The organism is Paenimyroides tangerinum, assembly GCF_003865405.1.
GTDB lineage: Bacteria > Bacteroidota > Bacteroidia > Flavobacteriales > Flavobacteriaceae > Flavobacterium > Flavobacterium tangerinum.
In genome coordinates, this window is sequence record NZ_RQVQ01000011.1 from 57,672 (window position 1) to 98,494 (window position 40,823).

Annotated in this window: 37 protein-coding genes (1 of these 37 only partly in view); 22 read left to right on the top strand and 15 right to left on the bottom strand. The window is 28.3% G+C overall.

What is annotated here, in order from left to right; all coding sequences use genetic code 11:
* Positions 1-113 carry the beginning of a hypothetical protein gene (locus EG240_RS06365; RefSeq protein ID WP_125018559.1) on the bottom strand. 244 nt of this gene lie to the left of the window's left edge, so only the first 113 of its 357 coding nucleotides appear in the window; its start codon is at positions 111-113; the stop codon falls past the left edge of the window.
* Between the two features lie 177 nt (positions 114-290).
* Here EG240_RS06365 and EG240_RS06370 point away from each other — a divergent pair, with 177 nt between their 5' ends.
* From EG240_RS06370 to EG240_RS06380, 3 genes are all read left to right on the top strand, one after another.
* Positions 291-1,142: a DMT family transporter gene (locus EG240_RS06370; protein WP_125018560.1), complete on the top strand. Its 852-nt coding sequence runs from the start codon at positions 291-293 to the stop codon at positions 1,140-1,142.
* A 1-nt stretch (position 1,143) separates the two neighbouring features.
* Positions 1,144-1,566: an NUDIX domain-containing protein gene (locus tag EG240_RS06375; RefSeq protein WP_125018561.1), complete on the top strand. Its 423-nt coding sequence runs from the start codon at positions 1,144-1,146 to the stop codon at positions 1,564-1,566.
* Positions 1,567-1,773: 207 nt separating this feature from the next.
* Positions 1,774-2,238, top strand: coding sequence for a thioredoxin family protein (locus tag EG240_RS06380; RefSeq protein WP_125018562.1), 465 nt, complete (start codon positions 1,774-1,776; stop codon positions 2,236-2,238).
* 83 nt (positions 2,239-2,321) lie between these two features.
* Here EG240_RS06380 and EG240_RS06385 read toward each other — a convergent pair whose 3' ends face one another.
* From EG240_RS06385 to EG240_RS06395, 3 genes are all read right to left on the bottom strand, one after another.
* Complete coding sequence (locus EG240_RS06385; protein ID WP_125018563.1) at positions 2,322-3,383, bottom strand: nucleoid-associated protein; 1,062 nt, start codon at positions 3,381-3,383, stop codon at positions 2,322-2,324.
* Positions 3,384-3,464: 81 nt separating this feature from the next.
* Positions 3,465-4,013, bottom strand: a complete 549-nt coding sequence (locus tag EG240_RS06390) for an IS1096 element passenger TnpR family protein (RefSeq protein WP_125018564.1) — start codon at positions 4,011-4,013, stop codon at positions 3,465-3,467.
* Between the two features lie 351 nt (positions 4,014-4,364).
* Positions 4,365-4,751, bottom strand: coding sequence for a carboxypeptidase regulatory-like domain-containing protein (locus EG240_RS06395; protein ID WP_125018565.1), 387 nt, complete (start codon positions 4,749-4,751; stop codon positions 4,365-4,367).
* Between the two features lie 597 nt (positions 4,752-5,348).
* Between EG240_RS06395 and EG240_RS06400 the strand changes: the two genes are divergently transcribed.
* The 8 genes from EG240_RS06400 (at position 5,349) to EG240_RS06435 (ending at position 12,123) form a co-directional block, all read left to right on the top strand.
* Positions 5,349-6,677 carry a hypothetical protein gene (locus EG240_RS06400; RefSeq protein ID WP_125018566.1) on the top strand — a complete coding sequence of 443 codons (1,329 nt, stop codon included), beginning with the start codon at positions 5,349-5,351 and terminating at the stop codon, positions 6,675-6,677.
* 10 nt (positions 6,678-6,687) lie between these two features.
* Entirely contained in the window at positions 6,688-7,326 is a 639-nt protein-coding gene (locus tag EG240_RS06405; RefSeq protein WP_125018567.1) for a murein L,D-transpeptidase catalytic domain-containing protein, read from the top strand.
* 31 nt (positions 7,327-7,357) lie between these two features.
* Positions 7,358-7,660, top strand: a complete 303-nt coding sequence (locus tag EG240_RS06410; RefSeq protein WP_125018568.1) for a hypothetical protein — start codon at positions 7,358-7,360, stop codon at positions 7,658-7,660.
* 129 nt (positions 7,661-7,789) lie between these two features.
* Positions 7,790-8,581, top strand: a complete 792-nt coding sequence (locus tag EG240_RS06415) for a DUF4261 domain-containing protein (RefSeq protein ID WP_125018569.1) — start codon at positions 7,790-7,792, stop codon at positions 8,579-8,581.
* A 314-nt stretch (positions 8,582-8,895) separates the two neighbouring features.
* Complete coding sequence (locus EG240_RS06420; RefSeq protein ID WP_125018570.1) at positions 8,896-9,396, top strand: helix-turn-helix domain-containing protein; 501 nt, start codon at positions 8,896-8,898, stop codon at positions 9,394-9,396.
* 33 nt (positions 9,397-9,429) lie between these two features.
* Positions 9,430-10,098: a spermidine synthase gene (locus EG240_RS06425; protein WP_125018571.1), complete on the top strand. Its 669-nt coding sequence runs from the start codon at positions 9,430-9,432 to the stop codon at positions 10,096-10,098.
* A gap of 13 nt (positions 10,099-10,111) precedes the next feature.
* Positions 10,112-11,005 (top strand): transporter, encoded by an 894-nt coding sequence (locus EG240_RS06430; RefSeq protein WP_158611996.1) that lies wholly within the window; start codon positions 10,112-10,114, stop codon positions 11,003-11,005.
* On the top strand, positions 11,005-12,123 hold the full coding sequence (locus EG240_RS06435) for a GNAT family N-acetyltransferase (protein WP_125018573.1): 1,119 nt from the start codon (positions 11,005-11,007) through the stop codon (positions 12,121-12,123). Before EG240_RS06430 ends, EG240_RS06435 begins: the two co-directional genes overlap by 1 nt.
* Before the next feature lie 100 nt (positions 12,124-12,223).
* Here the strand turns inward: EG240_RS06435 and EG240_RS06440 are convergent, their stop codons facing one another.
* The 5 genes from EG240_RS06440 to EG240_RS06460 all read right to left on the bottom strand — a co-directional run bounded on the left by EG240_RS06440 (position 12,224) and on the right by EG240_RS06460 (position 23,602).
* The gene (locus EG240_RS06440) at positions 12,224-13,012 is read right to left on the bottom strand and encodes a tetratricopeptide repeat protein (RefSeq protein ID WP_125018574.1); all 789 of its coding nucleotides are present in this window, start codon (positions 13,010-13,012) and stop codon (positions 12,224-12,226) included.
* Positions 13,013-13,087: 75 nt separating this feature from the next.
* On the bottom strand, positions 13,088-14,476 hold the full coding sequence (locus EG240_RS06445; protein WP_125018575.1) for a sigma-54-dependent transcriptional regulator: 1,389 nt from the start codon (positions 14,474-14,476) through the stop codon (positions 13,088-13,090).
* Positions 14,477-14,566: 90 nt separating this feature from the next.
* Positions 14,567-16,882: a translocation and assembly module lipoprotein TamL gene (gene tamL, locus EG240_RS06450; protein ID WP_125018576.1), complete on the bottom strand. Its 2,316-nt coding sequence runs from the start codon at positions 16,880-16,882 to the stop codon at positions 14,567-14,569.
* Complete coding sequence (locus EG240_RS06455; protein ID WP_125018577.1) at positions 16,869-21,890, bottom strand: translocation/assembly module TamB domain-containing protein; 5,022 nt, start codon at positions 21,888-21,890, stop codon at positions 16,869-16,871. Before EG240_RS06455 ends, tamL begins: the two co-directional genes overlap by 14 nt.
* Before the next feature lie 401 nt (positions 21,891-22,291).
* The gene (locus EG240_RS06460) at positions 22,292-23,602 is read right to left on the bottom strand and encodes a DEAD/DEAH box helicase (protein WP_125018578.1); all 1,311 of its coding nucleotides are present in this window, start codon (positions 23,600-23,602) and stop codon (positions 22,292-22,294) included.
* Positions 23,603-23,665: 63 nt separating this feature from the next.
* Here EG240_RS06460 and EG240_RS06465 point away from each other — a divergent pair, with 63 nt between their 5' ends.
* From EG240_RS06465 to EG240_RS06475, 3 genes are all read left to right on the top strand, one after another.
* Positions 23,666-24,082 (top strand): hypothetical protein, encoded by a 417-nt coding sequence (locus EG240_RS06465; RefSeq protein ID WP_125018579.1) that lies wholly within the window; start codon positions 23,666-23,668, stop codon positions 24,080-24,082.
* A 137-nt stretch (positions 24,083-24,219) separates the two neighbouring features.
* Positions 24,220-24,825, top strand: a complete 606-nt coding sequence (locus tag EG240_RS06470) for an SMI1/KNR4 family protein (protein WP_125018580.1) — start codon at positions 24,220-24,222, stop codon at positions 24,823-24,825.
* Between the two features lie 53 nt (positions 24,826-24,878).
* Positions 24,879-25,487 carry a hypothetical protein gene (locus tag EG240_RS06475; RefSeq protein ID WP_125018581.1) on the top strand — a complete coding sequence of 203 codons (609 nt, stop codon included), beginning with the start codon at positions 24,879-24,881 and terminating at the stop codon, positions 25,485-25,487.
* Positions 25,488-25,524: 37 nt separating this feature from the next.
* Here EG240_RS06475 and EG240_RS06480 read toward each other — a convergent pair whose 3' ends face one another.
* On the bottom strand, positions 25,525-26,547 hold the full coding sequence (locus EG240_RS06480) for a peptide-N-glycosidase F-related protein (RefSeq protein ID WP_125018582.1): 1,023 nt from the start codon (positions 26,545-26,547) through the stop codon (positions 25,525-25,527).
* Between the two features lie 130 nt (positions 26,548-26,677).
* Here EG240_RS06480 and recG point away from each other — a divergent pair, with 130 nt between their 5' ends.
* The 7 genes from recG to EG240_RS06515 all read left to right on the top strand — a co-directional run bounded on the left by recG (position 26,678) and on the right by EG240_RS06515 (position 34,450).
* The gene (recG, locus tag EG240_RS06485; RefSeq protein WP_125018583.1) at positions 26,678-28,786 is read left to right on the top strand and encodes an ATP-dependent DNA helicase RecG; all 2,109 of its coding nucleotides are present in this window, start codon (positions 26,678-26,680) and stop codon (positions 28,784-28,786) included.
* Positions 28,787-28,788: 2 nt separating this feature from the next.
* Complete coding sequence (locus tag EG240_RS06490) at positions 28,789-29,364, top strand: non-canonical purine NTP diphosphatase (RefSeq protein ID WP_125018584.1); 576 nt, start codon at positions 28,789-28,791, stop codon at positions 29,362-29,364.
* Between the two features lie 96 nt (positions 29,365-29,460).
* On the top strand, positions 29,461-31,314 hold the full coding sequence (locus EG240_RS06495) for a DEAD/DEAH box helicase (protein WP_125018585.1): 1,854 nt from the start codon (positions 29,461-29,463) through the stop codon (positions 31,312-31,314).
* A gap of 73 nt (positions 31,315-31,387) precedes the next feature.
* Positions 31,388-32,107: a carboxypeptidase-like regulatory domain-containing protein gene (locus tag EG240_RS06500; RefSeq protein WP_125018586.1), complete on the top strand. Its 720-nt coding sequence runs from the start codon at positions 31,388-31,390 to the stop codon at positions 32,105-32,107.
* 114 nt (positions 32,108-32,221) lie between these two features.
* Positions 32,222-33,472: a dihydroorotase gene (locus tag EG240_RS06505; protein WP_125018587.1), complete on the top strand. Its 1,251-nt coding sequence runs from the start codon at positions 32,222-32,224 to the stop codon at positions 33,470-33,472.
* A 3-nt stretch (positions 33,473-33,475) separates the two neighbouring features.
* Positions 33,476-33,799, top strand: coding sequence for a hypothetical protein (locus EG240_RS06510; protein WP_125018588.1), 324 nt, complete (start codon positions 33,476-33,478; stop codon positions 33,797-33,799).
* Positions 33,800-33,802: 3 nt separating this feature from the next.
* Positions 33,803-34,450, top strand: coding sequence for an alpha/beta hydrolase (locus tag EG240_RS06515; RefSeq protein WP_125018589.1), 648 nt, complete (start codon positions 33,803-33,805; stop codon positions 34,448-34,450).
* A 262-nt stretch (positions 34,451-34,712) separates the two neighbouring features.
* Here the strand turns inward: EG240_RS06515 and dnaN are convergent, their stop codons facing one another.
* From dnaN to EG240_RS06540, 5 genes are all read right to left on the bottom strand, one after another.
* The gene (gene dnaN, locus EG240_RS06520) at positions 34,713-35,831 is read right to left on the bottom strand and encodes a DNA polymerase III subunit beta (protein ID WP_125018590.1); all 1,119 of its coding nucleotides are present in this window, start codon (positions 35,829-35,831) and stop codon (positions 34,713-34,715) included.
* Positions 35,832-35,919: 88 nt separating this feature from the next.
* The gene (gene gldG, locus EG240_RS06525; protein WP_125018591.1) at positions 35,920-37,602 is read right to left on the bottom strand and encodes a gliding motility-associated ABC transporter substrate-binding protein GldG; all 1,683 of its coding nucleotides are present in this window, start codon (positions 37,600-37,602) and stop codon (positions 35,920-35,922) included.
* Entirely contained in the window at positions 37,602-38,327 is a 726-nt protein-coding gene (gene gldF / locus EG240_RS06530) for a gliding motility-associated ABC transporter permease subunit GldF (protein ID WP_125018592.1), read from the bottom strand. Before gldF ends, gldG begins: the two co-directional genes overlap by 1 nt.
* Before the next feature lie 7 nt (positions 38,328-38,334).
* Positions 38,335-38,631 carry a putative quinol monooxygenase gene (locus EG240_RS06535; protein WP_125018593.1) on the bottom strand — a complete coding sequence of 99 codons (297 nt, stop codon included), beginning with the start codon at positions 38,629-38,631 and terminating at the stop codon, positions 38,335-38,337.
* A gap of 3 nt (positions 38,632-38,634) precedes the next feature.
* The gene (locus tag EG240_RS06540; RefSeq protein WP_125018594.1) at positions 38,635-39,468 is read right to left on the bottom strand and encodes an SAM hydrolase/SAM-dependent halogenase family protein; all 834 of its coding nucleotides are present in this window, start codon (positions 39,466-39,468) and stop codon (positions 38,635-38,637) included.
* Between the two features lie 91 nt (positions 39,469-39,559).
* On the opposite strand from EG240_RS06540, the gene EG240_RS06545 reads away from it, so the two are divergent.
* Positions 39,560-40,600, top strand: a complete 1,041-nt coding sequence (locus EG240_RS06545) for a PhoH family protein (RefSeq protein WP_125018595.1) — start codon at positions 39,560-39,562, stop codon at positions 40,598-40,600.
* Positions 40,601-40,823: the final 223 nt, after the last annotated feature.

Consider the following 40,823-nt stretch of genomic DNA (forward strand, 5'->3'; position numbering starts at 1 on the left):
GCAAATTCTCTAAGTTTTTTCAATTCAGGTATGATTGTATTTGCATCAATTCCTTTAGAAATAATTTCCCCTTGAATTTGTTTGATTAATTTTTGTGCATTTGAATTTTCCACTGTGTATCTATTTATATCAATTTGTTGCAAAAGTATGTTTATTATACTTTATAGCATAATCTTTTTTTACTTTTCTTTATAAAAAAATATTGACCTATAATATATATTATGTAAAATAGAAATTTATTTTCATCTTTCATTTTTCTAGTTTACATTTGATTCTTTAAAATAATTATAATGATATATTTATTGATAAGTATTTTTTGTAGCGTTTTTGTTGGAATTTTATTTAAAAAAACAAAACCTAGTTTCTCTGAAGGTTTTACTATGATTACTTTAAACTATTTAGTTTCAATCTTTCTGTGTTACAGTTTATTTGATATTAACATTTCAAGCTTTAATTTAAATTATTCAATATTAATTCCTTTGATAATATTAATGCCAACAGTTTTCTATATTTTAAATTTATCTATCAATAAATCTGGAATAATCAAAACTGATATTGCTCAAAGAATATCTTTAATAATTCCAATTTCTGCTTCTTTTTTGATTTTTGGAGAATCAATTTCTTTATTTAAATGGATTGGAATTATATTAGGTTTTACTTCTGTAATTCTAATGCTTTATAAATCAAACCAAACTGTAAAATCAAATTCAATTTATTTAGGATTTGTTTTTTTAGGTTATGGAATTATTGATGTACTTTTCAAGCAAATAGCCATTCAAAAAACTCAACCATTCACAACTTATCTTTTTTTTATTTTTATTGGTTGTTTTTTTACTTCACTTATAGTTTCGATTTTTATAAAAAAAACAAAGTTTGAAATAAACAAAAAAATATTTTTATATGGTTTAATTTTAGGCTGTTTAAATTTTTTAAATATTTACTTTTATTTGAATGCTCATAAAATATATAACGATCAACCGTCAACTGTTTTTGCAGTTATGAATTTTGGTGTCATTTCATTAGCTACAGTTTTAGGCGTATTCATATTCAAAGAAAAATTATCAAAAAAGAATATTATTGGAATTATTTTAGCTGTTTTTGCTATTATATTTGTTTTATATTCTCAATATAAAAACATATAATATGTACATTTCAAAAATATTTGTAACAGTAGATAATGTTGTAATTCGTAAAGTTGATAACCAATTTGAAATTCTTTTAATAAAACGACTAAAAGAACCTTTTATGGATTGTTGGGCTTTACCTGGTGGTTTTGTTGATGAAAATGAAGATTTAGTAACAGCTGCTAAACGCGAATTACTTGAAGAAACTTCTATACAAGTAAATGATGTTTTGCAAATTGGTGCTTACGGTAAACCGTTTCGAGACCCAAGAAGTCATGTAGTTAGTATCGCATTTTATGCAGAAGTTGATAAAGATGTTATTGCTAAAGCAGCAGATGATGCTAAAGATGTTAACTGGTTTAAAATAAACAACTTACCTCCCACTGCTTTTGATCATAATGAGATAATAAGCGATGCGATTTTAAAATTCAATCTTTTTTAATTTTGAACAAAATCATTTTTATTGATAGAAAATTAAAACGAATTATTAATCAGAACAAATCTTACTAATAATTCAGTATAATTTTTTATTTTAAACAAAAAAACTATTTATAATGAGTAATTTTTTTAAATGTAACTTGAATTCTTAATAAATATGTTTTTTGTTAGGAATTTTTTATATATTTATCTTTAAAAAATATCAAATGTTATGAAAGCAAAAATTGTTATAGCTCTATTTTTATTAGTTGCTTCGTTTTCAAATGCACAAGAATTAGTTTGGCATACCGATGCAAATAAAGCAATTACCGAGTCTAATAAATCTAAAAAACCCTTAATGCTTTTTTTTACAGGAAGTGATTGGTGTGGTTGGTGTATTCGATTACAACAAGAAGTATTTACTCAACCCGATTTTAAAAAATGGGCAAAAGACAATGTTGTTTTATTGGAATTAGATTTCCCAAGAAGAACTGCTCAAGATGATAAACTTAAAATTCAGAATGCTCAAATTTTACAAGTTTTTGGTGTTCGCGGTTATCCAACTATTTGGTTTGTAAATGCACAATTAGAAAACGAGAAAATTAATTTTTCGCAACTAGGCAGTGTTGGATATGTTGCAGGTGGTCCTGAAAAATGGGTTGAATCTGCTAAAACTATTTTAGCTAATAAAAAGTGATTTTTATATTTGATTTAAGGTGATTGATATAAAAAGGAGTAGAAATAAATTTTCGACTCCTTTTTTGTTTCTATTAAGATAAATTAATTCGATTTTTGTTCTTTGTTGAAATAAACCAAGTAATAATACATTTGTTTTTCTTCATCCCAACCTTTTTCGATAAATTTTTCTGCAGATTCTGCATTGATAAAATCTAATTTAATTTGAACATTTGTGTCTAAATTAATTACATTTTTAATTTTTTTACGTGCATCCGAAACTGCATTGTTTGCAATCGGGAAGTTAGTTGTATCTTCAATCGAATACTTTTCTCCACGATCTACTTTATAGTTTTTGAATTCGGCTTGTAAATCTGGATTATCAATAACTTCGTTTAAGAAATTCGTTTCCTCAAATTCATCGTTCTTCGCAAAATAATTAACCGAACGATTCATAAACATCACTTCTTCTTTTTTATCTTCTGCAGGTAAAACCACATCTTTTGCGAAGTCTTGAACAAATTTTAAATATTTTTTGGTCATGAAATTTTCATCCTGAAAAGCATCAACACATAAAAAATGTTCTAACCAATAACGTGCATCGTAGCGGTTGCTATCGATTGTTAGGATTTTATAACCTTCTTCTTTTTTGTAATTGAAAATCAAACAACCTTTATCTAATTTACTTAAATTAATTCCTTGTTGAAGTATCATTTCAAGGTTTGAACCGTTTTCTTCGAATTGTAAAAAATCTGCTTTTATCTCACTTTTGAAAATCCCAATAGCATCAACCACATTATTATCGATTGAAACATTGGTTAAATGAGCAACATAAACTTCTCCGTTTTTGATATGCGGATGGTTAGATTGATCAAATAAATGCTTGGTTATTTTTTTAGAAATTTCGTGTGAATTGCTCGGATTGTTGAATAATTCTGTTGCAAAATTATACATTTCATTATAATCTAAATCTACATCATGTGTAAATTGAAAGTAATTCTCTTCTTTCTCACGAAACGATTTAAAGAAATAATCTTTCAATAATGGCATGATTTCATCATTCACAGTAAACGTGTTTTCTGATAAAAATATAGCTTCATTTCTACTTTTGTTTCCCACACGATGAATCGATAAAGATTCGATTTGTGTATTGAATAAATTGATCATTGCGATTTTTTTTTTGCTAAATTATTATGTTAAAAAAAGAAAACCTTTTGAGTTTTCTTAATGTTTGATTTTGTTATAATATTAATATAAATTATCATCGTATCCGTTTTCAGAATAATTTTCATCTCCTTCAAACATATCAAAATCTTCTTCATCGTAGTCGTCATCGAAATCACCAAACATATCATCGTTAGATATTGGAGCATTGAAATCCTTAACTGGAGCTTCTGCTGGTAAAACACCATGCGCAAATAATAGAGCAGGAAGTTCTGTTTCTTCCGATTCATCATTTTTTTCAACTGCGGCTAATTCAACAAAGAAAGTCCACATATTAAATGGATCGTAAACATATAAAATCTTTGTTTGATTTTCGTATAAAATTTCAGACAGAATAATATCTGCCATCGTTTTTTGCTCACCAGGAACATCACCCATATCAAATAAAGGAATTTCTTCATCTTGAATCCAATCTTCATCACAAGTGAAAAACGAACCACCTTCTGAACCATCGAATCCAAATGCATTTACTAAAGCATTGTGTAAATCTTCTAATGTATTGTCATCAGAAATGGCGATGTCTCTAAAAATATCTTCTTCAGCGTCTAAAATCGCTCTGAATTTATAAATCATAATTGTCAATATTTGATGTTACAAATGTATTATTTTAAAATGTTAAAACTATTTTTTTAAAAGTGAATTTATAAACAATTTAATTAGTTGAAAATTAAATTAGATTGATTTTGAATTTAAATAATCATTAGTTTTTGTAATGAAATTGTCTTTCTCGTTTGATTTGATTATTATAGAACTTACTGCTGTTGTACTAAAATGATTTCGACTTTACAAAGGATGCATTATTTTATTATGTTTTAGAAAGAGAAAATACGTCAAAGTAACCCCAACAAATACCCGTTTAAAAATAAAAAATGGTCAAAATTTCTTCTGACCATTTAAAAATTGAATAAAATAAAATCTTAAATATTATCTTTTAACTAGTATAATCATTTCTTCTAAAATGGTAATATGAGTATCTAAAGAAATATTTCCGAAATCAAAAGTTGAGGCATTAACTAAATTTATAGTTTTGTTTACAGTGTTGTAAGCAACGTTTTCAATACTTAAACTTAATAATCGGTTTGGTAAATTTTTTAAAGTAAATGAACCATCTTCTTCAACAGTAGTTTGTGCAATAACTTTTCCATTTTCAGAAACTGTAACTAATGCATTATCTATAACTTCACTACTTGTATTTTCGACTAATTTTCCCGATAAATTACATCCTTCATTTTTATTTTGCTGGCTAGAATAAATTGTTGAACCAATTAAAGTCAACATCGAGAACATAAATAAGTAAACTGCTTTTTTCATAATTTCTTTTTTTTAAATAATAATTTTTTTATGCTTTTATATTTTTTTTAAATCTTAAAGCAAGAATTAATTCATATACATCCTAAAAATAAATTGAATCTACTTTAATTTTAGAAAATCAAACCGAATTAATATCTCATTTAACAATTAGTAAACGAAACTATTTTTTTGTTACACTTAATTAGGATTTTTTTAAATAAAATTTACAATATAAAAAACAATTATTCGAAATTAGATTTTACTTATAAAACGAAACCTTTAAAACGTATGATTCTATATAAGAAAAAGAGATTTGTTTTTTTGTGAAATCATGATTTATCAAGATTGAAAAAGTAAAATAAATATACCTGAATTTTATATTAATATTTTCAATAAATTAGCATAACCAACTTAAATCAAACCACATAAAATGAAAAACATTTCCACTATTTGTGTTATTAAATACACACAAAACATTTTGTTTTCGCGAATTCATGCGTAAAATCATACTAAAGAAACTCAATATTTTTCAGGAATATATTCAAATGCATCAATTTTTTTGTGTGATTATATTTCCAAAAAAAAATCTACTCAATTTTTTTTAAAATTAAAAGCCAAATGAAAAACACTCTAATTCTTTTATTATTATTATTATTTCATTTTTTTTCATATTCACAGCCTGTCAAAGAATATTTTCCAACTGGTGGAAACACAACTAAAATAGAAGAAAAAAATAAAATTGTCTGCCTAACTTGTGACACATTAATTCTAAATAGCGGAAAACCACAAATCATCGCATACAAAATAAATAAGCGTAATATTTCTAATAAAAATTTCCCGCAACCTACTGATATTGAATTAAGAAATAATATGTATAAATTCAGTAAAATAATGGATCGTGAAATATTTGAACTTAAAAATAATTTTCAAAATGCCGATTTGCATAAAATTTATAAAAATACATACATAAAAATAAAAAATGATGCCAATGAAATAATAAACTTTTTAGATTTAGAAAATTTCTACGAAGGAATAATTTATTGGGATGGTAAATCAAAAAGTAAAATAATTAGAAATGATAATATTATTTTAAGTTCTGAATTGTTTTCAAAACAATCTGGAGAAAATATAATATCTTCATACATTAATGAATTTGCAAATGTGGAGCAAGAGATTTCTAAACTTTTAACACCTTCTACTCCAACTAAAGCTTTGATTGAGAAAACAAATCTTTTTTTGATAAACACTTTTTTTGATGACAATTTTTTACCAACTCCTTTTTTAAGCTTTAATAAAGTAAAAGAAATTTCAATCGAAATAGAACCTGATAAAAAATTAATTTTCATTTTCAATGAATTAAATCAATTGGTAAATTACAATACTCAAATTACAAAGTGTGAAATACAATATAAAAACGGTATTCCCGTTTTAAATAAAACAACAATAAATGAGGATCAAATTTTAGAAGAAAATTATTTTGTATTCAAAGAAAATTCCATTTCTGTAGAAAATGATAATTATATCAGAACCTATGAATTACATGAAAATGTTTTTTTTGAAACCAATGTATTTGAGAAAACAGAAACATTCAGTTATGATTCATTTATAAAGAATTACAAATTAAATATTAATCAAGATCAAAATTGTCAGACTTTTCTCGATATGGACAATGTGCCGAATTCAATTTGTTTTAGCAATTTAAATTGGAATCTTCCTTTAAATATTACTAAAAGAGCTAAAAACTTAATTTATAACGAAAAAAACATCTATAATAATACAAATAATGAATTTATAATCGAAGATATCGGAATAAATCGAACAAAAAAATATACATTTAAAATTGAAGATGGAATCTTAAAAAAAATAGATTTTCAGATTTTGTATCCTAATGATATAGATTCTTCAAAAAACTACACAATGAATGTTGAATATAAATTCTACAAATAAATCATAAAACATGCTTAAATCAATCATAGCTTTTATTCTTTTAATAGTAATTATAGGTTGTAATAAAAATAGTGCAACTTCAATTACTAAAAATAATGAAGAAAAAGAATTCAATGAAAAAATCAAAACAAAAGCAGTTGAAGCTTTGAAATATTGTAAAGAAGAAAACTTCAACACAGATTTTTGTATTTTAATTGACATGAATATTCATTCAGGAAAAAACAGAATGTTTGTTTACGATTTCAAGAAAAACGAAATTGAAAGAAGTTCACTTTGCGCACATGGAAGCGGAAAGGGAAATAAAAAAAGTACAGGTTCAAAACCACAATTTAGTAACGAAGAAGGAAGTTTATTAACTTCAATTGGTAAATTTAAGATTGGAGCGCGTTCGTATAGTCAATTTGGAATTAATATACATTACAAACTTCATGGGCTTGAAAAAACTAATGATAATGCCTTTCAACGCATTGTTGTTCTTCATTCTTACACACCAGTTTCTTCAACTGAAATTTATCCAATTCATTTACCAATGGGCTTTAGTCATGGTTGTCCAGTGACTGATGATGATACGATGACTTATCTGGATGAAAAATTGAAAAACACTGAAAAACCAGTTTTACTTTGGATATATTATGATGATAAATCTTAAAAACTTTTTTTCATCAATAAATTTAGAATAAATGAAAAACCCAATTACACATACATTTCTTAGAATTCTTCTTTTAATTATTGGAATCATACTTTCATCAATTGTTGCATTATCAGGACTTAATCCGAATAGAAAATGTGCAACAGGTGATTTTTATGCGATTTCAATTGCCATATTTATATTTTATATTTTTTGGTTTTTATTTTTGATAATCGAAGCGTTTATACTAAATAAGAAAAATGAAAAAAAACTAAGGAACATAAATTTAATTCTAGCTTTCTTTTTTCCGGTTTTATTTGCGATAATTGGTTTATACTTTGAGATAATCAATTAATTAAAAAATATTTTCTAAAAATAATTTACTTTAGTTTATATATTGAATTATTTATTTAATTTTAAGTTAAAAATATAAAATACTATATAATTTTAACTTACGGTTAAAAATTGATAAAATTAAATAATTATGGCATTTTTCAATTTATTTAAAAAGAAAGAAACAGAAGTAATTACAGAAGAAAATAAAATGCTTTTGGCAATGCCTTTGTTTACAAATGAAAACAGATACGATCTAAACACAGTCGCTCAAAATCTAATTAATGACTGGAATTTAAATGTAACAAATGTTGAAGGAAATAACGACACTGCTTTTATAACAATTGATGAAGAACTTGTGGCATTAGCTTTTATTCCATCAACAATTCCTGAACAAGAACTTAAACCTACAGCAAAATATGCTTATAATTGGGAAAATGTAACTGAAGATATTAAACATATCGATGGTCATGCAATAGTTTCAATTATGAATGGAAACAAAACAAATCTTGAAAGATACTTTATACTTTCAAAAGTTATCTTTTCCATTTTATCAACGTCAAAATCAATTGGAGTTTATCAAGGAAGTCAAACACTTTTAATTCCAAGAAAACAATATTTGGATTTTCATAATGATATTAAAAATAACGAAATTCCGATTCCACTTTGGATTTATATTGGAATCAGAAAAACTGAAATTGGAAACTCAATTTACACTTTTGGATTGAAAGATTTTAATAAATTAGAATTAGAAATTATAAATTCTAAATCATCATTAGATGAAATTCATACTTTTATATTGAATATTGCAAGCTATGTAATCAAAAAAAATATTGCTTTAAAAGATGGAGAAACAATTGGTTTTACAGCCGATCAAAAAATTTTAATCAAACAATCTGAAGGAAAATATTTAGAAGGTGATACATTAAAACTATTTTATTGAAACATAAACTAAAAAAAACAGTTATAAAAAATATTGATATTTAGTCAATATTTTTTTTTGTCTTATTATAAAAAAAGAAGAATTACAATTGTAATAAAATTCCAAAATCCCGAATTCACAATTGTAACAATTATTAAAGTTACATTTGTAAACTAGGTTTTTTTAGATTATTTTTTAATACAATATATTGTAAATCAGTTTTTAATATAGTTTTATTTAAGTTTTTAGTTTAACTAAATTAACAATAACAATTTAAATTTTGCAATCACTTTTTAATTGTTTACATTTGTAAAAAAAGCAAATAAATTAATATTATGAAGGATTTTGATAGAAGATTATTATATATTTTTGAGAAGTTTCAACTAAATGCTTCTTCATTTGCTGACAAAATTGGTGTACAACGTTCAAGCATGTCACACATTCTTTCTGGGAGAAACAAACCTAGTTTAGATTTCATTTTAAAAATTTACGAAACGTTTCCAGAAATAAGTCTAACCTGGTTAACTTTAGGTGAAGGTCAATTTTATAAAAATAGTAACCCCGACTCTACTTTGAATTCAGTTATAATAGAAGAAGTAATTGATATAAAAAAAGGAGATGAAAAACTATTCCAAGAAATGGATTTAGTCAATGAACAAATTTCAAATTCTGAAATATCTCAACCCATTGAAGCCGAAATTGATCATTCAAAATCAAATCTGATTGAATCATCTGAAGAAAAAATTTCACTACCAATATTGAATAGTGATTCAGATATAGAACAAATTCTGTTTTTTTACAAAGACGGAACTTTTAAATCATACCGACCGAAGTAAACTTTTATTATATTTGAATTTCAATAAAATCAAATGATAAAGAAATTCCTAAGTTATTTAATTCCAATTCCGATTGAAATTATTCCTTCAAACGTAAGTGAACAATTAGAACTTACTTGGAATAACGGAAAACTCGTTTTGGACACAAAACATACAAATTATTCTTACGGAAATCTGCAAAAGGTTTTACGTAAAGGTTTATTGAAAATTGGAAAAGAAAATATCAATCAAATGCAGCATATTTTGCTATTAGGAGTTGCTGGCGGTAGTGTTGTAGAAACTTTAACTCGTGAATTTAAGTTCGAAAAAAAAATTACCGGAATTGAAATTGATCCTGTCGTAATTAAAGTTGCAGAAAAATATTTTCATTTAAATGAGATTCAAAATTTTGAAGTAATTCTTGCAGACGCAAACATATTCGTAACAGAAACTAAACATATTTATGACCTGATTATCATTGATATTTTTGAAGATTGTTTTATGCCCGATTTTGTTTATTCCGAAGCTTTTATTTCAAATATCAAGAAAATTTTAAAACCAAAAGGATACATTTTGTTCAACACAATAGTTTTAAACAAAACTGCCGAAGAAAAAAACAAATCTTATAAAAATCAGTTCGAAAGCACTAAATTTGTAGTTCAAAGTTTCCCGAATATTGATGACAAAAACGAACTTTTTCTTATCAAAAAGGAATATGAATAACTCAATCAAATCAATGAAATATATATATTTATTTTGTATTTCTCTTTTAAGTTTTGCTGCAAATGCACAATACACAAAGGAAATCAACTCTAACCGTCCAAGTTTATCGATGGGTGCTTATTCTGTAAGCAAATCAATTCTGCAAATTGAAGGCGGACTTGGATATCAACAAGATGAATACAGTAATGAACGATATAATAACCATACTTTAATTGATTTACAATTTCGTTATGGTGCTTTTTTCGAACAATTGGAATTTGTTGCAGATGTAAAATTTGATAATACACGACAAGTTAATTTTGACCAGAAAAATAATTTTAGTGGTTTTAGACAAACATCGATTGGTGCAAAATATATGGTTTACGATTCATATCGAAATTATGTAGAAAAACGAAATATTTATAGCTGGAAAGCAAATCAAAGATACAAATGGCGAAGATTAGTTCCTGCAGTTGCAGTTTATGTTGGAGCTGATTTTAAAGGTGATGAAAATTATTTCCCGAAAAATATGCCTGCAACTACTTTAAAAGGAATGATTATAACACAGCAACATATCAATAATAATTTATCTTTTGTAACAAATTTAATCGTTGAAAACGCAACAAATAACGATTTTAGAAGTTACGGATATATTGCAACACTGTCTTATGGTTTTAGTCAAAATTGGTCCGTTTTTGCTGAGAATCAAGGTTTCTTTAGAAAATATGAAGGAGTTAAACAAAATTTTAAAGATGATTGTATTCTTAGAGGTGGATTCACTTATTTGGTAAATAAAAATCTGCAATTAGATATTTCTGGAGGAACAACTATTGGAAATACACCACACAAAATGAGCGGTCAAATTGGTGCTTCTTGGAGAACCCATAAAAAATACAAACAAACAAACGAAGTAGAAGATATTTTATAATGATAGAAGTTAGAGAAATAAAATCTGAAAAGGAATTAGAAGACTTTGTGAAATTTCCATTTAAATTATACAAAGGAAATAAATATTGGGTTCCTTCGATCATAAAAGAAGAATTAAAAAGTTTTAATCCAAATCAGGATATTTTTAAAACTGTTGATGTAAAGTATTATTTAGCTTACAAAAATAATGAAATTGTTGGTCGTGTTGCAGCGATTATCAATTGGACTGAAGTCAATGAACTTAAAAAAAGTAAAGCGCGTTTCGGTTGGTTAGAAATGATTGATGACATCAATGTTACAAAAGCTTTGTTGGACAAAGTCGTTGAATTCGGAAAAGAAAAAAATCTTGAATACATTGAAGGTCCAATGGGATTTTCAAATATGGATAAAGCCGGAATGTTGACTGAAGGTTTCAATTATATCGCCACAATGATTGGTTTTTATAATTATGAATATTATCCTAAACATTTAGAACAATTAGGTTATAAACCAGAAGCTGAATGGATTGAATATTCTATGGAACTAAAAAACATTAGTGCATCGTATGATATGGAAAAAATTTCTGCATTAATTGAAAAAAGATATAAAGTTCGTTCACTAGAATTTGAATCTATTAAAGATGTTTTACCTTATGTAGATGAAATGTTTGGTTTATTAAATAAAAGTTACGCAGGTTTACAAAGTTTTGTTCCAATTCAACAATTTCAAATTGACCATTACAAAGAGAAATATTTGAACTTTATTCATCCTGATTTTATTAGTTGTATTGTCGATGAATTTGGAAAAATAATTGCATTTGGAATTACAATGCCTTCATTCTCTAAAGCATTCCAAAAGGCAAACGGAAAATTACTTCCTTTTGGATGGTGGCATTTATTACGAGCAATGAAAAAAAATGACCACGTAGAGTTTTATTTAATTGGAGTGGATCCTAAATTTCAAAACAAAGGTATAAACGCCTTGATTTTTAGAGATTTACACAATAGATTTAAAAAAAGAGGAATAAAAACAGTAGAAACAAATCCATTACTAATTGAAAATAATAAAATTCAACAACTTTGGCAGCAATTCAATCCATTAACACATAAGGAAAGAAAAACATATCGTTTAGATTTATAAATAAATTTAATGCCCCAAAAGTAAGATACTTATTGGGGCATTTTTTTATGATACAAAATTAAATTGTGATTTCATTTAGTTTAAACTTGTCTTGTAAAGTTTACCATTTAACTTTATACGGATAATCTTCATAAATAGCATTATCTTCATTAATTGTAAAACCTTTAGAAGCATATTCTTTTGCTAGTTTGAGTAGTTTTGAAGATTCTAAATTATTGTCATTAATTTTATTTAATGCCAAAGCTTTATAATAAATTACATCTGAAAATTTTGGGTATTGATTTAATGCTTCATCAAAAATTGTAATTGCCTCTTGATATTTTCCTAATTCATATTTTGTTACACCTAGATAAAATAAATCTAAATGATGTGCTTCACTAAACATCTTTTTTTGATTCGAAATTGTTTCTTCAAAACTTGATTCAGCCTTAATAAAATCTTTTAATTGTAGATGAGATAATCCAATATAAAAAGTATAAGAATGATCCATTTCAAAACTATCTCCATAATTATTAATGCATTCTTGAAAATCAATTATCGCATCTTTATAGTCTTTAACAAAAATACACTTTATAAAAGCTCGGTAAGCCAAATATCTTTTTGAATCTAAAATGACAGCTTTGTCTAGATGTTTCATTCCAGTTTCATATTGCTTTAGTTTAAAATAAGGCATTGCTTTTTGTTGCCATAAATAGGCAATAGTAGAATCTTTTTTTATTCCTTCATCGATACATTCTTGATATTCGTCTAAATTCTTATAAAAATTTATCTTATCAGCACAATCATAAATATGCTCCTGAATAATTTGGTCTTTTCTAGATTTTTGATCATTCTGTGCATTACATGTAAACAAAGTAAGAAAAGATAAAAAATATACAAATTTTATCATTTTAAGGTGGTTTGATTTATTACATACAATATAATGATAAAAAATAAATAATTTTAAAAAAACAACGAGCTGTATTTATAGCTCGATGTTATATAATTTTATTTTATTATAAAGCGTTTTCCTATCAATTCCTAGAATTTGTGCAGCTTTAGTTTTATTAAATTTAGCTTTTTCCAAGGCTGTAATAATCGTATTCTCTTCATTTTTTGAAGAAAAAAGTTTAAATTCATCTTCAGTGTCTAATAAAATATTTGTTGTTTTATTTAAAGAACTAGTATTAAAAAATTCTTCAGGCAAAACTTCTTTCTGAATGTAATTTAATGAACTTAAAAGCACAGCACGTTTAATAACGTTTCGCATTTCGCGTAAATTTCCAGGCCAATCATAATCAAGAAAAATTGATTTAACTTCATCAGAAAAATCGATTATTTCTTTTTCTAAATCAGCATTGGATTGTTTCAAAAAGAAATCAGCAAAAAGTAAAATATCATTTTCCCTTTCAGATAATCGAGGAGCTTTAATCGAAAATTCATTTAATCGATGGTATAAATCTTCTCGAAATTCTCCTTCTCGAACAGCTCGTTGTAAGTCTTCATTTGTTGCTGCAATTACACGAATATCAACATCTATTTCTTTACTACTTCCAATTGGTTTTATTTTTCGTTCTTGCAAAGCTCGTAATAATTGAACTTGAACTTCATAAGATAAGTTTCCAACTTCATCCAAAAATAAAGTTCCGCCATTAGCGGCTTCAAAATGTCCAATTTTGTCATTTATAGCACCGGTAAAAGAACCTTTTAAATGTCCAAAAAATTCACTTGCGGCAAGTTCTTTAGGTATGGCACCACAATCAACTGCAATATAAGGTTTTGAAGCTCTTTTACTTTGCTGATGAATTGAAAATGCGATATTTTCTTTTCCTGTACCACTATCGCCAATAACTAAAACTGAAATATTTGTCGGAGCAACTAGATCGATATATTTATGTAATTCTAAAGAAACTTCACTTTTTCCTTTAACTACAGATAAATCGTTTAACTGTTTGTTTCTCGATGTTTTTGAAACTTTAGTTTGCTCCGATTTTTCTTCGGCAATATTTAATTTATTAATTAATGCTTGATTGATTGTATGTAAAATTTCATCCGAATTTATCGGTTTTGAAACATAATCAAAAGCACCTAATTTCATTGCATTTACAGCTGTTTTAATATCGGCATAACCCGTCATTAAAATAACTTGAATTTCTGGATTTATATCTTTTACAAATTGAAGAATTTTAACGCCGTCGCTGTCTGGCAAACGCACATCGGTTAAAACTAAATCAAAATTTTGTTTCTTAATTAATTGTTCTGCTTCCAAAAAAGAAAATACTCCTGATGTTTCAAAACCTTTCTTATTCAGAAAAGTTTTAATCATTGAACAAAAAGAGACATCATCATCTATGACAAGAATTTTGTAAATCATTTAAATCTTTATTTAGGACAAAATTTAACTTAAGGATATAAAATTACCATAAAAAAACTGCTTAGGAAATTTTTAAGCAAACTTTAGGTTTTAGAATGGATAACCAATTGCGATATTAAGAATTAAATTATCTCTTCGCCATTGTTTGTCACCAAAATCAATATCTTTAAAATTCCAGCGGTCGCCACGTGGATAATATGGAACGCGAACTGGAAAAGCTAAATCCGTTCTGAAAATAAGAATAGAAAAATCGAAACGTAAACCTGCTCCAACACCAACTGCTAATTCTCTGTAAAAATCACTAGAAAATTGCCCACCTGGTTTTGAAGGTTCTTTATTTAGATTCCAAACATTTCCTGCATCAACAAAAACAGCGCCGTTTACTAAACCGAATAAATGCCCGCGATATTCAGCATTAAATTCCATTTTTATATCTCCAGATTGATCTTGTAAAAAAGTTCCTGATTCTGTTCGTGGATCAAAACTTCCTGGTCCTAAAGTTCGAGCTCTAAACGCACGAATACTGTTTGAGCCACCTATGAAAAATTGTCTAGAAAATGGCATAAACTGCGAATTACCATACGCATATCCAATTCCTCCAACCACACGAGTTGCTAATTGTGATTTTTCTCCAAGTTTTAAATAATATCTAAAATCGTGTTCTGTTTTAACGAATTGACTATAAGCAACACCTAAAATTTCTTTCTGATTTCCTTTTCTAACATTTGCACCAGATAAAATACCAATAATATTTCCTGATAAATCTAAACTACCTTTGTAGTAAATAGAATTTTTTTGAGGAATCATTGTATTCGTATAAGTATATGCATAATGTGGCCCAAAAATCAATTGCTTTTCAACAACACGCTGCAATGATAAATTGTTTTCCATTTGTTGACGGTACTTTTCTGTAATGGTTTCTGGAGTTACATACGAAATATCAACAATATTTAATTCGTGTTCCTTTTTTATGTTTTCTTTCCAAACATAACCAAATGAACCCGAAAAGTTATGCAAGGTATAAAGCTGTGTACGGTTTTGATATTCATAACCTAAAGCAACTTTAGTTCGTGGAACGAATGCACTTGATGAATGAAATTTAAAAGGCGCAATGATTCTTGGAAATAACAAATTGAATTTAGAACCAATTCGGTAAATATTATTTGCATCTTTTACACCACCAATCTGATATTCAAAACCACCATAAATAGATGCAGTAAACAATTCGGCACCTTTAAAAAAGTTACGATTACTCCAGTTTAAGTTCAATTCACTACCTGCGTATCCCGCAGAATTTGTTTTGGCAAGAAATTCTAATCGCAATGATTTGAACTCATTTGGTGTTAAGTAATAATATGCGTCAAATTTATGATTTAATGAATCTGAAATTACGAATTCATTCTTTACAAACTTAAAAGTACCTAAATTTATTAATCTACTTAACGATAGATTTTGGTCTTTTACGTTGTATAAATCTCCTTTTTGAAAATACAAAGCATGGTCGAAAATTTCAGGTTTAAAAAGTTTTTTTCTATCGATAATAGTTATTCCTTTATCGTTTTGTAAACTATCGATGCGATTTAAATTAATTGTTCTATTTCGTCTTCGTGTTGTATTTTGATTGGTATTTAATTTATAATCTGCAAAAACAATGACGCGTTCAATTGTGAAAGGCTCTGTTGCTAATTCAGCCGTTTTGTTTTTTACTTTTACAATTAAATCTACCTTATGATTTCCGACAGTAGAATCGACTTGAACCAAAATATCATCGGGATTGAAATAATAATAGCCCTTTTCTTTTAAATCAGAATCAATACGAATACGCTCGTCTTTTATTACATCTAAATTGAACGGAGAACCAACTTTTAATAGCGATTTATCGGCAGTTTTAGCAATAGCTTCTGTTAGTTTAGAATCATTATTATTGAAGATAACTTTACCAATTTTATATTGATTTTTGGGCTGCACATTATAAATTACCTCGGCACGTTTGTTTATAGAATCGATTTGATAATTTGAAGAAACATTGAAATAACCTTGATTTTCAGAATAATTATCGATGATGCTTCGCATAAAGTCGGTATCAACATCTTTTAGTAAAACCGGCTTCTCACCTACTTTATATTTTAACCAATATTTAAATCCTTTATCTTTTTTCGTTTCAGGAGCAATATTATAGATTAATAATTTAGGTCGTAATCCAAAAATAGATTTATTTGGTCTCGGAACCAATTGACTTTCTAAACTACTTTTTAATTTTGCAATTTGAGTTTTAGATAACGAATCACCAATTATATTAATCTCTGAGCCAGTGTACAACGCTTCGCCCTCTTTCAGATATCTTGTATTACTACAAGAAGCTAATAAAACGGCAGTTGCTATAAAAATATATTTACTTACTTTCATCGTTTGCCTTTTTAGTTGAATTTGATTGATTTTTAGCTGCGTTATTTTTGTTTCTCAAAATTTCTTTAAACTTATTGTAATCCAATGTAATAACAAATCCAAGTCCTGTTTCTACAACTTCACCTTGAAGCGCCACTTGATATTCGTTAACACGATAAGCTCTTAAAGTATAACGTCCGTTTTTAGAAAGTTTATATTCAATAGTGACATCGCCAGCAATATTATTAGTTTGCTCATTTTCACGTCCTTCTCCTTCTAAACCAAAATTACTACCAACCGTAACTTTTAATCTGTCGTGAAACAAACTTTTAGAAACCCCAATATTTAAATCGGTACGTACATTTTTATCTCCAGTTGAATAATCGTCTTGTGATTCTAAATCGAAATTAATATCAACTCCAGTAATTAAACTAGAAGCCAAACTATTCAATTGTTGTGAAAGCAATTTACTCACACTTTGGCGTGCCATACTTGAAGCCGAAATGTTAACGTTGGTATCGAACGGATTTTCACCAATAAAACGATTTAAAATCAATAAAGCCAAGACTTGTTTGTTAAGTTCAGACTCTTCATTTCGCAATTGTTCTAATTTTGATTTTACAGTTGAAACAACTTCTGAAGAAACATTAGAATTATCTTCATCTAGTTCAATATTAAACGATATTTCAGGTTTCAACAATTCGCCTTTCATGATCAATAGCGTTTCAAACGGAAGTTTTTGTTTATACAGATTAATATCTTGAGTTGCATCCGATGTCAATTGTTGTTGAACCAAATCTAAAGGAGCTGTTTTTAATTTATAAACCGCCGTAAGATTTACATCTGCTTTAGTTGGTTCACCAGTCCAAACGATAGTACTTCCTTGTTGAATATCAAATTTACGTTTTATAAAGTTGACCGACATATCGTAAGTTCCTTGATTCACTTCATAAGTTCCGACCAAAGTCGTTTTCCCAGATGGGTCGATTCCTCCTGTCAATTGGGCTTCACCCTGAATTTTCACAACATCATTATTTATTTTGTCAAGAACAATGGCAATTTTTGCATCTTTATCCACTTCGATATTTACCGATACATCCAATCCCGTGATTTCAGAATTGGTAATTTCTTCATCTTTGATAATGGTTTCTTCCAAAACCAATTGGTCTTGGTCAATAAATTCGATAATACCTTCGCGTTCTTGTAAAGCTGGACTGTATTGTGGCATCACAAAAGTGAAATCGGTTTGATTGGTCACTTTTAAATTTCCGCTAACCTTTGGTAGATTCATATTTCCTTTGATGTTTAAATTCACATCTAAGGCCGCAACGCCATACAACATATCATCTCCTGAATTTGTTGAATTGACCAATTTAAAACCTTGCCCAAATAAAGCTAAATCAAATTTAAAATCGCGATATGTTTTGGTTAAAATGTTTCCGTTTAAGGTTAACAAGTTATCATCTGTATCACTAATACTGAAATTATTAAAAGAAATTCCATCGTTTGTGAACGAAATTTTATCGTCTATTTTTTTAAAAGTTGCATTTAAACTATTAACGTGTAAACCGACATCATTAAACTTCAAATCTCCTAAAATCGAAGGTTTTTCAGTATTTCCTGTAATATTTAAATTACCTGAAATAAACCCTTTAGCATCCGAAATCATTTGTTGTGAAAAACCTTGTAAGCTTTTCATTTGCAGTTGTTCGACATCGACATTTAAATCAAACGATTCGGAAACCGTATCATAAAAACCCGTTGCTTTTACATCGTTATTATAACCCGATAATTCAACATTTGCACTTAATTTATCATCCGCTTCATTACTGACATTTAAAAATAAATTTCCTACTTTGCTTCCAAAAACGTTTAATTTATCAACATTCAAATCCGATGTGAATGTCATTTTATTTTTTAAATCATTAATTTGAGCTTTTCCATTAATGATTCCACTTGCCAGAAGTGTGTCTTTTTTAATCATTTCTGTAATAGTTTCAATCGCAAAATCATTAATGTCGATATTCAATGGACTGTTTGGAATATCTTCTTCTGAATCGATGTGAATTTTACTTCCATTTTGTGAAATTTCAAAATCGTGAGCTAAAATTCCCTTTTCAGAAATCTGAATATAATTATCAGCATTTACATTCCAATCTACATAATTCAGTTTCAAACCATTTTCGTTTAAAGCAACCTGAATCATATCTTTTAAAGAGCTAACTTTTCCGCTTACCTCATATTTAATTTTATCTTCTATATCGCGAACACGCAAGTCATAACCAATTGTATTATCCTTAACTTGCCCAGATAAACTAGCCTTATTTAGATGAAAACTTTGGTTTTCTAAACCAAGTATTGATAAATTATAATCCAAATAATCAGCCTGATTTTCAATATTTAAATCAATTCCTGTCAAGATATTTTTACCATAAATCAATTCAGATATATTACTTTGAATTGAAATTTTATTTTCATCAGAATTAAATGAGCCAATCATCTCAATGTCCTTGAATCGCTCTAATTCAGGAAGAAATTTAGATAATAAATCATCGCTTTTAATGAGAACGGTAGCATTAAAATAGGCAGGTTCCAATTTCTGATTTAAAATCTCTTCAGAAAGATTAAGATTAAAATACGAATTTACATTACGTTGTAAATGTGTTGCTAAATCAGTTAATTTATATTTTCCGACAAGGTCAATATTGAAAACTTGTGATTGAAAACTAATTTGATTTTTTTCATCATTCGAAATTGCATTGAAATCAACATCCGTTAAAGGATAAAGTCCTTCCTTATAAGCCAAAGCAAAATCGTGTAAACTTAGATTCCCATTTAATTCATCAGGATTTAAATTTGAAAAATCAGCAGAAATTTTACCCGCTAAAGCAAAAGTTTCATCAAAGAATCCTGTTTTATATAAATCAATTTTTGTTACATCACCACTCAATTTTAAGCTTGGTGCTTCTTTGGTATATTTTCCGACAGCATTTAGATCAAAAATTATATTTTCGTCATCCATCTTGGCTGTAATATCAAAACTTCCTTGATTTACAGAACCTTTTAAATCAAAATCTTTATATGTATATGCATTGTATTTCGCCGAAGAAATATGAGCAGCAATCACAGCATCTGCACGCTCTAAATCAAAACTTTTTCCAGTCAACTTCAATGATGCTGAAACCTTACCAACAGAATCGTTTTTGATTAGTTTACCAACGTTAAAATCGTGAACATTAGCTTGAATAGCATATTTCTCAGCATTCTTTTTTTGCATATTCAAAACAGCCATTAAATCGGCCTTTCCAAAAGTAGAATTCAATTTTAAATCCGCGATAATGTTATTCAAACTACCTTTCGCCTTTCCGTTTAAATTGAATTGATTTGGTAATTGTATGTTATTCGGGATCGTTCCTTTTGGAATAAATTTATTCAAATCTCTTTCAGATATTGCAAACTCATTTACACGCAAATCAATCCATAAATCACTTGGATTCATTGCGTTTTTAACGATTCCGTTTGCATTGATTTTAGCCGTTCCTAAACCAGTAACCAGAAGTTTTTGAATATTTAAATCGTTTACTTTACCATTTAATTTTGAATCAACACTTAAAATAGCCGTTGGATAATCATTAAATGGAATCGTATTTTTTAAAGTAGGAACTAAAAGTAAAATATCAGAAAAAGCAATTCTTGTATTTGGAAGATTTGCCTTTAAATAAATACTTTCAAGGTTATTAGTTAAATCATCCTTAGATTGATATTCTAAAACAAATTCATCACGAATTAATGATTTTGGTGTTTTTAGATATAAATTTTTAAGGAAAGTAGCTTTTTCACCATAATTAAATTCAGTAGAAAATTCATCAATTTGTAAACCACTTTTTTCTTTTAAAAATGCTTCTGAAACAATTCCTTTAATTTCAGAATCATTAAAAACAAAATCATTTAATTTAAAATCTATTTTACTGAATTTCAAATGATTAAAATCAAAGTCTTGATTTGTTGGTTTAACTGAATTATCATTGTAATTAACGGCTACATTATTTAAATTCAATTGATTAAGCAAGAAGCTTAAACTGTTTTCAGAAACTGATTTTACATCTTCTTTTTCGTCTTTTTCAATATTTTTTTCACTTTGACTAAACATTGAAAAATCAACAACAGCGTTTGTTAGGTTGATTTTATCAACTTCGTATGAATTTTGTTGTAAATCAATTTTTTTGATGTTTGTAAGAAGATCCTCAAAAACGAAATGCGCTTTCATTTTTGAATTCTCATCAGCATAAACTACATTAAAATTCTTTAATTGTATCTCACCCAAATCAATTTTTAAAGGTTTTGAATCTGAGACAGAATCGGTTTGAGCTTCATTTGAATGAATAATACGTTCAATAATTTTTTGGTCGAAAGTAAAATTAAAACCATCGATTAAAATTGAATTAATAGCGTAATTATTTTCTTGTAAATCGAACGTTTTTACTGAAGTATTGAATTGGTTCAAACGAACATTAAAATCCATCTCAGAAACATCGTCCTTAAACTTTGCATGAATATTTTTTAGTTCAATGGTATGCAACGAAATGATAAAAGGTTTAGAATCTTTATCATCATCACTTTCGGTTGCAAAAGCGTCTAAAATAAAATCGAAATTAAATTTCCCTGTTTCGTTACGATTTATGTTTGCATTGATTCCATCTAAATCAATACTAGAAAGATTTGCTTGTGATTTTAAAAGATCGGGTAAATAAATTCCAACATTTAATTTATTTACAAATAAAAGTGTGTCAACATCTTTACCTTTGATATAAAATTTATCTAAAGAAATTTGATTTGGAAACGAAACATAAATTTTTTCTAATTCTATTTCTGTATCCAATTTAACTTTTAAATAACTGACCGCTTGATTTTTAACAAAATTCTGAACAGCAGGAAAGTGTAAACTAAAAATTAATCCAGTTAAAACAACCAGAAAAATAACCAAGCCGTAGGCGAAAACTTTGATGATTTTTAGTAATTTCTTTTGCAAAACAAGTTCAATTTTAAACAAATATAAGCAAAGAAAACCATGAATTATCTAGAAAATAAATATAAAACCAATTAAGATATAAATTAAGAACAGAATATTTACAAATATATATTTTAGTAACTTAAACTGTATTGTTTAAATTTAGATTATATGACGACAATGAAATAATTGCAAATGAAGTCCAATTTTATCCAATTTAAAAATAGCTTGAATAGCGGAGTGGATTTTCTATAACAGAAAAATATTTTTTAATAATCAAAACGATTGGAATAATTTCTTGTAGCTGTTAAATTTCGTTCAGAAAAACATTTTTAATAAAACCGAAAAAGGAAATTTTGTGATTAAAATTTCCTTCTTGTAACTTTATATTCTATAAATTTCAAAACGATAAAATAATTTTTTTAGTCTCTTGCTAAAGCAATTTTTACTTTTTTATTTTTTAGTTTAGTATTTTCCAATGAAGCTAATAAAGCTTTGATTTTATAAGATGAAATTGCAACAAAAGCTTGTGTATCTTTAACTTCAATCAAACCGATATCTTCTTTATTTAAACCACCCGTTTTAATTAAATAACCAACGATATCAACTTTATTAACCTTATCTTTTTTTCCAGCACTTATATATATAGTTTTGAAATCTGTTGCATTTTCAGTTTTATAATTTCCTGATAAATCTTCTAATGGCATTTCAGGATCAATAAAATCAAAATGTTCTTCATTGGTAATCATTACATAAATAATTCCTTTTGCTTTCATACGAGCCGTTCTACCATTTCGATGAATAAAAGCATCTTCTTTATCTGGAATTTGATAATGAATTACGTGACCAATTTCAGGAATATCAAGTCCGCGTGCAGCCAAATCAGTTGTAATTAAGACTCTCGAACTCTTATTTCTAAATTTCATCAAAGCTCTTTCTCGATCAGCTTGTTCTAATCCGCCATGAAAACTACCATTTGAAACTCCTTTTTTAGTCAAAGCTTCACTAATTCGGTCAACAGCATCACGGTGATTACAAAAAATAACAACCGTTTCTTTACCAATTTTACTAACTAGTTTAACAACCGTTTCCAATTTTTCTTCCGATTTAGATATCACTTTTTTGTAAGTTAAATCAGGTTGTGATTCTTCATTTTTCAAAAACTGAATACGTTCTGGATTTTCGATTCCAGTAAAATCTGGAATCTTTTTTAGATTTGTAGCCGAAGTCAACATTCGGAATTGAACATTCTTAAATGAATTGATGATAAAATCCATATCATTTTGAAAGCCCATTTCCAAAGCTTTATCAAATTCATCTAATACAAAACTAGATACATTATTTGTACTAAAATTATTTTCACGAATATGAAAAGCAATTCTTCCAGGCGTACCAACTAAAACAGCAGGTGGCGAACTCAAATTATTAACTTCAATCTTAGTCGAATGTCCACCATAACAAGAATTTATCTTAAAACCCGTTGCCATTTTTTTGAAAACATCTTCAATTTGAAGAGCCAATTCTCTCGAAGGAGCTAAAATAACCGCTTGTACGCCATTAACTTCCTTGTTTAATTTTGATAAAATTGGTAATAAAAAAGCAACTGTTTTTCCTGAACCTGTTGGAGATAATAAAATGATGTTATTTTTAGACTCTGAAGCACTTAATGCATTTGTTTGCATTGGATTTAGAGTATCTATATGTAAATTTTGTAGTATTTTTGTCGTATTCATAACTGCAAAGTTATACTTAATTTAATACAATTAAAAACTTAACAAACATTCACATTCAATATTATGCGTTTTTTTATAATCTTCACTTTAATAATAGTCTTATTTATCATTTTTGGAATTCTTTTCAAATTGACTCAAAATAAACAAACAAAAAAAATTGATATTAACTTTGAAGATATAGATTCATTAAATGTTTCAAAAATTGTTATTCAAGAAAATGATATTGACTTTATTCGAAATGAATTTTGGTTTCAGTACAAACAAAAAAAGATATTAAATAGAGTTAGTTTTAATATATTGAAGAAACATTTTGAAGAAGAAAATAATATAAAAATTTCAAACCTAAATCTAAATTCTGAAATTTCTAAATTAGAAAACAAAGATTTAGTTGAACTAATTATTTCAGATTCAACAGAAAAGGAACATGTTGCGCAGGCATTTAGAGAAATTGAAGAACGATTAAAATCCGTTAATTCCTGATTGTCAACAATTTTACGTCTTTATATTTTTTTTTATAAAAATTCTTCATTTTTGTATTTTCTATTCATTTTTTTATAATTTTATATAAGAGAAATTTAAAATAAAATATTAACTAAATAAATTAAGAACATAAAAAAATGGATCAAGCTTGGAATAAATTAATCAAGTGTTTAGACCAAATAACTGATAATTTTAAAGAATTTAATTACGATTTACATCCTGGAGTTACTGATAAAAAGATTCTGTCATTAGAAAATACAATCAAAAAACAATTTCCTGATGATTTTAAAGCTTTTTATAAAATACATAACGGTGAAAATGCTCACGGTTACGGAATCATGAAAGGAGAGGAATTTTTATCAATGGAACGTATTCTTGAAGAATGGAATGTTTGGAAAGAATTGTTAGAAAGTAATTCATTTACAGATGATGAAGATGATGCTTTTGTTAGCGATCCAGATACTGGTATAAAAAATAATTGGTGGAATATTAATTGGATTCCATTTACTTATGATGGAGCAGGAAACCATATTTGTATTGATTTAGACCCTACAGATGAAGGAAATTACGGTCAGATTATTCGTGTTTGGCATGATGATTCTGTTCGTGAATTACTTGCAAATTCATTTACTGAATGGATTAATAACTATATTTATCAATTAGAAAATAATGAATATATATTTTCTGACGATTATGGAATCTTGATTCATAAATCAGATTTAGAAGATTGGGAAGAAGAATAAAAATATAAACTCAAATGCATTGAACTTATTCAGTGCATTTATTTTACCATAAAATGAAAAAAATTTTAACTATTGCCTTATTGATGTTCTTTGGAACGATTTCTGCACAAAACGAAATTGATGAATATATCAATACGATTATCGTAGAATCAAAAAACACAAATCCAGTTGATGCAAAAGATTTAACCATGAAAAATCTTTTTGATCAATTTTACAATGAAGTTCTTCAAGATGAAAGTGGTCAAATTTCTGAAGATTTACTAAATAAAATTACTGTGATGGTTGAAAGTCTTTCAACAAAAAACATGCAGTTAATGAATTTACTTTTAGTTTTTCAAGATTATATAAACGAAGTTTCAGAGAATCCATCTTCTTTAAATTCAGAATTTCAATTGAAAATTGTAGAAGCAATGGAAAATGAATTTATAAATTTGAAACAAGATGTACCAGTAATTATTTATGTTTATAAAATTGAAGCTTTACAAACAAATGAAAAATTCGATGAATCTGATAAATTAATAGAAGTTGCTTTGAAAAAATTCCCGAATTCAGTTCCTATAAAAGCTTATAAATTTTTAGCAACTGAAGACGAAAATGTGAAAAATGATTTAATTAAAAATCATCCAAATCATTGGTTTGTAAAACAATTAGATTTAAAATAATAAATGCCTTCAATTCTCTTTGAAGGCATTTATTTTATTAATCTAAAACTTGAGGTTTAGAAATTGGACTGTTACTCTTAACGACAACAAAGGTCGAAATTGCATAATAAGCTTCTCCTGTTGTGGTATAATTTTGAAACTTATATTCAAAGTTAAAAGTTGTTCCAAATTTTTCTTTTGCAATATTATCAAATCTAAATGGTACAACCATACCTGGACACCACCCTGCTCTATCTAGTTGCCAATTTCCAGGATCTTGATTGTTAACCGGATTTTCTGCACAACCTATACCAGATAATTTATGCTGATAAGTTTGTTGGTTATTTAATAAAATTGAATGCGTTTTTATACACCATTCCGCACAATTCCCTGGAGCTGCATGTCCCCAACCAGAAATTATTGTTCTGAAATATGCTACCTCTGCATTTGCAGGAATTGAAACAGATTTTAAAAAATCAAAAACATTTGTATCATATTCCTTTCCATACGGAACTCCGTCAATAGAAGATTTATTATATTGAAAAACAGGAACAATAGCAGAATATTTATAATCTGGAGTTCCTTCTTCAAAATCAAATTCAACACTATAAGTTCGTCCTTTTGCATTCCAAGTTTCCGTGTAAATTTTAAGCTCAGTTGAACCATTTAAAATTGATTTAAAATCAGTTACATCAAATTCATAACCTCTTTCCAACTTTTCATTACCAACCCAATAAGGAGTAATAAAACGCCCTAATTCATAATAATCTCCGGTTTGTTTATCTTTCACATAAATATTTGCATATCTATCCCATTCATCACAATCTTTGTTTGGACAAATATCCTTTATATACATTTTTATGCTTTTAATATTCTCAGGATTTGAAGGAAATACGAAAGTACCTTCTGCACTTTGCGACATACCATCTGCAAAAGCAACTTTAGAAGAATTAAATGTTTTCACATTAGTAATTTTACTTGATTCAATAGTTGATGCGTTATCATCATTACAAGCTAAAAAAGTAAAAACCGCACATAGAAACGCCACTATTTTAAATAAATTAAACTTATTTATTCTCATCTTTTAAAAAATTAGTTAATATTTTCTAAAAATATACATTTTAAAAGAAATAGCAAATGAAAAATTATAAAATTAAATCTTAATTTGAGTTTCAAAAACTTTATTTTAAATTAGCCTATTAAATAAAATTATGCAAAATTCAATTTTAGATACTCCAATCGAATACTTAAAAGGTGTTGGTCCACATCGTGGTGATATCTTAAAAAAAGAATTGCAAATATTTACCTTTAAAGATTTACTAAATTTTTATCCTAATCGATATCTTGACCGAACAAAATATTACAAAATAAATGAGTTAACATATCATTTAACTTCGGAAGTTCAGATTATAGGAAAAATTATTCATATCAAAACTGTAGAACAAAAACGAGGAAAAAGATTTGTTGCTACTTTTATGGATGAAACAGGAAAAATAGAACTTATTTGGTTTCAAGGTTTCAAATGGATTAAAGAAAATATTCAGTTAAACACACCTTATGTCATTTTTGGAAAACTAAATCATTTTAATGGAAGCTTTTCAATGCCGCATCCAGAAATGGAATTACTTTCTGAACATAAACAAAATTTACGTTCTGGATTACAACCTGTTTATCCTTCAACGGAAAAATTAGTTCAAAAAAACATCACAAACCGAAGCATTAATAAAATAATGCAACAGGTTTTTTCAGAAACACAGCGTTTTTTTACTGAAGTTTTTCCAACACATCTAATAAACGAATTGAGATTACTTCCTAAAAATGAAGCATTCTTAAATATACATTTTCCTCAAAATTCTGAGTTACTCGCTCAAGCGGAGTTTCGATTAAAGTTTGAAGAATTGTTTTTTTTACAACTTCAATTACTTTCAAAAAACATTGTACGAAAACAAAAAATTCAAGGTTTTCCGTTTGATAAAGTTGGTGCATATTTTAATAGTTTTTACAATGAACATTTACCGTTTCCGTTAACCAATGCACAAAAACGAGTTTTAAAAGAAATTCGTTCTGATATGGGAAATCCTGCACAAATGAATCGTCTTTTACAAGGTGATGTTGGTGCTGGGAAAACAATTGTTGGTTTTATGGCTATGTTATTGGCTTTAGACAATGGTTATCAGGCTTGTTTAATGGCTCCGACTGAAATTTTAGCTAATCAACATTATATAGGTATAAAAGAATTAGCTGACAAGGTTGGAATTGAAGTTGGAATTTTAACTGGTTCAGCTAAAACAAAAGAACGCAAAGATATTCACGAAAGATTAGAAAGTGGTAAACTTCAAATATTGATTGGAACACATGCATTACTTGAAGACAAAGTAGTTTTTAAGAATCTTGGTTTAGCAATCATAGATGAACAACACAGATTCGGGGTTGAACAACGCTCTAAACTTTGGAAAAAAAATGTTATTCCTCCACATATATTGGTTATGACCGCCACTCCTATTCCAAGAACTTTAGCAATGAGTTTGTACGGAGATTTAGACGTTTCAGTAATTGACGAACTTCCCCCAGGGAGAAAACCAATTCAAACGTTACATTTTTTTGAAGGTAAACGATTGCGAGTTTGGCATTTTATTAAAGATGAAATTTCAAAAGGAAGACAAGTCTATATTGTTTATCCGTTAATTCAAGAAAGTGAAAAATTAGATTACAAGAATTTAATGGAAGGTTATGAAGGAATTTCAAGAGATTTTCCTCTACCTCAATACAGTATAAGTATTGTTCATGGTCAAATGACACCTAAAGAAAAAGACGCAGAAATGGAGCGTTTTGTAAAAGGAGAAACGAATATAATGGTTGCAACTACTGTTATTGAAGTTGGCGTTAATGTTCCAAATGCTTCGGTTATGATTATAGAAAGTGCTGAACGTTTTGGATTATCTCAATTGCATCAGTTACGTGGACGTGTTGGTCGTGGTGCCGAACAAAGTTATTGTATTTTGATGACAGGAAATAAATTAAGCGACGACACCAAAGTGCGAATGGAAACGATGGTGAGAACGAACGATGGTTTTGAAATAGCCGAAGTAGATTTAAAACTTCGTGGTCCTGGCGATATTATGGGAAAACAACAGAGCGGCGTTCTCAATTTAAAAATTGCAGATTTAGTTAAAGACCAAGAAATATTAAAATTGGCACGACATAAAGCAATCGAAATTTTAAAGGATGACATCAATCTAGAAAAAGAACAAAATCAGACATTAAAAACGATTCTTCAAAAAATGTCTGAGAAGAATATTATTTGGAATTATATAAGTTAACTATGAAAATTGTATTTGCATCAAACAATAAGAATAAAATTCAGGAAATTAAAAATCAACTTCCAAAAGAAATCGAATTGGTCAGTTTAGAAGACATCGGTTGCTTTGAAGATATTCCAGAAACGGCTGAAACCATTGAAGGAAATGCGATTTTAAAAGCAAATTATGTTACAGAAAGATATAATTTACCTTGTTTTGCAGACGATACAGGTTTAGAAATCGAAGCTTTAAACAACGAACCTGGAGTTTACTCAGCACGTTATGCTGGCGAACAAAGAGATTCAAATGATAATATGGATAAGGTTTTAGAGAAACTTATGGATATTGAAAATCGTAAAGCACAATTTAAAACCGTTATTACTTTAAACTTGAACAACGAACAATATTTATTTACTGGAATTGTCAAAGGAAACATCGGAACAGAAAAAGTTGGAAATGATGGATTTGGTTACGATCCAATTTTTACACCAGAGAATCATTCCATCACTTTTGCAGAAATGGATTTAAATCAAAAGAATGAAATTAGTCATCGTGGCCGTGCAGTAAAACAGTTGATTGAATTTCTAAATAAACAATAAAAGCACGATTTAGAAACGTGTAATTATTAAATATTCAATAAAAAAAAGACTTATTCAAATAATAAGCATTACCTTTGTGCCTATTTTAAAAATTATATGAATAAATTCGAACAATTAGGATTAAACGAGTCGCTTTTGATGGCGATTAAAGACATGGGGTTTGAGAATCCGTCTGAGGTACAGGAAAAAGCGATTCCCCTATTATTGGATCAGGATATTGACATTGTTGCATTAGCACAAACGGGAACAGGAAAAACAGCGGCGTTTGGTTTTCCTTTAATTCAAAAGATTGACGCAGAAAATAAAAGCACACAAGCTTTAATTTTATCTCCAACGAGAGAATTATGTTTGCAAATCACTAATGAGATTAAGCAATATTCAAAGTATGTAAAAGGTTTACATACAGTAGCGGTTTATGGTGGGGCGAGTATTACAGAACAAGCCAGAGAAGTAAAACGTGGTGCACAAATTATTGTTGCAACACCAGGTCGTATGCAAGATATGATCAATAGAAACCTTGTAAACATTAAAAACATTCAGTTTTGTATTTTAGATGAAGCTGATGAAATGTTAAACATGGGGTTCTATGAAGACATCACTGCAATTTTATCTGATACTCCAGATGAGAAAAAAACATGGTTATTTTCTGCAACTATGCCTCAAGAGGTAGCTAGAATTGCTAGAGAATTCATGACAAAACCAACAGAAATTACAGTTGGACACAAAAATCAAGGTGCAGTTAACGTTTCTCACGAATTCTACTTAGTAGGTGCTCGTGATCGTTACCAAGCTTTAAAACGTTTAGCAGATGCTAACCCAGATATTTTCTCGGTTGTTTTCTGTAGAACAAAAAGAGACACTCAAGCAGTTGCTGAAAAATTAATCGAAGATGGTTACAATGCAGCAGCATTACATGGAGATTTATCTCAAGCACAACGTGATGGTGTAATGAAAGCTTTCCGTGGTCGTCAAATTCAAATGCTTGTTGCAACAGACGTTGCTGCTCGTGGAATTGACGTTGATGATATTACTCACGTAATCAATTATCAATTACCAGACGAAATTGAAACGTATAATCACCGTTCAGGTCGTACAGGTCGTGCTGGAAAAACAGGTACTTCTATTGTAATTGTTACTAAAAGTGAATTACGTAAGATTTCTTCTATTGAAAGAATCATTAAAAATAAATTCATCGAGAAACCAATTCCAACTGGAATGGAAATTTGTGAGGTTCAATTATTACACTTAGCTAACAAAGTTAAAAGCGTAGAAGTTGATGCAGAAATAGATACCTATTTACCAAACATCATGGAAGCTTTAGGAGAAATTTCTAAAGAAGATTTGATTAAGAAAGTATTCTCTGTTGAATTCAATCGTTTTATTGAATATTACAAAAAACAAGATATATTACAACCTCAAAAAGGAGAACGTGGTGAAAGAGGAGAACGTCCAGTTATTTCTAATGACGGAACAACTCGTTATTTCTTAAACTTAGGATCAAGAGATAATTTTGATTGGATGAGTTTAAAAGATTACTTACGTGAAACTTTAGATTTAGGTCGTGATGATTTATTCAAAGTTGATGTAAAAGAAGGTTTCTCTTTCTTTAACACAGATTCTGTTCATGCTGAAAAAGTAATGGAAGTTTTAAACAGCATCAACCATGAAGGACGTAAAGTAAATGTAGAAATTTCTACAAACGAAGGTGGTAGCGGAAGAAGTTCTGGAAGAAGAGATCACAACAATCGTGGTGGTGGTCGTTCATCTGGTGGATTTGGAAGTGAAAGAAGAAGCAGTTCTCGCTCATTCTCTGGAGATCGCGAAGGTGGAAGAGAAAGAAGATCTTCTGATAGAAATTTTGCTCCTCGTACATCTGATAAAGATCGTCCAGTAAGAAACGAAAGAAGTGCTACTCGTGGAGATCGTCCAAGAAGAACTAGAAATGATTAATTGTTAATTTTTTAATAATTACCTTTAAAACTGTAAAATATCTATTACTTTTGAATAACTCTTTAAAAGCATTATGAGATATTTTACAGTTTTTCTTTTTTTTATATTTTCTTTTTCCATTTCTGCTCAGAAACAAGTTGTTAAAGGAACTGTTATCAACGAATCAACAAAATATTCCGAACCAGGAATTAATATTATAAATTTAAATACGCTTAAAATTTCAAAATCCAATCAAAAAGGAGAATTTGAAATCGAAGCTAGTTTAAATGATTCAATTCACTTCTCGTCTGAAGGATACCGATCTTTAAAATTAAAAGTTACAAACGATTGGATAAAAAACACTTCAATGAATGTATACATCAAGGACAATTCAACTACGTTAGATGATATGTATATTAGTACATTAAAATTAACTGGATTTCTCCAAATTGATACGAAACTGATTGAATTGAATGATTTTTATTACTACAAACAATTTCAACCAAAAGATTTTTCAGCAACATTTGCACCTAAAATAAATCCTGTCGATGCGATTTATAATTCCTTTAAAAAGAATTCTGCAAATACAAAAAAAATTGAAAAACTAAAGCAAGAATCGGAATTAATAGAAATGATGAAAACCAAATTCGATCGAGAAACGGTTTCAGCTCTATTAAATATTTCTAAGGATGATATTGTAAAAGTACTCCAAAACTGCAATCACACGGAACGTTTTATTTATACAGCTTCAGATTATCAAATCTTTAATGCTTTAAACGAATGTTTTCAAGTTTATAATATTGAGAAAAAATAATATCTTTTTAGGTATTATTTTTTTTATTCTTAAAGTTTACATTATTGTCTTTTAAAGAATAAAATGTAATTTTGTATCGATATAAACACACAACATAAAACTCAAAACATATCAATGGATTTACTTATAAAAAACGCATTTGTTGTTGACCCTACAAGTCCTTTTCATAATCAAAAAGTTGACATTAAAATTCTAAAAAATATAATTTCAGAAATTAATACAACGATAGAAGATAACCAAATTGAAAATTTAAATTTAAATAATTTACACATTTCAAAAGGTTGGATGGATAGTTCGGTTGCGTTGGGAGAGCCAGGTTTTGAAGAAAGAGAAACTATCTTAAACGGTTTAGAAGTCGCTGCAAAAAGCGGTTTTACAAATATTGCACTTCAGCCAAATACAAATCCAGTAATTGATAATCAAACCATCGTTTCTTTTGTTAAGTCTAAAGCATTTGGAAAAGCTACCACTTTGAATCCGATTGGAGCGTTAACTAAACAGCAAGAAGGAAAAGATATCGCCGAGATGTTCGACATGAAAAATGCTGGTGCGATTGCTTTTGGAGATTATAAAAAATCTATAGATAATGCGAATTTATTAAAAATTGCTTTACAATATAGTCAAGATTTTGATGCCTTACTTTTAGCATTTTGTAATGATGCGAACATCAAAGGAAAAGGTGTTGTTCATGAAGGAATTACTTCAACAAAATTAGGACTAAAAGGAATTCCTGCATTAGCAGAAGAAGTAGTTTTGGCAAGAAACTTATTTTTGTTAGAATATACAAGCGGAAAAATGCACGTTCCAACAATTAGTACTACAAAATCTGTTGAATTGATTAAAGAAGCAAAATCAAAAGGTTTAAATGTAACTTGTAGTGTTGCTATTCATAATTTAGTTTTAACTGATGAGGTTTTAAACGAATTTGACACGCGTTACAAAGTAAACCCACCAATCCGAACTGAAGAGCATAGACAAGCTTTAATCAACGGAGTTTTCGACGGAACGATTGATTGCATCACTTCTGATCATCATCCATTGGATATTGAACATAAAAAAATGGAATTTGATATGGCAAAAGATGGAACTATTGGATTGGAATCTGCTTTTGGAACTTTAGCTACTATCTTACCTGTAGAAGTGATTGTAGAAAAACTAAACGCTGCCAAAACAATTTTTGGAATTGAAAATACATCAATCGATATCAATCAACCTGCAAGTTTGACTTTATTCAACCCAGAAGGAAAATCGGTTTTCAATAAAGATTTAATTCTTTCAAAATCTCAAAATTCTGCATTCTTAAATCAAGAAATGAAAGGTGAAGTTTATGGAATTTATAATAATGGAATTTTAAATATAAAATAATAAATGGAAATTCATCAAGACGGAAAAATTGCCGCTATCATATCTCATCTATTTTTTTTAGGTCCGATAATTGCACTTTTTATTAACGAAGAAAAAAAAGACCCATTCGGTTCATTTTACATACGTCAGAATTTTGGCATTACGATAATCTTTTTATTAATTGGTGCTTTGATGGGATTTGTACAATATGCATCGGCAATGTATGCGTTTTACCTGTTTATTTTCATTATTTGGCTTTATAGTTTTATGGGTGCAATTACAAATAAGTACAATTTACTTCCTATTATTGGACCTGTTTTTCAAAAAATGTTTAGCCGTAAAAAATAAATTATGTCATTAGCTCTAGAATATTTAATCAAAGAACCAAAAGTAATTTTAGATAAGAATCCTTTACTTTTACTTTTACACGGATATGGAAGTAACGAAGAAGATTTATTTTCTTTTGCTTCTGAATTACCAGAAAATTATTACATCATTTCAGCTCGAGCTCCTTACCCACTTCCGCCTTATGGAAATGCTTGGTACGCAATCGATTTTGATGCAAATATGAATAAATTTTCTAATGATGAACAAGCTATTGAATCAAGAGATTTAATTGTAACTTTTATTGATGAATTATTAGAAAAATATCCAATTGATAAAAACAATGTTAACCTGATCGGTTTCAGTCAAGGTGCTATTTTAAGTTATGCAATCGCATTATCTTATCCAGAAAAAATCAATAAAGTAGTTGCTTTAAGCGGATATTTTAATCATAATATAATGAAAGATGGTTATGAAAATAATGATTTTTCTAAGTTACAATTTTTCGTTTCTCACGGAAGTGTAGATCAAGTTATTCCGGTTGATTGGGCTAGAAAAAATCCAGAAGTTTTAAATTTATTAAACGTTAAAAACGAATATCACGAATACAATGTTGGTCACGGAGTTGCGCCACAAAATTTCTTTGATTTCAAACGTTTTTTAATCGAAGAATAATTAAACAAGAAAATAAGATAGTTTTAACGTAAAAGTACATTTTACATATATAACTAAAATCAGTTTAAATAAAAAGAGGATTTCTCAATATTTTGGGTTTTCCTCTTTTTTATTAACTAAAGATTACTTCTACCGTATAAAAAAAATCACTAAAAACTATTTGTTCTTAGTGATTTATAATTTTATTTAGTACTTATATAATACAAGTCTTATTTATTATTTGCATAAACAATTATGTCTAGTCAAATAAAATCAATAAATATTAATTATTCAACATAACAGGCATTACAAGCATTGTAACTGTTTCTCCTTCATCTAATCCATCAACTGGAGTTAAAATTCCAGCACGATTAGGTAAAGACATTTCTAATAATATTTCGTCAGATTGTAAGTTGTTCAACATCTCAGTTAAGAAACGAGAGTTGAAACCAATTTGCATATCGTCACCTTGATAATCACAAGTTAAACGCTCATCTGCTTTGTTTGAGTAATCGATATCTTCTGCAGAAATGTTTAACTCGGTTCCAGCAATTTTTAAGCGGATTTGGTGCGTAGTTTTATTAGCATAAATAGCAACACGACGTACTGAACTCAAAAACTGTGTTCTCGCTATAATTAATTTATTTGGGTTTTCTTTTGGAATTACTGCTTCGTAATTTGGATATTTTCCATCAATTAAACGACAAACTAATGTGTAATTATCGAATGAGAACATTGCATTAGAATCGTTATATTCAATTTTAACTTCTGCATCTGAAGTCATTAAAATACTTTTTAAAATATTTAATGGCTTTTTAGGCATGATAAAGTTAGCTTCTGTAGAAGATGTAATATCAGTACGAGAATATTTAACTAATTTATGAGCATCTGTTGCAACAAAAATAATTCCTGTCGGAGCAAACTGAAAATAAACTCCAGACATTACTGGACGTAAATCGTCATTACCAGCAGCGAAAATTGTTTTACTGATTGCAGTTGCTAAAACTTCAGCAGGAATCAATGTTGTAGAAGGATCTTCTAATAATTCTGCTTTAGGGAATTCTTCTCCAGGAGCATATGCTAAAACATATTTTCCTAAATCCGAACTAATTTCGATTGTACTATTATCTTTTACCGTAAAGGTTAATGGCTGTTCTGGAAACGTTTTTAAGGTTTCTAATAATAAACGAGCTGGAACTGCAATGCTACCTTGACTTGTAGATTCAATTTCTAAAGTAGCAGACATCGTTGTTTCTAAATCTGATGAAGAAACTTTTAATTGATTGTTATCAAGTTCAAATAAAAAATTGTCAAGAATATGAAGCGTATTACTACTGTTAATTACACTTCCTAAAACTTGTAATTGTTTCAATAAATACGAGCTCGATACGATGAATTTCATGTTAATCATTTTTAAATCTGTCTTTCCAGACAATTATTTCTACAAATATATTTTATTAATGTCAATAAAAAAAGTTATTTTATCAACACTATTTTGTGTATTTCTTTTTTCTTAAATATGTAAATACAAAACCAAAGATGATTAGTAAAACGATTGGTAATCCAACGATTAACGTTCTAATCTTATCATAATTTTTATAAACTTCTTCTTTATTTAGCAACGGTAATTTGACATCCTTTGTACGAATGTTGATAAGTCCAGTGTCATCTAAAAGATAATTCACTGAATTCATCAAAAACTCTTTATTTCCATACAAATTATTCGTCCATTTATCATAACCCAATTCCATAGGTTCATAATTCTGATCTAATTGATTTCTTGCAATATCTCCATCTGCAATGACAACCATTTTATTTTCGACACCTTTATTTTTAAAACTTGAATCTTTAAATGGCAAAATACGATTATTAAATACAGAAGTGAAGTTTCCTTCTAAAAGAACAGCTAATGGAATATTTCCTTGATCTTTATACATTTCAGGAGTTACTTCTTCTGCAATTACATTTAGCGAAACTTCCGATGGAACACCAACCGTTTTAGAATAAGGCGAAGATTGCAATAAAACAGTTTTCTTGATATCGTTTTTCAATGTATCGATACTATTTGCGAAATCGAATTTTACTCCATCAATATTTTTTACAATTGGATGATTTGACGAACTCATAGCGAACGGTGCAAATTTCCAAGTAAATTCTTCGTAAACCGTTTCACTTCCTTGTTGACCTGTAGCTAGTTTAATTGGAGTTCCCATTTCATCTTTAACCAAATTCGGATTTAAACGAATACCATATTTAAATAATAATTCGCCTAAACTTTGATCTTTTGGATAAGCCAACATAGAACCGTTCATACTCAAGCTATCCATTTCAGCCTGAACTTGATCTAACATCCATAACGATTTTCCACCATTCATTACATATTGATCTAATACCTGAATTTTATCTTCAGAAAATGGTTTTGAAGGCTTTGCGATAATAGCTAAATCGTATTCTTTAAGTTGAGCCAAAGCATTTTTTGGATCAATCGAAACGCTATCTAAAGTGAACGGAGCAATGTAATAACTATCTCGTAAACTCATTAAAAAATCGGCCATGTAAATATCATTCACTTCACCAATTCCTTTGATTATGGCAATCTTTTTAGATTTTTCATGTAAAACTTTATTAAAAGCGTCAACAAAAGTATATTCCAAATGTTGAACCGAAGTATTTACTTTATCTTCAGTTGAAGCTCCCATTGCATTTTTTAATAATGGAATACGAGCCGTTCTACCTTGAAAAGTAACTTTCGCCCACGGAAAAACTACTTCTTGGGATTGCTTTCCTTTATCGTTTACGGTTACACTAATAGGTTTATAACCTTCTTTATACATTTGTTCAATTACCTGAACTGAGTTTTCTTCAGAAGCAATTGGATTTACAAATTTGTAAACTATGTTATCATTATAAGCAGAAAACTCTTCTAAAATCTGTTTTGTTTCCGTTTGTAATCTTCTGAATTCTAAAGGAAAATTACCTTCTAAATAAACTTCAACTTCAATCGGTTCCTGAATTTCAGAAATTATATTTAACGAAGGTTCTGATAAAGTATATCTGTTATCGTGAGTTAAATCTAAACGAGAAAAAACAAATGAACTTGCAAAATTTAAAGCCAATAATGCAACTAAAGTTCCGAATAAACTTAGTACTGATTTTTTAACTTTTCCTGTCATTATTTCTTCATTGTTTTAAGATTAAACACAGTTGCTGCAATAAAAAAGATGATTACAGAAATGAAATAAATTAAATCACGTGTGTCAACCACTCCTCTACTAATACTCTTAAAATGATAACTCATTCCTATTTTTTCTACAAACGAATTCTGAAGTTTTAATACCGATGTTATTTCATCAAATCCAAAGAAAGCTAAATAACAAAGCACAATTGCCAAGATAAAAGCTACAATCTGATTATCCGAAAGTGTCGAAGTAAAAACACCAATTGAAGCATAACTTCCCGCCAAAAACAACAAACCAATATAAGCACCAATTGTACTTCCCATATCCATATTATTAATAGGATTACCGTATGGATTTAAAATAAAAATGTAAAGCAATGTTGGAATTAAAGCGATTACAATCAAACAAAAAGCTCCAAAAAATTTACCTAAAACAATATTTCGCATTGAAATAGGTTTTGTGAAAAGTAATTCGATGGTTCCTTGTTTTTTTTCGTCAGAGAAACTTTTCATCGTAACCGCCGGAATTAAGAATAATAAAATCCACGGAACCAATTTAAAAAACGGAGTTAAATCATTATAACCACTTTGTAAAATGTTATAAGGTCCGTCTAAAACAAACAGAAATAATCCGTTTAATAACAAGAAAAATCCGATTACTAAATAACCAGTAATTGAACCGAAAAACGATTTAAATTCACGAAGTAATATTGCTTTCATAAACTAATTAAGGTAAAGATGCTATTTTATCAACGCTCCAAGCTTCTGGCTTAGCATTGAAATGTTGTTTGGTATATGCCCAAACTTCTTTGAATAAATCAGAATGACGGTAATTTTCTAAATCAGAAATATCATTCCAAATACTGTAAGTAAATATAATACAAGGATTGTCTTTGTCGCGATACATTTCCAAAAAATTATTTCCTGGAAAATTCCGAATCTGATCTTTAACCGTTTCAAAATGTTCTAAAAATTCAGGAATTTTTTCTTCGTGAAAACTTAATTTTACAATACGTATAAACATAATTTATTCTTGTTCTTTTGTTTCAAATTCAATAGTTACCGAATCTCGGTACGTTAAACCTAATAATGATTTTACACTTCCTGTTTTCACAGGATTTGATTTATATAATGATAATTGTAAGAAATCAAGTTCATTAAAAATCAACAAAGCATCACCTTCATAATCTTTTAATGTTTTAACTTCAAGATTAAAATCAGAATAAAATTTATTAATTCGACTAATTTTATATCGTGTTCCAACCGACATTCTAAAATTTCGTCCTCGTCCTACTTCATTAAACATCGATTTAGAAACATTTATTACAGCATTTCCGTAATGATCTTCGTAAATGATAGTCCCTCGAATAACATTCCCATCATTTGCAACAATAGGTTTTACATCCACGAAAGTAACGCAACTTTCAACAACTTTTCCAAGATTTTCTAATTTTTCTCCACTAGAAATTTTTGATGCAGTTTGTATAAATAAATCCATAGCACATTTTACAGAATCACTAATTTCCAGTTCAACAATTAAATCAGAAGGATATTGTTCTGTCAGAGTTCCTAAAATTCCATTATTAGGTGCTAAAAAATACTGATCATTCCAATGCAACGCAATAAAACTTTCAACTTCATAAAGCTCTGCATCAACGCAAACAATATGAATGGTATCTTTAGGGAAAGCATCACAAATACCATTCACAATGTAACTGGCGTTGGTAATATTATAAAAATCGACTTTATGAGAAACGTCAATAATCTGACAATTAGGCATCAAAGACAGGAGTTTTCCTTTGGCAACAGCAACGAAATGATCTTTAATTCCGAAATCAGTGGTAAGAGTAATTATTGACATTAATTAAATATGATGTATTAGTGTTTATTATTTTTTTTTGTTAGATTTGAGTATTACAAAACTAATTTTTTTTAATTAAAACTAATAGCTTTTGAACGAAAGAATCATCGAATTAGAACATATTACTCCAAAAGATTTTTGGGGACCTCAAGATATCCATTTAGGAATTATAAAAAAATTATATCCGAAGTTAAAAATCGTCGCTCGTGATACAACCGTAAAAGCATTTGGTGATGATGAACTTCTTGATGTTTTTGAAGTTCGTTTTGAACGAATTACAAAGTATTTTCAGAAATATAACACACTTAATGAAAACATCATTGAACGTTTAATTATGGACGATTTGCCACAACAACATATGCATAAAAGTGATCAAATTTTGGTTCACGGAGTTGCTGGTAAATTGATTAAAGCAATGAGTGCAAATCAACAAAAGCTAGTTGATTTTGTAAATAAGAATGATATGGTTTTTGCAATTGGACCTGCAGGAACAGGAAAAACTTATACCGGAGTTGCTTTAGCAGTTCGTGCTTTAAAAGAAAAGCAAGTAAAACGAATTATTTTAACACGTCCGGCAGTTGAAGCTGGAGAAAATTTAGGTTTTTTACCCGGAGATATGAAAGAAAAGCTAGATCCTTATATGCAACCATTGTATGATGCACTTCGAGATATGCTTCCCGCGCAAACTTTAGAAGATTATATTACCAAAGGAATCATTCAGATTGCTCCTTTAGCATTTATGCGTGGAAGAACGTTGGATAATGCTTTTGTGATTTTAGACGAAGCCCAAAATACGACACATTCTCAAATGAAAATGTTTTTAACTCGTATGGGAAAAAATGCGAAATTTATAATTACTGGAGATCCAGGTCAGGTTGATTTGCCAAAAAAAATAAATTCTGGTTTAAAGGAAGCATTAGAAATTTTATCAGATGTTGATGGCATTGGAATTTTATATTTGGATGACAAAGATATTGTACGCCATCGTTTGGTAAAACATATTGTTGCAGCTTATAAAGATGTTGAAACAGATAATGAATTCGATCCTCAAAAATTTATTCAACGCAGAATTGAAGCCAGAGATAAAAAGTTAAATCAAAATAGAGAAATTAAAGAAAACGAAACAGAATAAGTTTCGTTTTCTTTAAAAAAAAATAAAATAACTTTCGCTTATATAACCGCAACAATACAAAATACGTAATCTAAAAAAAAAGTCCTATTTCCTTATTTTAGAGATAGTTAATGATTTTTTTAAACATTTAAAATAAATATGTATATTGCGCATATATAAACGTTGTACGCAATTTTAGGACGTACTTTCCGAATAAAAGTTTGGTAAATTTTGAATAAGAAGG

Excerpts from the sequence above, each read along its gene's own strand:
- EG240_RS06370 (WP_125018560.1), top strand. The coding sequence starts at position 291 with ATGATATATTTATTGATAAGTATTTTTTGTAGCGTTTTTGTTGGAATT.
- EG240_RS06375 (WP_125018561.1), top strand. The coding sequence starts at position 1,144 with ATGTACATTTCAAAAATATTTGTAACAGTAGATAATGTTGTAATTCGT.
- EG240_RS06380 (WP_125018562.1), top strand. The coding sequence starts at position 1,774 with ATGAAAGCAAAAATTGTTATAGCTCTATTTTTATTAGTTGCTTCGTTT.
- EG240_RS06385 (WP_125018563.1), bottom strand. The coding sequence starts at position 3,383 with ATGATCAATTTATTCAATACACAAATCGAATCTTTATCGATTCATCGT.
- EG240_RS06390 (WP_125018564.1), bottom strand. The coding sequence starts at position 4,013 with ATGATTTATAAATTCAGAGCGATTTTAGACGCTGAAGAAGATATTTTT.
- EG240_RS06395 (WP_125018565.1), bottom strand. The coding sequence starts at position 4,751 with ATGAAAAAAGCAGTTTACTTATTTATGTTCTCGATGTTGACTTTAATT.
- EG240_RS06400 (WP_125018566.1), top strand. The coding sequence starts at position 5,349 with ATGAAAAACACTCTAATTCTTTTATTATTATTATTATTTCATTTTTTT.
- EG240_RS06405 (WP_125018567.1), top strand. The coding sequence starts at position 6,688 with ATGCTTAAATCAATCATAGCTTTTATTCTTTTAATAGTAATTATAGGT.
- EG240_RS06410 (WP_125018568.1), top strand. The coding sequence starts at position 7,358 with ATGAAAAACCCAATTACACATACATTTCTTAGAATTCTTCTTTTAATT.
- EG240_RS06415 (WP_125018569.1), top strand. The coding sequence starts at position 7,790 with ATGGCATTTTTCAATTTATTTAAAAAGAAAGAAACAGAAGTAATTACA.
- EG240_RS06420 (WP_125018570.1), top strand. The coding sequence starts at position 8,896 with ATGAAGGATTTTGATAGAAGATTATTATATATTTTTGAGAAGTTTCAA.
- EG240_RS06425 (WP_125018571.1), top strand. The coding sequence starts at position 9,430 with ATGATAAAGAAATTCCTAAGTTATTTAATTCCAATTCCGATTGAAATT.
- EG240_RS06430 (WP_158611996.1), top strand. The coding sequence starts at position 10,112 with ATGAAATATATATATTTATTTTGTATTTCTCTTTTAAGTTTTGCTGCA.
- EG240_RS06435 (WP_125018573.1), top strand. The coding sequence starts at position 11,005 with ATGATAGAAGTTAGAGAAATAAAATCTGAAAAGGAATTAGAAGACTTT.
- EG240_RS06440 (WP_125018574.1), bottom strand. The coding sequence starts at position 13,012 with ATGATAAAATTTGTATATTTTTTATCTTTTCTTACTTTGTTTACATGT.
- EG240_RS06445 (WP_125018575.1), bottom strand. The coding sequence starts at position 14,476 with ATGATTTACAAAATTCTTGTCATAGATGATGATGTCTCTTTTTGTTCA.
- tamL (WP_125018576.1), bottom strand. The coding sequence starts at position 16,882 with ATGAAAGTAAGTAAATATATTTTTATAGCAACTGCCGTTTTATTAGCT.
- EG240_RS06460 (WP_125018578.1), bottom strand. The coding sequence starts at position 23,602 with ATGAATACGACAAAAATACTACAAAATTTACATATAGATACTCTAAAT.
- EG240_RS06465 (WP_125018579.1), top strand. The coding sequence starts at position 23,666 with ATGCGTTTTTTTATAATCTTCACTTTAATAATAGTCTTATTTATCATT.
- EG240_RS06470 (WP_125018580.1), top strand. The coding sequence starts at position 24,220 with ATGGATCAAGCTTGGAATAAATTAATCAAGTGTTTAGACCAAATAACT.
- EG240_RS06475 (WP_125018581.1), top strand. The coding sequence starts at position 24,879 with ATGAAAAAAATTTTAACTATTGCCTTATTGATGTTCTTTGGAACGATT.
- EG240_RS06480 (WP_125018582.1), bottom strand. The coding sequence starts at position 26,547 with ATGAGAATAAATAAGTTTAATTTATTTAAAATAGTGGCGTTTCTATGT.
- recG (WP_125018583.1), top strand. The coding sequence starts at position 26,678 with ATGCAAAATTCAATTTTAGATACTCCAATCGAATACTTAAAAGGTGTT.
- EG240_RS06490 (WP_125018584.1), top strand. The coding sequence starts at position 28,789 with ATGAAAATTGTATTTGCATCAAACAATAAGAATAAAATTCAGGAAATT.
- EG240_RS06495 (WP_125018585.1), top strand. The coding sequence starts at position 29,461 with ATGAATAAATTCGAACAATTAGGATTAAACGAGTCGCTTTTGATGGCG.
- EG240_RS06500 (WP_125018586.1), top strand. The coding sequence starts at position 31,388 with ATGAGATATTTTACAGTTTTTCTTTTTTTTATATTTTCTTTTTCCATT.
- EG240_RS06505 (WP_125018587.1), top strand. The coding sequence starts at position 32,222 with ATGGATTTACTTATAAAAAACGCATTTGTTGTTGACCCTACAAGTCCT.
- EG240_RS06510 (WP_125018588.1), top strand. The coding sequence starts at position 33,476 with ATGGAAATTCATCAAGACGGAAAAATTGCCGCTATCATATCTCATCTA.
- EG240_RS06515 (WP_125018589.1), top strand. The coding sequence starts at position 33,803 with ATGTCATTAGCTCTAGAATATTTAATCAAAGAACCAAAAGTAATTTTA.
- dnaN (WP_125018590.1), bottom strand. The coding sequence starts at position 35,831 with ATGAAATTCATCGTATCGAGCTCGTATTTATTGAAACAATTACAAGTT.
- gldG (WP_125018591.1), bottom strand. The coding sequence starts at position 37,602 with ATGACAGGAAAAGTTAAAAAATCAGTACTAAGTTTATTCGGAACTTTA.
- gldF (WP_125018592.1), bottom strand. The coding sequence starts at position 38,327 with ATGAAAGCAATATTACTTCGTGAATTTAAATCGTTTTTCGGTTCAATT.
- EG240_RS06535 (WP_125018593.1), bottom strand. The coding sequence starts at position 38,631 with ATGTTTATACGTATTGTAAAATTAAGTTTTCACGAAGAAAAAATTCCT.
- EG240_RS06540 (WP_125018594.1), bottom strand. The coding sequence starts at position 39,468 with ATGTCAATAATTACTCTTACCACTGATTTCGGAATTAAAGATCATTTC.